38 protein-coding genes are annotated in these 49,510 nt (G+C 29.5%); 2 read left to right on the top strand and 36 right to left on the bottom strand.

Going from position 1 to position 49,510, the window contains the following annotated elements; genetic code table 11:
* Positions 1–400: 400 nt before the first annotated feature.
* The 3 genes from BM027_RS15550 to BM027_RS15540 form a co-directional block, all read right to left on the bottom strand.
* A complete protein-coding gene (locus BM027_RS15550) occupies positions 401–1,651 on the bottom strand; it encodes a CAP domain-containing protein (RefSeq protein WP_090093850.1) in 1,251 nt (416 codons plus the stop codon).
* Between the two features lie 402 nt (positions 1,652–2,053).
* Positions 2,054–3,772 carry a S8 family peptidase gene (locus BM027_RS15545; RefSeq protein ID WP_090093848.1) on the bottom strand — a complete coding sequence of 573 codons (1,719 nt, stop codon included), beginning with the start codon at positions 3,770–3,772 and terminating at the stop codon, positions 2,054–2,056.
* Complete coding sequence (locus tag BM027_RS15540) at positions 3,765–5,573, bottom strand: S8 family peptidase (protein WP_090093846.1); 1,809 nt, start codon at positions 5,571–5,573, stop codon at positions 3,765–3,767. Before BM027_RS15540 ends, BM027_RS15545 begins: the two co-directional genes overlap by 8 nt.
* A 294-nt stretch (positions 5,574–5,867) precedes the next feature.
* Between BM027_RS15540 and BM027_RS15535 the strand changes: the two genes are divergently transcribed.
* On the top strand, positions 5,868–6,500 hold the full coding sequence (locus BM027_RS15535; protein WP_090093842.1) for a zinc dependent phospholipase C family protein: 633 nt from the start codon (positions 5,868–5,870) through the stop codon (positions 6,498–6,500).
* A 34-nt stretch (positions 6,501–6,534) separates the two neighbouring features.
* On the opposite strand, the gene BM027_RS15530 is transcribed toward BM027_RS15535, so the two are convergent.
* The 20 genes from BM027_RS15530 to xdhA form a co-directional block, all read right to left on the bottom strand.
* Positions 6,535–7,233, bottom strand: coding sequence for a response regulator transcription factor (locus tag BM027_RS15530; RefSeq protein ID WP_090093840.1), 699 nt, complete (start codon positions 7,231–7,233; stop codon positions 6,535–6,537).
* 128 nt (positions 7,234–7,361) lie between these two features.
* Positions 7,362–8,834 carry a sensor histidine kinase gene (locus BM027_RS15525; protein ID WP_090093838.1) on the bottom strand — a complete coding sequence of 491 codons (1,473 nt, stop codon included), beginning with the start codon at positions 8,832–8,834 and terminating at the stop codon, positions 7,362–7,364.
* Between the two features lie 23 nt (positions 8,835–8,857).
* Positions 8,858–9,595 carry an ABC transporter permease gene (locus tag BM027_RS15520; protein ID WP_090093836.1) on the bottom strand — a complete coding sequence of 246 codons (738 nt, stop codon included), beginning with the start codon at positions 9,593–9,595 and terminating at the stop codon, positions 8,858–8,860.
* Positions 9,592–10,317 carry an ABC transporter ATP-binding protein gene (locus tag BM027_RS15515; protein WP_090093834.1) on the bottom strand — a complete coding sequence of 242 codons (726 nt, stop codon included), beginning with the start codon at positions 10,315–10,317 and terminating at the stop codon, positions 9,592–9,594. Before BM027_RS15515 ends, BM027_RS15520 begins: the two co-directional genes overlap by 4 nt.
* Before the next feature lie 181 nt (positions 10,318–10,498).
* Positions 10,499–11,365, bottom strand: coding sequence for a hypothetical protein (locus BM027_RS15510; RefSeq protein WP_090093832.1), 867 nt, complete (start codon positions 11,363–11,365; stop codon positions 10,499–10,501).
* A gap of 282 nt (positions 11,366–11,647) precedes the next feature.
* Positions 11,648–12,472, bottom strand: a complete 825-nt coding sequence (locus BM027_RS15505; protein ID WP_090093830.1) for a RelA/SpoT domain-containing protein — start codon at positions 12,470–12,472, stop codon at positions 11,648–11,650.
* A 339-nt stretch (positions 12,473–12,811) separates the two neighbouring features.
* Positions 12,812–13,852, bottom strand: a complete 1,041-nt coding sequence (locus BM027_RS15500) for an XdhC family protein (RefSeq protein WP_090093828.1) — start codon at positions 13,850–13,852, stop codon at positions 12,812–12,814.
* A 154-nt stretch (positions 13,853–14,006) separates the two neighbouring features.
* Positions 14,007–14,606, bottom strand: coding sequence for a nucleotidyltransferase family protein (locus tag BM027_RS15495; protein WP_090093826.1), 600 nt, complete (start codon positions 14,604–14,606; stop codon positions 14,007–14,009).
* Positions 14,607–14,667: 61 nt separating this feature from the next.
* Positions 14,668–15,426, bottom strand: coding sequence for an acyl-CoA dehydratase activase (locus BM027_RS15490; RefSeq protein WP_090093823.1), 759 nt, complete (start codon positions 15,424–15,426; stop codon positions 14,668–14,670).
* A 59-nt stretch (positions 15,427–15,485) separates the two neighbouring features.
* Entirely contained in the window at positions 15,486–16,637 is a 1,152-nt protein-coding gene (locus BM027_RS15485; RefSeq protein ID WP_090093821.1) for a double-cubane-cluster-containing anaerobic reductase, read from the bottom strand.
* 30 nt (positions 16,638–16,667) lie between these two features.
* A complete protein-coding gene (selD, locus tag BM027_RS15480) occupies positions 16,668–17,705 on the bottom strand; it encodes a selenide, water dikinase SelD (RefSeq protein WP_090093819.1) in 1,038 nt (345 codons plus the stop codon).
* Between the two features lie 361 nt (positions 17,706–18,066).
* Positions 18,067–18,666: a sulfurtransferase-like selenium metabolism protein YedF gene (yedF, locus tag BM027_RS15475; protein WP_090093817.1), complete on the bottom strand. Its 600-nt coding sequence runs from the start codon at positions 18,664–18,666 to the stop codon at positions 18,067–18,069.
* Positions 18,667–18,762: 96 nt separating this feature from the next.
* The gene (yqeB, locus tag BM027_RS15470; RefSeq protein ID WP_090093815.1) at positions 18,763–19,551 is read right to left on the bottom strand and encodes a selenium-dependent molybdenum cofactor biosynthesis protein YqeB; all 789 of its coding nucleotides are present in this window, start codon (positions 19,549–19,551) and stop codon (positions 18,763–18,765) included.
* A 43-nt stretch (positions 19,552–19,594) separates the two neighbouring features.
* Entirely contained in the window at positions 19,595–20,419 is an 825-nt protein-coding gene (yqeC, locus tag BM027_RS15465) for a selenium cofactor biosynthesis protein YqeC (protein WP_090093813.1), read from the bottom strand.
* Positions 20,420–20,538: 119 nt separating this feature from the next.
* Positions 20,539–21,318, bottom strand: coding sequence for an ABC transporter ATP-binding protein (locus BM027_RS15460; RefSeq protein WP_090093811.1), 780 nt, complete (start codon positions 21,316–21,318; stop codon positions 20,539–20,541).
* On the bottom strand, positions 21,315–22,304 hold the full coding sequence (locus BM027_RS15455) for a FecCD family ABC transporter permease (RefSeq protein WP_090093809.1): 990 nt from the start codon (positions 22,302–22,304) through the stop codon (positions 21,315–21,317). Before BM027_RS15455 ends, BM027_RS15460 begins: the two co-directional genes overlap by 4 nt.
* Entirely contained in the window at positions 22,301–23,332 is a 1,032-nt protein-coding gene (locus BM027_RS15450; protein ID WP_090093807.1) for an ABC transporter substrate-binding protein, read from the bottom strand. The genes BM027_RS15455 and BM027_RS15450 overlap by 4 nt, the downstream gene beginning before the upstream one ends.
* A 271-nt stretch (positions 23,333–23,603) precedes the next feature.
* Positions 23,604–24,077, bottom strand: coding sequence for a xanthine dehydrogenase subunit XdhC (gene xdhC / locus BM027_RS15445; protein WP_090093796.1), 474 nt, complete (start codon positions 24,075–24,077; stop codon positions 23,604–23,606).
* A 140-nt stretch (positions 24,078–24,217) separates the two neighbouring features.
* Positions 24,218–25,075, bottom strand: a complete 858-nt coding sequence (gene xdhB, locus BM027_RS15440) for a xanthine dehydrogenase FAD-binding subunit XdhB (RefSeq protein ID WP_090093794.1) — start codon at positions 25,073–25,075, stop codon at positions 24,218–24,220.
* A gap of 17 nt (positions 25,076–25,092) precedes the next feature.
* On the bottom strand, positions 25,093–27,384 hold the full coding sequence (gene xdhA / locus BM027_RS15435; RefSeq protein WP_090093792.1) for a xanthine dehydrogenase molybdenum-binding subunit XdhA: 2,292 nt from the start codon (positions 27,382–27,384) through the stop codon (positions 25,093–25,095).
* 821 nt (positions 27,385–28,205) lie between these two features.
* Between xdhA and BM027_RS15430 the strand changes: the two genes are divergently transcribed.
* A complete protein-coding gene (locus tag BM027_RS15430) occupies positions 28,206–28,679 on the top strand; it encodes a nucleoside deaminase (protein WP_090093852.1) in 474 nt (157 codons plus the stop codon).
* 420 nt (positions 28,680–29,099) lie between these two features.
* Here BM027_RS15430 and hydA (BM027_RS15425) read toward each other — a convergent pair whose 3' ends face one another.
* The 13 genes from hydA (BM027_RS15425) to BM027_RS15365 form a co-directional block, all read right to left on the bottom strand.
* Entirely contained in the window at positions 29,100–30,491 is a 1,392-nt protein-coding gene (gene hydA / locus BM027_RS15425) for a dihydropyrimidinase (RefSeq protein WP_090093790.1), read from the bottom strand.
* Between the two features lie 168 nt (positions 30,492–30,659).
* The gene (locus BM027_RS15420) at positions 30,660–32,060 is read right to left on the bottom strand and encodes a nucleobase:cation symporter-2 family protein (protein ID WP_090093789.1); all 1,401 of its coding nucleotides are present in this window, start codon (positions 32,058–32,060) and stop codon (positions 30,660–30,662) included.
* Positions 32,061–32,832: 772 nt separating this feature from the next.
* Positions 32,833–34,224: a dihydropyrimidinase gene (hydA, locus tag BM027_RS15415; protein WP_090093787.1), complete on the bottom strand. Its 1,392-nt coding sequence runs from the start codon at positions 34,222–34,224 to the stop codon at positions 32,833–32,835.
* A 387-nt stretch (positions 34,225–34,611) separates the two neighbouring features.
* A complete protein-coding gene (locus BM027_RS15410; RefSeq protein ID WP_090093785.1) occupies positions 34,612–34,989 on the bottom strand; it encodes a RidA family protein in 378 nt (125 codons plus the stop codon).
* A gap of 21 nt (positions 34,990–35,010) precedes the next feature.
* Positions 35,011–37,572, bottom strand: coding sequence for a selenium-dependent xanthine dehydrogenase (gene xdh / locus BM027_RS15405; RefSeq protein ID WP_090093783.1), 2,562 nt, complete (start codon positions 37,570–37,572; stop codon positions 35,011–35,013).
* A 92-nt stretch (positions 37,573–37,664) separates the two neighbouring features.
* Positions 37,665–38,753, bottom strand: a complete 1,089-nt coding sequence (locus tag BM027_RS15400; RefSeq protein ID WP_090093781.1) for a 4Fe-4S binding protein — start codon at positions 38,751–38,753, stop codon at positions 37,665–37,667.
* Positions 38,754–38,794: 41 nt separating this feature from the next.
* Positions 38,795–40,126 carry a putative aminohydrolase SsnA gene (ssnA, locus tag BM027_RS15395; protein WP_090093779.1) on the bottom strand — a complete coding sequence of 444 codons (1,332 nt, stop codon included), beginning with the start codon at positions 40,124–40,126 and terminating at the stop codon, positions 38,795–38,797.
* 27 nt (positions 40,127–40,153) lie between these two features.
* Positions 40,154–41,362, bottom strand: coding sequence for a diaminopropionate ammonia-lyase (gene dpaL, locus BM027_RS15390; RefSeq protein WP_090093777.1), 1,209 nt, complete (start codon positions 41,360–41,362; stop codon positions 40,154–40,156).
* Between the two features lie 110 nt (positions 41,363–41,472).
* Positions 41,473–42,405, bottom strand: a complete 933-nt coding sequence (gene arcC, locus BM027_RS15385; RefSeq protein ID WP_090093775.1) for a carbamate kinase — start codon at positions 42,403–42,405, stop codon at positions 41,473–41,475.
* 97 nt (positions 42,406–42,502) lie between these two features.
* Positions 42,503–43,696, bottom strand: coding sequence for a knotted carbamoyltransferase YgeW (gene ygeW / locus BM027_RS15380; RefSeq protein WP_090093773.1), 1,194 nt, complete (start codon positions 43,694–43,696; stop codon positions 42,503–42,505).
* Between the two features lie 150 nt (positions 43,697–43,846).
* Positions 43,847–45,046: a YgeY family selenium metabolism-linked hydrolase gene (locus tag BM027_RS15375; RefSeq protein WP_090093771.1), complete on the bottom strand. Its 1,200-nt coding sequence runs from the start codon at positions 45,044–45,046 to the stop codon at positions 43,847–43,849.
* A gap of 557 nt (positions 45,047–45,603) precedes the next feature.
* Positions 45,604–47,346, bottom strand: coding sequence for a sigma 54-interacting transcriptional regulator (locus tag BM027_RS15370; RefSeq protein ID WP_090093769.1), 1,743 nt, complete (start codon positions 47,344–47,346; stop codon positions 45,604–45,606).
* A gap of 411 nt (positions 47,347–47,757) precedes the next feature.
* On the bottom strand, positions 47,758–49,110 hold the full coding sequence (locus tag BM027_RS15365; RefSeq protein WP_090093767.1) for a uracil-xanthine permease family protein: 1,353 nt from the start codon (positions 49,108–49,110) through the stop codon (positions 47,758–47,760).
* Positions 49,111–49,510: the final 400 nt, after the last annotated feature.

Raw genomic sequence — 49,510 nt, 5'->3', positions numbered from 1 at the left:
TGTATAGTAAGACAAAAAAGTCACCTAAGAATATTTTCAATATCCTTAGATGATCTTGACAAGGATAAATCCTTATCTAAATGACATTGGTCAGTATGCTAGTGTATTTGCATCTTTAACTTGTTATTTTTTTCATATGCCTAATATGAATTTTTGTGAAAATAAAAATAGAAATAACATTTGTGGACGAAGCATTGAAAAATAAGCTTAGAGTTTATTTATTTGAAATTGTTCCATAAATGATTGTCCCAATCTTGTATTGGGAGCAGTCTTTTATGGGTACAACTTCAAATGTTAGAAACTATTAGCGAAATTTTTCTAGTCTTCTTTAATAAATGTTATTTCTATTTTTTTGTTTATCTTATATCATTTGTATATTAAAACAGCCTAAATATTTTATTTAATTTGAGAATGTTTGTGTTCCCATGTATTTGTTGTTAGTTTTATCGTATATAACGCCTATACCAATTTTATTATATGAAGCGTTCATCATATTAGCTTTATGTCCTGGTGAATTCCACCATTGATTAAATAATTCAACTGGATCATAAGTATTATATGCAATATTTTCTGCTGTTGCATTATATGTGTATCCTATTGTTTTTAACCAATCAAACCATTTAGTTCCATCAGGATTTGTATGATCGAAATATTTGTATTGTATCATACAATCACTCTTATATCTTGCTACTTGTAGTAAAGTGTTGTCCATAGTTAATGGTTTTAAACCAGCCTCTACTCTCTTTTGATTTAGTAACTCAAGAATTTTATTTTCAGCACTACTTTGTATACTAATAGCGTAGGTTTGTGGTAACTTATTTAAACCACTTACACTTACTGTATCACCATTTGTAGAATTTATGTCTTGAGTTGTATTTGTTGTTGTTCCACTATTTGGTGTTGTACCACTATTTATTGTTGCTGTACCGCTATTTGGTATTGTTGTACTACTATTTATTGTTGTATCACTATTTGGTGTTGTTATTGTACCACTATTTGTTGTTGTACCACTGTTACTAACAGATTCTTGATTATTTGTCGTTGTATTGCTTGTCCCATTAGAGTTTTGATCGTTTTGAGGTTGATCTGATGTTATTGTATTATCTGTTTTATCAAAGTCTCTATCACAATTAGGAATATTATTTCCTGTTACTTCACCATTTGTAGCAAACGTACAGTCTTTATTTCCAATTTTAATTTTTCCAGTTTGCATTGCTCCTGATTTATCTAGTGAATATATCTTTCCACCTGTTTTAACAACACCTGTTTGCATTGCTCCTGATTTATCCATATAATACCAGGTGTTATTATCATTAATCCACCCTGTTTTCATTGCTCCCGAATTATCATTATAGTACCAAGTGCCATTGTCTTTTACCCAACCTGTCTTCATTGAGCCTGAGTTATCATTATAGTACCAATTACCGCAATCTTTCAACCAGCCTGTCTTCATTTTACCAGTTGAATCGAAGTAGTACCAATTATCATTAATTTTTTTCCATCCTTTAACATTTTTGTTTCCTTCTGCATAACTCCAGGTATTATCAGTAGATTGTTTCCACTGTGCAGATACTCCTAATGGAGCTAAAGTAGTAATTGTTGCCGCTACAACAACCATTCCTATTGTCTTTCTTAAAAAAGCATTCTTCATTAGTTTTTCTCCTTCGTTAATCCTTATTTGGATATATGTAACAATTTTAATATAATGGTTTTTAATTAGTCTTTCTTAATATATTTAAATTTATTACAACATTGTCCATGCATTAATGTTAACATATATTCGACATTTTTCAACACATGAATATAATGTTCTGAATAGACTATCTCTTTTTACTTAGTGTATGCATCATTTAATTCACTTTTGCTATGCAACTTGTGTTAAATAGTTACAAAACATTTATTGGTTTACAAATTAATTACTCTTAATATTAAAAGACATTTACAGACAATGTGTTTTAACTAATGCTTTTCAAATTAGATATATTAAATAAAATAATGAGTCAAAGATGCAAAATAGACTAGAATACTTACTTGTTATATTTCAGAATATGCCTTATCTCATGTTCTGAAATATACCAAGTACATTTAAAATTCCATATCCCCATTGTGGATTAGGATATATATCACCAACTCTTTTGGTAGTTCCTCTTACAAGGTATGTTTTAATGGTTTGAGAATACATATAAGGATCATTACCATCAATAATTCCCCATTCAAGTAACATAGCGCAAGTTCCGACAACTATCGTAGCAGATACACTAGTTCCATTAACAGTAGCAATTTGATTATTAGGGGCTACAGTTAATGCGTTTACTCCCCCTGCTGCAATATCTATTACATCAATATAGTCATTGGCAAATGCCATACCTGAGTAATTAACCAAATTGTTATTGTTTTGATTATAGGCTGCTACAGTAATTATACTCCTTGAGGTACCTGGATTAGTTATTGTGCCATATGGATCGGATGGACTAAGGTGAGTCTCTCCAATTGTTATTCCTTGTTGCGGTATCCAAACATTATACTTTCCATCTAAAACAGAGTTTGCAATTAACGTGATTTTCCATATACCTGGTTGTACATTATAAAAACTAATGCGTATTAATTCATCTCCAGTATTTTCTTCTGGTAAATAAAAATTAACTGTTATTGATGTTTTTTCAAATATAAAAGTATAATACTCAATAGAATTAATTACAGCTGGGATTATACCAGTATCTTCTCCTGAAGGAGAAACTATATTTAAAGTCATTATATTAGGTACATCAACCCAAACCTCCGCCCACAAATATTTCTGTTCTGTTGATACATCTAGCTCTATTGTACTTGTCCCTCCGACTTCAGGTATAATGCCAGAAGTGTGACTACCTCTTGCTCTCTCGTTTCCCGATCCAGTTACCACAACTATACCTCTATTTATAGATATTGATTCTATATATTCTTCTAAAATACCATCTCCTTTATGATTACCTGAATTAGTTCCAAGTGGAAGATATATGACCATTGGTTTAGATGTCATTATTGCATATTGATGTAAAAATTCTATAGCAGCAAAAATAGATGTTATATTAAAAACAGGAACTTTTATATCAAACTGAGATTCATATGAAAAATCCTCTATTAACTTTACAACTGCAAATTCACAATCAGGAACAACTCCTTTTAAATCTGAGTTTTTGCCTGTAGCCCCAATTATTCCAGCCATCTTTGTCCCATGTCCAATTTCATCTTTACTTGGAACTATTGCATAAGGTGATTCTCCTTTCTTATAAGCTGCTATAGCCTCTTGTATTTTACTTTTTGTATATACAGTTCCAAATGGCATTTTATTAATTTCATCTTTTTCAGTAGAGTTTATTGTTTGATCCCAAATATTTTCAATTCTAGTTTCTCCACTAGATGTCATAAATTCCTCATTCAAATAATCAATACCTGAATCTATAATTCCTACTATAACCCCTTTCCCAGTTAGCTTTAAAGGTAAGTCCAATTGTAATGCTCTAGCTTGAGACGCTTCAATTGGTGAAATTTCTTGAAGAGTATATACTTCTACAGATTTAACATATACAATAGATGCGTGAATTAAGTCATCAAGATTAATTTTCATATTTTTCTGTAATGTTAATATTGCATACTTATCATTAATTATTGTAATATAATACCCTGATTTTTTTAAAAATTCCTCATCAATCTCACCTTGGTATTGAACAATATAATGATCATAATTTATATCACTAAAAATATTTTCTGGAGTAGTACCTTGTCTATTCATTTAAACTTTCCTCCATTTCCTTTGGTAATCTTATAAATAAATTATTAACATTGTATTCAATGAAACTATCTTCTATATATCCTCTATATTTCCTACTAATAATATTAAATGTGCCTAATAAATCAAAATTTCCATAACCAATTTCTCTACTCGGGAATTTATATATAGGGTTTCTGTAAGCTCCATACAGTAAATAACTTCTAACCTTTGTAGAATACATAGTTGTATCATTTCCATCAATAATCCCCCACTGCAATAAAAGAGCACAAGCTCCTGCTACTATTGCGGTTGCTGCAGAACTACCTGAAGCAGTAGTATTTTTTCCTGCAACTGTGGTGGTTAAAACATTTATTCCTATTGTAGCAATATCAGGATTAATTAAATTATTAGTATTAAAACCTCTTCCTGAGGAAGAAACTAAAGATTCATTATAACTACCATAATAAGCTACTGTAACTGTTTTTCTAGCAGTAGCTGGAACTGTTAATGTAATAAATGGATCTGGTTTAAGGAATTTTGTATCTTCTGGTAATGTGCTTTGAGGTGAAAGCCATATATTATATCTACCATCAGTTATATAATCTCCAATTAGCTGAAACTCCCATATTCCAGGTTTTATATCAGTAAAAACAACATTTATTACTTCCTGTCCTGTAAAATGTTCAGGAAGATAATATCTAACAGACATGTTAGTATCTGAAAAAACAAATTTAAGATTTTCTATTTTATTTATTTTTGATTGAATGAACCCAGATTCTTCTCCTGTTGGAGAAATTACATTTAAAGACATCTTATTAGGTTTTTCAACCAATATATTTAAAGAAAAATATTTCATTTCTCTAGGTATTTTTAATTCTATTTTATCTATATCATGTACATTTTTAATATAACCCGAAGCATGTCCTTCTGCTGCTCCTTCATTTCCAACTCCTGTAACTAAAACTATTCCTCTAATACTACCAACAGTTGTTAAATATTTCGAAAGCAAATTACTGCCATCATGGCTTCCTTCCGTACTGCCAACATTTAAACATATAACCATAGGTTTTTTTACTTTTAAAGAAAAATTTTTTAGATATTCTATTCCTGCTAAAATCTCAGAAGCATTATAAACTGGTGTGTATTTAACTCCATTTCCTTTTAATATATTTCCAAAGTTAGTAGATTCAAGAAGTTTAACAATTACAAAATCACTATCAGGTGAAACTCCTTGAAATTCTTTATTATATCCTCTTGCCCCTATGATTCCAGCTACCTCAGTTCCATGACCTACCTCATCCTTTGAAGGCACAATTTGATACGAATCTCCTTTGTTTTTATGAGCATTAATTGCATTATTGATTTGTTCATTTGAATAAGTCTCACCAACATATAAAGATGTATTAGTACTATTACGAATAGTTTGATCCCATATACTAACTATTCTAGAGGTGCCGTCTTCTCTAATAAACTCCTGATTTAAATAATCTATTCCAGTATCAACCATGCCTATTAAAACTCCTCTACCTGTTAAGCCTAAATAAGGGTTATTCTTAATAGCAGTTATATTATCTACAGCAGATGGGGATATTTCTTGTAATACATACATAACTCTAAATTCAATGAATATAATTGATGGTACATCCTTTAAAAGTTTATCTAAATCTTTATAATATACTGTCACAACACCAATAGTTTTAGTAATAGTATCTCCACAAGCATAAGATACTTTATCTATTTGCTCTTTGAAGTTACCTCTATATTCAACTAAAAAATCAGGGGCATCTGTATAATATAAAGCACACTTCTGTAAATTAGCCATATTTAACTCCTAATATTACTTATACTTAATATTATGCTTAAACTTTCTAAAAAATTTCTTTAAGAGACATAAAAAAAACCACACTCCTAGAATATAAAAGTATGGTTTTTAAAATTTAATTTTAGTTTAAGCTATGTTTTAAAATAGCGTCTTAGTTTAATAAATTTATAGATTGTTTATATTTAATTTATAACAAATTTATAACACTCCTTTAAAATTAAATCAGACCTTAATATTTCTATGCTTAATTTATTTGTATAGAAAATTTATTATACTCCAAAGGAGCGATTATTTATGAAAGTAAAAACTCATGTTAAATTAGCAGAATTATCCTTCATTAAAAACAAAAATACTATTCCCAAAGGATTTTCTAAGTTCATGTTTAATTTTGGTCTTGTAATGATTGATCAAAGTTGGCATGTTAAAACTCATCCTCATTATATGCAAAAATCTCTTGGATATATTAATGAAAAGATAGAAAAGCTTCTTTCAGTCAAAAAATTTAATGGGTATTATTCAATGCAACTAGGGATAGTTGTTCATTATATTTGCGATTTTTGTTGTTATTCTCACATATCTGGCTCAATTGGTAATATTCCATATCATTTAAAATATGAGCGTGACTTTCAAAAATATTTGTTTAAAAATTTTGATATTCTAAAAAATCAATTTCAAAACAACTCAAACAATATTCATTTCACTTTAAATAGCATATCTTCAATAAAAACTTTAATTGAAGATACATTAAGTAACTATGTTAAAGGTGAGGCATCTTACTTATGGGACATTACACACTGTGTTGAACTTAGTTCCATTGTTTGCTCTGCTGTTTTTAATTTCAATCTTAGTCACATTCAAAAAAATAATAGACCAGTATGCTTGTCTATTTGTCGTGATACTGCATCGGCAAATTCAACTAATAGCTAGTCTATCAACTGAACTTACCTCCTACCACCCATAGTTATATTTTAAATCTATAGCCTGCACCCCATACAGTTTCTATGAATTTAGGGTTACTACTATCTTTTTCAATCTTTTCTCGTATTCTATTAATATGCACTGTAACAGTGGCAACATCACCAAAACAATCTAGGCCCCAAATTCTATCTAAAAGAGTGGCTTTTGAAAATACAATATTAGGATTAGTAGCTAAGAATAATAACAATTCAAATTCTTTATTTGCAAATTTCACTTCTTTGTCATCGACATATACTCTCCATGCCTTTGTTAATATCTTTAACCTTCCAAAAGTTATAGCTCCAAGCTCTAGCTCATCATTTTTTTTCACTGATGTTAATCTATCATAACGAGAAAGATGTGCGTTTACTCTAGCTACAAGTTCGCTAGGATCAAAAGGCTTAACAATATAGTCATCTGCGCCAATTCCAAGTCCTCTAATCTTATCTATAGACTCTTTTTTTGCTGTAACCATTAATATAGGTATCTCTTTACTATTTCTTATTTCTCTGCAAATCTGAAATCCATCTTTACTAGGAAGCATTAAATCCAGAAGTATTAAATCAAATTCCTTATTTAATGCAAGCTCTAATCCCTTATCTCCATTCATTGCTATCTCTATTTCAAATCCATTTATTTCAAGATAATCTCTCTCTAATTCTGCAATAAGTTTATCATCTTCTATAATTAATATTCTTCTCATTTTTTCTCCCTCATTATGCCTTTATCAAACTAATTAAAATACATATATATGTTCTATTAAAGATACTACATATATTTCATTACTGTATAATAAATTAACTGTAGAATCTTAATTAGAACTTATATATATTAAATATTTTCTTCGCGCATTTCATGTTGCCCACTAATTGGTAAAGTTATTGTAATTGCAAGTCCATCCATGTTTTCAGCAGTAATTGTACCACCATGTGCCTTTACTATATATTCCGATATAGAAAGTCCAAGTCCACTACCTTCACTTGGATTAGTTCTTGCTGCATCTCCTCTATAAAAACTAACAAATAAACGTGAAAGATTCTCTTCTAAAACTCCTGGTCCATCATCCTTAATCCTTAAAACAATACTATCTTCTTGTTTATTTACTGTGACATTTACATTTCCATAATCCTTAACTTTATATTTCACGCTATTTTCAAGTATGTTCACCAAAACTCTATTCATTTCTTCAGAGTCAATATTAATCAAAATATCATCATTACAACTATTTTCATAAAATAACTTAAGTCCTTTTCTTTCAAATTCATCTATAGCACGTTTAAAGAAACTTCTTAAAAATTCATTGAAATATACTTTTTGAAAATTGAAAGGAAATTTTCCTGTATCTAATTTAGAGAATAAAAACAATTTATCAACTAGCATATCCATATCACAAGCTTTATTGTATATAATATCATGATATCTTTCACATTTTTCAGGAGTACTCGCAACACCATCTTTTAATCCTTTCACATATCCCTTAATTGTTGTTAACGGAGTACGTAAATCATGAGATATTCCTACAACTAATTCTTTTCTATTTTCTTCATATTTTAATTGCATTTTAACAGATTCTTTCAATCTAATTCTCATTTTATCAAAGTCAGCACAAACCTTTGAAAATTCATCCTTTCCTTTATAATTCATTTTAAAATCAAGGTTACCTTCTTCAATTTGCCCTGCACCATAACTTAATAAATCTAAAGGTTCAATTAAACTCTTAGCTAAACGTGATGATAGTATACCATTTGTTAATACAATAATAAATAATGCTATTACAAATACAATTCCCATATAACTAACAAAAAAAGCTTTAACCTCAGCTTTCATATGTTCTCTACCCATTAAAACATTTGATCTAATGGCAATCATATTAATAGTTTTATCATCTTTTATAAAAGTATTTTTAACTAAACAAACAGAGTTAACTTCAAGTACTATTGAATCTGATGAAGAAAGCATATCACTTTTTACTTTAGAAATAGAATTTTTATCTTCATCAGTTAAATTTGAAAAGATTGTTTCTTCATTACTGGTAATTATTAAATTATATCCTACTTCTTTAAGAACTTCTTCAATCTTCCTATCTTCTTGATTTTGTTTATTATAATCTTTTAAGTTTTTGCTATAGGAATTTAAAGCTTTCTGTACATAATAAGTTCCATTATTATCATCTAAAACTTTTATCTTTTTACCATATATTTCCACAAAACCTTCAAGCACTCCTCCTGCAATAGCTACTATTAATATTGCTGGAACTACTAGCATAAGAATATTAGAAATAAAAAGACGCTTTTTTATCATCATAGTAAGGTATCCTCCTAGATATATTAATATTCCTTCTTTTCAAATAATGCATATGCTCCTGAAAAGAATACTAATGAATATCCCATGAGCAATCCTACAATTGTTAAAATTGATTTTATTGGCATTTGAGCTCCAATAAAAAGTTTATACCAATTTGTATATGAAATAAATATCATTGGTGATATTGAAGGAACAATTATTCCGAGTAATATAATTATAATATAAATTAGGACTGAAAGCATTACTGAAGAAGAGCTACTTTTTGATAATTGTGATATTAGTATTGAAAGAAGAGTTGTTGGTATTATAGGTACTATTGATACAACATATGCTATAAAAATCTCTGGGATATTTATTATTTGTGTTCTTCCAAAGAATATTCCCATAACTAAGCCTATTACAAATGTTACTATTAAAATGCTTGTTACATAAATCAAAATAGATATCAACTTAGAAATAAGAATTTCATTTCTGCTTATAGGTCTTGTTATTATGCCTTTAATTGTTCCATTTTCTTGTTCTGCTGCAAATAAATCAGCAACTGCCATAAAAATAACTAGAGGAATCAAAATATTAGTCAATATTGATAATACATTTAACGGTAGATTAGATAATGAAACATTAATTAAACCTCGTGTAAAATTACTTATTAGTCCTAGGGCTATAGTTAATATTCCAATACAAATTAATAATATTTTGTACTTACTTCTTTTAAATAGTTTTGTACTTTCATTAATTATTCCGTTTTTTATTGCATTCATACATCTTCACCCTTTCTACCAACATGTTTAAGAAAATATTTTTCTAAAGTTTCACATTCATCTAGTGCATTTTTCATTGATGTTACCTTTAATAGTTTTCCTTCTTTTACAATGCCAACTTTATTACACATAAGTTCTATTTCATGAGAAATATGACTTGAAACAAGAAATGTTGTACCAAGTTTTGCTTGTTTAATTATGATTTCTCTAATATCTACAGTTCCTTCTATATCTAATCCATTAGTGGGTTCATCTAAAATCACTAATTTAGGTTTAGATATTAATGCTAGAGCAAGCCCTAATCGTTGCTTCATTCCAAGAGAAAAGTTTTTTACCTTCTCATTAGCATATTTTATTAATCCTGTTTGTGTAAGCATATCATCTATTCTTGGCGCTTTAATTTCTGCATAATAATTTGCTGCAAGTTTTAGATTTTCTCTAGCTGTAAGATAATCATAAATTGCCGGTGCCTCAATAAGGCATCCAATTTCTTTTAATACCTTTGAACTTTCTTCTAAAGAATCATATCCCAATATTTGAACACTTCCCTTGTCTGCATATGACAAGCCAGTGATAATTTTCATAGTAGTAGTTTTTCCCGAACCATTTGGACCAAGTAAACCGAAAATATCTCCTTTTTCGATTTCGAAGGATATATCAATAATTCCACGACCATTTTTGTATGTCTTTGTTAACTCATTCACTTTAAGTACAGGTGCCATACTAATTTCCTCCTCTTCTCTTAAAAATAACTGTCTCAAAGTTAATAAATGAAAAATCTATTTTATTTCCAAATTAAACTTTGAGACAGTTTTTATACTTAACTACATCTGGAGTATCTCCAATGTACATCAAAAATATAGCTAAATTTTGCTATTTATTTATATATTCTTTAATATTATTTTAGTGTTTTCTATTATTCTCTTTATTTTGTATAGCTTGTACTTGCTTACCTGTTGTATCAATTGAATCTGCTTTTGTTGAATTCACATCACTAATTGTATTATTTACAGATACTTCGATTTCATGTGAAACACCACTTTCATCATCACCAGTAATTACAATTTTAAAGTCATTTTCTGTTAATGTGCTTCCATTTACTTTTGCAGTCATGCTTAATGATTTAACATCTATATTTTTCAAATTTGGTATACTCTTTAATGCTTCTTTTAATCCATCTTTTCCAGATTCATCTTTATTATCCTTTTTACTATTTCCCTCTTCAGCAGCTGCTGAAATAGCTAATTTAGCAAGTTCCGGAATTTGTGCACCCTCTAGATTTACACTAATTGTATCTCCATCTACAACAAATTGATTTTTAACATCTCCAACTAAAGTGTCTAAAACCATTTCTCCTAGTTTGGCTTTACTTGATGAAGCATCAAATTTTTTCTCAATTTTATCATTTTTCATTTTATCATTATTAGTTCTAGAAGAATAATTTTCCCCATCTTTTACAATAGTTTTACCATCTATTCTACTTGTTTCAGTTTCTTTTGTAACATCACCAATTTTAATTTTTGTACTTGAAGAATTATTAGCACCTTCAAGCTTTTCTACGTTAGTTCCTGAAATGTTAGTATTTCCATTGTCCTTTACTTCAAATGATGTTGATAATGTACCATTGCTCGTAACTGCTATATTTTTTGCTGCACTTTTATATGTTTCATATCCTGAAACTCCATTTGCTGATGCAGCTACAGTAACTGATAATAACATACATCCAGTTAATGCAGTAACCATTATTGTCTTAATTTTTTTACTTTTCATATTTAGCATCTCCCTTTATTTTTTAGCTATTAATCTATAAACTTGTAATCTTTAAAATTGTTTATTATTAGCTTAGTTTCATTATAAAAGTCATGTATAATTTTTTTATAAATAATATATAAACAATATATAAATAGCTAACTTATTCCACTTTCTAAATATGCTTTCCATTTTCAATGAAATATAGACAATATATAACCAGCTCAACTATGGACATTAAAAAAACATCGACAGTATTTACTCTAATACTGCCGATGTTTTAATTATATATAATATTTTCTTCTATTTATTATTTTCTACATCTATCCATGTCACCTTATGTTTCAATCTATTTATCTCAGCTTCCTGTTCTTCTATTATCTTTTTATAATTTACTTCCTTTTCTCCCCATTCCTTACTAAGGTTATTAATTAATGATGCCATTTCATCTGCACTTCCTACAATTCTATTAAATAATAACAAATTAGATTGAAGAATTTCCGGGATTTCATTATGTGAATATCTTAACCTATGGTCTATTTCCCCATACCCCTCTTCAAAAATTGTTCTAACTTGTATTTCTGCTATAACCTTTTGGCTAGTTGGATAAAATTCTACTAAATAATGTACTGAACGATATCCTGAAGCTTTTGACCTTACTTCAATACTAGGATCTTCAAAAACCCTTATATTATCCCCATCCCTAACATTTGCGGTTATCTCTATAACCTTCCAAGTTTTTAAAATAAATTCATGTATTTCTTGCCACTGATCCTTAAATATATGTATAACCCTTATTCCTATTAAATCATTTATTTCATTTTTATAGTTATCTACTGTAAACTCAAACTCATCACCATATTTACCTTTTCTATCTTCTGTCTTTCTTATAACCTTTTCTACTAATCTATCTGGATCCTTAATCCTAGACTTAACTGAATGTACCATTTTTTGTGAACGTAATATATTAGCTATAAATTCTGCTTGATTTTCATATGAGTTTTTATAGTCTATATAATCTTCATAAATTTCTCTAAGATTATCAATATTAATATTATTTTTTGAGATTGTTTCCTTAGCCTGTGGATACTTTACTAGAAATTCATCTATATTAAAATTCTTCTTCATTAAGATATACTCCTTTATTTATAATTGTTAGGCACATAAAAATAAATAACAAGTCCAAAACTGCCATGAATATTTTTCATCAGGCAAGGAAGTAAAGTGCCATCATAGCGGGCCTATTATGGCATTTTACTGACGCAGGATGATGGAAGATAGTCTGGCAGATGGACTTGTTATTTTTTTGATTGTGCCTTATACTAACTTCTTTACACATTAGGCATATGCAAGAAAATAACAATTCAGTATGCTTACTTATTTTCTTGCATATGCTTTATTCTTTTCTATAATATATAATTATACTACATTAATTTTAAATAACCATAAATAAAGAATGTATTTATATTATTCAATAAACTCAAAGAGTACTTTTACAGATCCTCCACAAGCCATACCAAGTTTTGCTGATGCAGAGTTTGATAAATCATACTCCTCTAGAATAGATTTTTTAGTTTCAATAAGCTCTAATGCTTTTTCATATACTGCATTTTCTATGCTCCCACCACCAACAGTTCCAATAAAATCTTTGTTTTTATATATAAGCATCTTAGTTCCAACCCCTCTAGGACCTGAACCATGTTTTTCTATTATTGTTGCTAGAATCATAAGCTGATCTCTTTTGAAGATTCCATTAAAAATATCACTCTCTATATTACTAATTGGCTTTTCATTTTTAACTTCAATAATTTCACCTAAAATACTTATAGCTATTTCTGCTGGAGTCTTAGCACCTATCTTAAGACCAATTGGTGTGTGTACTTTAGCAATATCTTCTTTTGTATATCCATGCTCTAACATGTTATTTATTATAAAAGCTACTTTACTTTTGCTTCCAATCATTCCAACGTAATAAAAATCATTTTGAAGTATTGTTTCTAAACACTTTTTATCGTCTTTATGTCCTCTCGTAACTATAACAAAATAAGTATTTTTATTAAATTTTATTTCCTTAAATGCTTCATTAAAATCTTTACATAAAATATTATCTGCCATAGGAAATCTCGATTTATTTGCAAACTCTTCTCTATTATCAATTATAGTTGTATTAAACTCCAACATCTTTCCCATTTTACATAAAGGCATTGCAATGTGGCCACCTCCACAAATAACCAAGTCAGGTTTTCCTATAACATATTCTATAAATAATTCTATTCCATTTTCTAACCCTAATATATAGGTACCTTTATTAAAATCCACACTATTTAAAATTCCATTCCAAAAATCTACAATATTATCATTTTCTATAAAGATACTTTCTTTACTTTTTAATAACTTTTGCCCTACGATACTGCTCCCATTGTATATTCCTTTTGTAACCGTTACTACAAATGCTTCTCCATTAAAATTTAGTCTATTAAAAAGATTCCTATAAAAATTCTTTTTCATATTATCTCACCTCGTATATCTATTTTTATAAGCAAACTCCACCTAAACCTAACAATCACTCCATGTCAGGCAAGGAGGCAAGTTCAGTTAATAGCAGCTATTAGCTGGATTTGCCGACGCAGTATGACGCATAATAGACAAGCATACTGGTCTATTATTTTTTTGAATGTGCCTTATTATAAATATAAGATGCATTCTCCAATTCCTCTTTAGTATCAATGTCCATCATTTCTACTTCATTAATAATAGAGACTTTTTCTAAATCATCAAGGTGCTTTTTCATAACAGCCTTTCCACCAATATCACCTTTTAAACTGAATAGTTCATTTTTATATTTTTTAGAAAATATAGTTGGATTTCCAAGGTTGCCTTTATGTTCAACACAAGCCATTCCCTTATGACTTTTTATAAATCTATCAATTAATATTTCTATACTCATTAATGAAATAAATGGTTGATCACATACCATAAACATATAAGCATCTGCTTCCATGTCCCTTTGAATTCCAAGTTTAATAGAATGAGATATTCCAAGTTCACTATTTTTATTCATAACAACTTGAATAGTTTTTTCAAACAAGGCTACTTTAATTTCTTCATATTGAGTAACTAAAATTATTTTATTAAAATTTAATTTTAAAATCTTTTCTACCACATTCATATACATTGGTTTATTATTAACTGTAGTTAATAATTTATTGCTTTTAAATCTATTACTATTCCCTGATGCTAGTAAAATTAAGTTTATCTTCATTTATATTAATTTTTTAATTATACATCCCAATTGATTCTTGTATAATTCCTTTCATCATTTTTTATTTAATTTTTCTATATCCAATAGTAGCTGCACCAATTGCACCTGCATACTGACTTAAAGCATTAGTTAATACTTTTTTATTAAGGTAACTTTCAAGGGCTATTCTAAAAGTTTCAGAAGATGCAAGTCCACCACTAAAGAATATATCACCTTGTAAGTTTAGTTTTTGGGCAAAATTAGCTGTTCGTCTGCAAATTGAATGAATGATTCCAAGAGCAATATCACCTCTATGAACATCTCTTGCAAGAAGGCTAATAATTTCACTTTCCGCAAAAACAGTACACATACTAGATATGCTTACTGGATTTCTATTTTTCACGAAATCATCAATATTAGTCATATCTTCTTCTAAAATTCTCATCATAACTTCAACAAATCTACCAGTTCCAGCAGCACATTTATCATTCATTAGAAAATCTACAACATTTGATGAGTTATCTAACAAAATAACTTTAGAATCTTGTCCACCTATATCTATAACACCTCTAATACTAGGATTCAAGAAAACTGCACCTTGGGCATGACAAGTTATTTCAGTCACAATTTTGTCAGCTTCTTTTAATAAATTTCTACCATATCCTGTCGATATAGTGTATTTTACATCCTTAGAATAAAGTTCATTATAAATTTTATAAATGCTTTCTTTTGGTTTTGCAGCTGTTTTTACAATCATTGTTTTAACAATTGTTTTACCATCAAATAGTGCACCCTTTGTAGTTGTTGAACCAGAATCAATTCCTAAAGTATATTTACTCATAATTTATAACCTCGTATATTCTTAACGTTTATACTAGAATAACTGCATTCATATATAAATTAAAGCATCTCTATAAATGCAGCCATTCTAGTATTTAATTGTCCAATATCATTAATAGAAAAGTCAGTTTCAACACTCATATAAGGTTTATTTTTTTCATTATTTACAAATCTTTTAATTGATAAACTTTCCACATTGTATGTGTGGCAAGCTGTTAATATCACATCAACTACAGCATCTACTTTATATTCATTAATCATTCTATTAAGAAGTTTAATTCTATTTGGATTAGGAGTCATGCAAGAGCATCCAATGGATAAATATTTACGAGAAAGAGCATCATAAACATCAGGATTTTCTTCATCTACTAATTCATCAACAGCTTTTGCAACACTACAATTTTCAAAGGCAACTACATACGCACCATTATCTTCAATTGCTTTAATAACTTTTTCAGTAGCACCACCAATAGGACAACCAGTAATTAATATACGAGGCTTAGATTCGTATTTCTTTTCAGCTTCATATTCAGAATTAATCTTTTCAATTAACTCATCCATTTGCTTGGGGATTTTTTCTTTATCAAAGCTAAATGTTGTTCCATTTATCACTTTAAACAAATCTTGTCCTAACATTGCAACTGGCTCTTTTTTGCCAAGCTCATAAAATTTCTTCAATGCTTTACGTTCATTATTTTTTATTTTAATTGCTTTTCTTATATTATCTTCTGTTATTTTTACATTAAACATTTCTTCTAAAGTTGATTGCAATTTAATAATTTCATTTTTCCATAATTTAAGTCCCGCTTCACTTTGAGAATTTGGAAGTTCCATAACATGCACAGGTTTAAACGCTGAAAGATATTCATACATTTTCTTTTTACCATCACAAGTTGTTTCTCCAACAATTAAATCTGAAAAGAAAAAGAAAGGACACTTATCAGTTTTAGCAAAACCATAACTAGATTTTATTAAAGGACATAAATTACGTGGAAGATCTTGTTCCGCGTCAGCAATAGTTTCATCAGATGTCGAACACAATGAAACAGTAGAAGCCCCCATAGCTAATGCTATCTCTTGTGGAAAGTAAGTGCAAAATACACCGATTAGTGGTATATCCTTATCTTTAAGTTCTTTAGCTTTAATGAACGCATTTCTCCTTCCTTCAGCAAATTCTTCAAATATTTCCGGTAAATTTTTTTGTAATTTCATGATACCCTCCATTTATTTATAATACTATAATTATTTAATCACTATAGGTTTATCGCCTTTATCAACAACTTGTCCAATAACTTTTGCATAAGAAGTGAATCTTTCACTTCTTGATAGAAACTCTTTAACATTTTTTTCTGGAAGTGAAAGCAATAATCCGCCTGATGTTTGTGGATCTATTAACACATCTTGTAGTTCCTGTGGGATATTTGAAGCTAAAGTAAACTTATCTTTTAAATAATCAAGATTATTGTACATCCCTTCAGGTATAATGCCCATTTTAGCGTAATCTAGTGCTCCATCTATAATAGGTACAGAATCACTGAAAATCTCTATTGTTTTGTTACTACCACTTGCCATTTCATAGCTATGACCAATTAAACTAAACCCTGTTATATCAGTACATGAATGAACATGTAGTCCTAAAGTACATTCTTTAGCATACTTATTTAGTGTAGACATAATAGATGTAACTTCTTTAATTTTAGTTTCAGTTAACAGTTCTGCTTTGGCAGCAGTATTCATTATTCCAATGCCTAATGGTTTTGTAAGTACAAGTATATCGCCAGTTTTTGCATTACTATTTGAAAGAATTTCATTTGGATGTGCAAATCCACTTACACAAAGTCCATATTTGGGAATTGGATCTGCTATAGTATGTCCACCAGCAATTACTGCACCAGCTTCCTTAACCTTGTCATATCCACCAGCAAGTATGTCATGCATAATTGATATATCTAAGCAAGAAGGGAAACAAAGTAAATTCATAGCTGTTGCAGGATTTCCACCCATTGCATAAACATCACTAAGCGCATTAGCAGCTGCAATCTGACCAAAAATATATGGATCATCTACCATTGGTGGAAAGAAGTCTACTGTTTGAATTACTACTGTATTATCATTAATTTTATATACACAAGCATCATCATTAGTATCAAATCCAACAAGTAAATTTGCATCTTCAAATTTAGGCAAACTACTTAAAACATTATGAAGAACACCAGGACCTATTTTTGCAGCACATCCTGAAGTTTTAGTTAAACTAGTAAGTTTTATATTTTTTGACATATAACGAATCCTCCCATTAAATAATTTAAGTAACAAATCACTAAATGATATGAAAAAATCTGTACAGGTACTTTTTATATAGATACCCAACTTCTAAGTTATACTTATACTGTGAAAATATACCCAACTAGAAATAAGGAGCTTATTTTGTGAAGTGTTTCATCAGGAATTTTTATGGTTGTACTTCTTAGATTATAAGTTGTTCCAAATATGCTTGTTCAAAGCTTGCCTTTGAGGCTAGCATTTTGGGTACAACTTGTGATCTTAGAAGCACCCATCAAAATTCCTTAGAAACCGGAACAAAATCATGTTCCTTATTTCGAGGCGTTATACACATAAGTATGATTTTCACATTAGGTATCTATAATGTGATAACCTTTGATGCTTCTTTCATAGAATTTGTTATATCGTACATATTACTTACTTTTCCTACCTTTAACTCTTCCTCAAGTCCATAAAAATTAAGACATGTACCACAGACTAATATTTCAACACCTTTTTTTTCTAAATCTTTTAAATGCTCTATTGCTTGATCATTTAATGTAGGAACTTTTACTCCATCATTCATAAATAAAACTGATTTTGGTAAATCCTCAGATTCTGAAATTGTATAAAAGTACATTTTCATAAGTGATTTTCCAAGCTCTTCACTTCCTGCACCGATAATATCTTTTCCAATAAATACTGACCATGTACCCAAGTCCTTTTTATTTTCTTCTAGTTTAGCCAATATTTCATTGCATTCTTCACAATCTTTGGAGAAATAAACTTTAAATACGCCATTGCCTTCTTCTAAAGATGTTATAAAATCTTGACTATTAGCTAACTTTTGAAGATTTTGTACAGCAATTTTATTATCAACTTCAACTAGAAAACTATTATTTCCACCATCAATTTCTTTCTTTGCCATTATTACAGGTATTGGACAGTTCTTACCTTTTGCATCAATTATCTTATTCATTTAGTATCCCTCCTAATTTTTATTAAGTAAAATGCTCTATTTTAATATCAATACAGTTTTAAAACAGAGTCATGTAAAATTATTATCTTGTTTAAATTATTTTAAAGTATTCTGTAAATATAAAATTGCTTCTAAAACGCCACCTCCAATAGATCTAGCTTTATCTGAAATTGTAAAGCAATGATTTTTCTCACATCTTGGATCAATATCTCCACTTTTCATTCCTTTAAATACATTAATATTTTTTTGAAGCATTCCACGTACTATACCATTTATTTCTGCAAAAATTGGAGTTTCATTAACATAGGCTACAATGTCACCTTTTTCTACGTAGTCTCCTATTTTAGATATAGGCAATATTTTGCCATCATTTGTAGCTCTGATTATTCTTTCTTTGGTGTATCCTCCAACATCTCCAGGTACGCCTGTATTAGGTATAGCACTTCCACTATATATTGGCTTTCCAAGATAATGTCCTCTTTTCGTTTCAACAACACAATGACAATCAACGCCAGCTGTAAATCCTGGTCCAAGTGCAATTACAATTTTAGCGTCTTCAATATATGTTCCTAAATTTTTCTTTGCTAATATAGCATCTATTATTATATCTGGCTTAATTTCATCTATAATTTTAGCTTCTTCATCTACTATAACTGCAATGTTTCCATCTTTAAGAATTCTATTAATATCCTCTTTTTTAGAAGCAAGAACTGCAGTTATTCCTTCAGCTTCTACTTCTTTGTCATACACAGCTTGTGAAAAGGCTACCGTTCTTCTTACTGTAGTTGGTTCTGAGATTTCTGTCATAACTATATTAAATCCACATTTTTTTAATCTATTAGCGACTCCTGTAGCTAAATCTCCAGCACCCTTTATTAATATCATAATCCGTACACCCCTTATGTGAATTGTTAAAAACATAGTACATTTATTTTGAGATAGCCTCTTCTCTAAATGTTGTTAATATTAATTCATTTACTCCTAATTTTAAAAATTCGTGTGAAATATTTTTAGCTATTTCAAATTCTTCTCTAGTATCAATTTTATTTACAACTACTCTATAATCACACTTCACATCTTTTTTTTGTCCATTTTCACTCAATAATATTTTGGCGATATCGGTTTCATTAATAATATGTTGCTCATCTGTATCCAAGAATTTTGAAACTAAATTTGATCTATGGCATGTCTCATCAATACTTTTTCCTATTGCATCAATACCACATACCCCTACAACTAAATTGCTTCCTTCTAATATTACTGGTTCATGCTGTGCTGGTACTTTTAATGGTAATCTTTTTGATCCATCAGCTTCAACTAATACAAAATCAGCTAATTCAATAAGACTTGTAGCCATCTCTTTTGTTAATCCACTTATTTTCTTTAATTTTTCTTCTTCATTACAATTTACTGTTTGTTTGTTTTTCAATTTATTCTCTTCAAATTTCTTATCTTTTTGATCACATAACATTCCAACTGTAATCATATTTTTACTATATAATAACTTTTTGATATCATCTTTTTTCCCTGTAAGTACTACATTACTTTTAGGCATACACATGTGGGTAGTAGTTGTTACAATAACTTTTTTACCTAATTTACTTAATTCATTTCCTAGTTCATATATTAAGCTTGTCTTACCCCCGCCTCCAACAAATGAAATTATCTTTTTTTTATTAATATCTATTTTTAATGCTTCTATTAATAATTTTTGTTCCTTTATTTCTGCATTACTACAATTAAAAATTTTCATATTCTCACCTTCATCGATTTTATATACCTTTTACAAATTGCTATGAGGCACATTTTTAAAAATAACAAGTTAATATTCTAGTCCATTTCGTGTCATACTATGTCGGTAATATATAAAATTTAACACACTATAAATGGGCCAAATTTTGTATAGGTAATTTCAAGCTTTCTATTATATATTTTCTCCATTATGGTTACAAATTTTTTCTCATAACCTTCAATTTTACAGTCAATAATATCTACTATTTCATTTTCATTTAATATTACTATTTTATCTGCATATCTTAATGCTAAATTAATATCGTGCACCGTAATTAAATTTATTAAACTATTTTCCCTAATTAATTTACTAATAAATGTAAAAAAATCATGTTGTTTTACATAGTCTAAAAATGTATTCGGTTCATCCAAAAGTAAAATGTTAGAGTTCTGAAGAAATACCCTTGCTAAGTAAACTAATCTTCTCTCTCCACCACTTATTTCACTTATATACTTATTTTTTAGATAATCTATATTTAACTTTTTAAGTACTTCGCTAGCCAATTGGTAATGTTTTTTACTTGGCATATCAAACATTCCAAGGTAAGGCGTAATTCCCATAAGAATAATATCTTCCACACTATAGTTTTGGCTTGTATGCAGATTTTGAGGAATATATGATATTAATTTTCCTCTCTCCTTATTAGAAATTTTTAATATATTTTTATCATTGTAAATTACTTCACCACTTATAGTTTTTGTAAGTCCAATCATAGATTTTAACAGTGTTGTCTTGCCTGCACCATTAAGGCCTAAAAGAATTGTCACTTCCCCTTCGTTAAGTAAAAGATTAATATTTTTTAATATTGTTTTATCTAAATAATTAACATATAAATTCTTTATTTCTAAATCATTTTTCATCTAATAAGATTTTCCTTTCGGTTAAGAATGTAAACTAAAAATGGTGCACCTACTAACGATGTTAAGATACTAACTGGAATTTCTGTTGAAGTTAAACTCCTTGCAATAGTATCAGCTATTATAAGAAGTATTGCTCCAACAATCATAGTTAATCCCATAACCTCTGATATATCATCTTTAGCATAAAATTTCACTATATGAGGTGCTAGTAAACCTATCCAACTTATAATCCCAGCCACAGAAACTACAGTTGATACTAAAAGAGTTGCTGAAAATATAGCAATTACTCTAATAACTTTAACATTTACTCCTAAGAGTTTTGCTTGATCATCTCCCATAGTAAGTACTTTTAATCTCCATCTAAATAAAAATAATATTATTGCTGATATAGTTGTTAATATAAATACATAGACTACATTATTCCATGTGCTATTATAAAATCCACCCATTAACCAGAAATCTATTGATGGTAATTCTTTATATGGGTCTGCTAAGTATTTTATAATCATTAAAAATGATGATGATATTGCACCAGTTACAATCCCCGCTATAATAAGAGCTAATATTCTATTGCTTCTCATTTTTCTGGATAAAAGCAATGAAAAAATCACTGCTACTATTCCAAAAGTAAATGCCATTACTTGAATTATTATTGGCGAGAAAGGTAAAAATACTATGGCAATTGCTGCACCTAGCGAAGCTCCTGAGCTTACGCCAAGTACATCAGCAGATACTATAGGATTTTGAAATATACTTTGAAAAACAATTCCCGATAGTGATAATGCAGCTCCACTTATTGAAACTAATACTACTCTTGAAAATCTTATGTTCCATATTAAATTAAATTCTAATGAATCAGATTTTCCATGTAACATAGTGTTTATTATATTTATTGGTTTAATATCATATCTCCCTATTAATAAAGATGTAATTATTAATATTAATAAAATAATGCTGCTTATCACTTTAGAATATCTTAATTTCATATTCCAATATCCTTATTTTCTACTTCTAAATTAAAGAATTTCTTGTAAAAATCTTTAGCTGTCTTTTCAAATTCATCTTTTGAATATTTATCTGGATTAATATTATTTGTCATCCAAAGAATACCTAGAATTGATGATGGAGTTGGATAATCCCAAGGTTCTATTACTGATGGTATAGCAAAGACCTTCTTATTCTTTACGGCATTTACATCTTTTAATCTTGGATCCTTAAGTACATCTTCTACACTATATTTAGCATATTGCACTATATAAATGATATCAGGATTATAAGATAATAATTGCTCAGCTGATATATCAACCCAATAACCATCATTAATATTTGAAGTCACATTATTTCCACCTGATGCTTTTATCATGTAGTCTTGATACATTTTTGATGTGCATGTCCTTAAAATGTTACTACTTCCTGATAAGTAAACTTTAGGCTTATTAGTATTATTTTCATTTATTTTCTTTACTTTTTCTAAATTATCTTCGTAATATTTTACTATTTCATTTGCTCTTTGTTCTGTGTTAGTAGATTTGCCTATAAGTTTTACACATTCTAAAAATGAATCTAATGATTCTGGTTCTACAGCTATAACTGGAATATTAAGTTCTTCAAACTTCGGAATCACTTCTTTAGTTCTAGTTGGAATTATAACTAAATCTGGATTTATCTTTGCACACTCTTCTACATTTATGCTTTTAGCTGAACCTATCTGTGGCTTATCCAAAAATTCTGGTGCAACCCTTCTATAGAGTTCCTTATCCTTAGGCTTCATCTCAACACCTGCAAGCTTGTCCTTAATTCCTAGAGCTACTAAAAGTGATGTTGTAATAGGATAACTTGAAATAATTTTATTTACCTCACCTTTAATCTCTACTTTTCTTCCTAATTGATCTTCAACTGTAATAGTTTTATTGTTATTATCTGTTATTTTTTCATTTTTTCCACATCCAATAAAAAACGTTGTGATAAATATAAATACCAATATAACTGACGAAATTCTTTTTAATTTTTTCATATGGTACTTTCCTCCTTCTTAAGTATATTAATTACATTATTTCATATATATCCCTGAATATATAGTATATATTTTCTTCATTTTATATACTATATAAGTTGTATTTAATTTAGTTAACAACAACTGAATATAACAGCTACTATTCCCAAAATCATCTGTGCACAAAAGTATTTTTCATTAAAGGTGCCTTACTAATAATTTGTGCAATACAAAGCTCCAATTATGGAACTTACCTAACCATTATCTAAATTTAAAACTTTATCTAAATTCATTATTGTTCTAAAGACTTCTTAGTTGCATTAAATATTTTTTGATATCCCGTACAACGGCATAAATGACCTGAAATCTCTCTTTTTATTTCCTCATCCGTATATTTCTTACCACTATTAACAAGAGCTGTAGATGTTAATACCAACCCTGGTGTGCAAAAACCACATTGAACAGCACCTTCATCAATAAATGCTTGTTGAACTTTCGATAACTTACCATCTTTCTTAACACCTTCAATAGTTAAAATAGTTTTACCATCTGCCCAAACTGCCATGTATATACACGAATCAGTAGGTATTCCATCAATCAGTACAGTACAAGCTCCACATTCACCAACATGACATCCACACTTTACTCCTGTACAATGTAATTTATTTCTTAAAACATCAAGCAACGATTCTCTTATATCAACTTCTAAAGTATAAGGTTTATCATTTACTATAATTGATATTTTTTTCATTTTTTCATTACTCATTCTGCTTCTCCACCCTTTCTTTTTATCCGATAGCTAGCATCCGTAACACTCCCTCTTCTTCGAGTGGGCGATAACTGCTGCACGCTCCTGGATAAGTTCAACTAAATTCAGCTGGAGTATAAAACTCCACCTGAAAAGTTTCACTTTATAGTTTCTTTTATTCCTCTTTTAGTTAACTCTTTAATTAGATGCTCTCTAAAATCCTTAGATGCACGCCATGAATTCCTTGATTTTGATGATTTCACTGCAAATTCAGCAATTTTATCAATATTCTCTTCGGTTATTTCAAGTCCTTTAGCATAATTCTCAGCTTCACTACATCTTATTGGAGTTGGCGCTGCTACTCCTAATGCAATCCTTAAATCATTAAACTTTCCATTTTCAATTGAAGATACAACACATACACTAACCATTGCTATATCCATAGCTTTTCTATTACTAAATTTTATATAATGACCTATTGTATTCTCATAACTTTCCTTTTCTATTATTAAGCTAATTAATATTTCATCACTTTTTATATCTACCTTTCCTGGCCCTTTATAAAAATCTTGTATTGGTATAATTCTTTCACCATATTTATTTTTCAATCTTACTTTAGCATTAAGACAGAATAAAGAAGGTGCACTATCTGCTGAAACAGCTCCATTACAAACGTTTCCTCCTATAGTAGCCATATTTCTAACTTGTGGTCCACCCATAGAAACTGCTCCTTCTGCCAATACTTTAATGTGTTTTTCTACAATACTATCTCTAAATATTTGTGCAAAAGATGCCATTGCTCCTATTTCTATTGATCCATCTTCCAACATGCTAATTTTATCGAGTCCTTTTATTTTCCTAAGACTTAATAATTCTACTTCCTTTATACGTCTATGATGTAATTTTATTAAAACATCTGTACCGCCTGCTATTATTTTAAGTTCTGCATTTTGCGCCAATAATTCCAATGCTTTTTCTAGAGTTTCAGGTTCTAATATATCCTTAATATCAAACATTTTAACCCCTCCTTAAATTACACTAATCCAACTTCCTTAAATTTTTCAAAAACAGATTGTGGATTCATAGGTATTTTATTAAATGCCACACCTGTAGCATCCAAAACAGCATTACGAATTGCTGGTGCTGGTGAAACAGTTGTGTTTTCTCCAATAGATTTTTGTCCAAATCCACCTGCTGGTTCATATTTCTCCACAAAAGCTGATCCAATAGTAGGAGTATCCATTATTGTTTGTAATTTATAATCTAAAAGATTATTATTTAATGGCTTACCAGTTTTCTCATCAAATAACATTTGTTCTGATAAAGCATATCCAAGCCCCATACTTACTCCACCATGTACTTGTCCTTCTGCTAGCATAGGATTCATAACAATTCCAGAATCATGTATATTATATATTTCTAAAACTTCTATTTTACCAGTTTTGATATCAACTTCTACTGCTGCATACGTAGCACCATAAGCTATTGCATTAACCCTAACATTAACTGATGTATCACTAGTTATAGGACAACATTTAATTCTGTCATAATATGATTCCATAGCAATTTCCTCAAGCGGACATATCACTTTGCCTAATCTCTTTTCTACAATTTTACAATTTATAATATCTAATTCATTAGCCTCTAATCCACATTTACTACTTGCAAATGCTAATACCTTATCTTTAATTTCTAATGCACATTTCTTAACTGCAGCACCACTTACAAATGTTTGTCTTGATGCATAAGAGCCAGTATCAAAAGGGGTTATATCTGTATCTTGAATTGATATTACATGTACCATATCTATTTTTAATCCAAGAACCTCAGCTACCATTTGTCCAAAAACCGTATCACTACCTTGCCCTATTTCAGTTGCTCCAATTTGTAATTGTACTGATCCATCTTGATTCATTACTATTCTTGCTCCAGCTGGTTCTAGTGCCACAGGATAAGTTCCAGTGAAATAACTAAAGCAAGCCATGCCTACGCCTCTTCTTTTATCTCCACTTTTATTTTTGTATAATTTCTTTTTCTCATCCCATTTAATTAATTCTTTTCCCTTTTCAATACATTCTAGCAATCCAAATGCACGAACTACATTTTTACTAAGAGGTTCAACATAACCTTCAGTTATAAAGTTCTTAATTCTAAATTCTATAGGATCCATATTAAGTTCTCTAGAAATATCATCTATATGACTTTCTAATGCAAAACACATTTGAGGTGCTCCATAGCCTCTCATTGCACCTGCTGCTGGTAAGTTTGTATATACAGTTACAGGACTATATTTTATTGAATTAAAATCATATACTCCTCTAAATTTTCCTCCAGCACTCATAGCAACAGAATGTCCATGTGAAGCATATGCTCCATTATTTACAAGATTTTCTATATCCATTCCTAATAATTTCCCATCCTTTGACACTGCTGTTTTAAACTTAATTTTCATTGCATGTCTTGTTCTTGTGTCAATAAAGCATTCTTCTCTATCCAATGTATATCTTACTGGTTTCCCATTGACAGCAAGAGACATAGCTACAGTTAAAGGCTCGATAACTACATCCTGCTTATTTCCAAAACCACCACCAACATATGGCTTAATAACTTTTATTTTTCCCCAAGGAATTCCTAGTGCCTGTCCAACAACTCTTCTTACAATATGAGGAATTTGAGTTGAAGAAACTATTACAATACGCTCCTCACTGTCTACGTAAACATAAGTACTATGATTTTCCATATGACAATGTTGAACCATACTGGTTTCAAATTTTCCTTCAAATACTCTATCTGCCTTTTTTAAGTCTTCTTCTACATTTCCAATTTCTGATCCAAAAGAGCTTAAAATATTATTAGGTCGTTCCTCATGAATTATTGGTGCATCTTTTTTTAAAGCATCTTCACTCTTTAATATAGGTTCAAGAACTTCATAATCAACATCAATAAGTTCCAAAGCTTTTGCTGCTACTACTTCATCTACTGCTACAACAGCCGCAATTGCATCTCCAACAAAACGAGCTTTATTAGTAAGAATTAATCTATCCTCTATATCTCTATGACTTGGATCTAATGACCAGGGGTGACCCGCAGTAGCAAATTTAATTTTAGGTAGATCTTTATGCGTAATAACTGCTTCTACCCCATCTAATGCTTTTGCCTTACTAGTATCTATATTTTTAACTATAGCATGGGCATAAGGACTTCTTAAAACTTTGCCTATAAGCATATCGCTTATAAAAAAATCATCCACATACTTTGCTTTACCAGTAACTTTAGCCACAGCATCAAATCTAATTACGCTATTTCCTACTATATTGTTTGTCATATTACACCTCCATAAAAATCTACATAGAATAAAATAAATTTAATATCTTTTAATAAATTTAAATTTACAAGATTGTATTTTATTGTTATATTTTACTATATATATAAATAGATTATACTTATTCATTAAATGCTTATATATCATCTACTCTTTTTTGTAATATTCCATTTTAATAATATATACAGCATATTTCATGCCAAAATTAAATTTATATGTTTCTGCTTGATCTTATACTATTTTCTATTATTTATTGTTTATTAGTTGATTTAAATATATTTTTATTGATATATTTTTATCATTTTGGTAATTTAAAATAATTAGATCACATATTATTTGCTATAACCTATTTATTGGAATTATCAAAATGATAAATTTTTATCATCTTGATAATACTTTTATAATTTTTTCAAAGCAATAAATATAAGCCTTGTATTTATTCTTAAATTTTAGGATCTGTTTTAAAGCCGTGTTGATATTGTTAAATAAATATATAGTTTTCACTTATAACAAAGAAATTTACCTACTACTCAATAGTGCAAAACCAGTTAAAAAGTCCTAACCAAACATGCACTCATGGCATAATAATTGCTGTTAATATTATTTTAGAAGTCTTTTTCTTATAAGAGCATATAATTTTAAATATAAGATATTGTTTCCAGAAAATGTATTCTTAGTAGAATAACCGCAAATTTTTATACGCTTGTCAAATGTTTTATGCAAAAAGTGAAATAACAAATAAAAATTTAAATTAATAAAAAAAGAGCAATCACAAGCTCTGACGAGTTTCTGTGGAGCTCAATCATATTATGGGAGATGTTAAAATGCAAAAAAAAGAGATAATGGATTTATGTGTTGAAAAATGCAAAGAAGGTATGCTAAATTCTCAAGGTGGCCCCTTTGGTGCTGCTATTGTAAAAGATGGTCAAATCATAGCTCTTGCTAATAATACAGTTGTTGGTACTAATGATCCTACAGCTCATGGTGAAATGAATGCAATAAGACAAGCTTGTAGCAAACTATCTACATTTGATTTAAATGGATGTGAATTATACACAACATCTGAACCGTGTCCAATGTGTATGTCAGCAATAATATGGGCTAACATATCAAAAGTTTATTATGGTTGTACCGTCAAAGATGCTGCAGATATAGGATTTAGAGATGAGCATATATTAAATTTCTTAAATGGTGGCTGTACTGATAAAAAAATCTTAGATTTAGAACAAATAGATAAATCAAATTGCATGACTGCATTTAAAATGTGGACAAATAGTCAAGATAAAACAAGATATTAAACTTAGTTAAAATCTCTTAAATAAATTAGCTTTGTTTTAAAACCGTGTTGATATTAAAATAAAGCCAATAAATTAAATGAGGATATATATTAATGCATTTAATACCATTAATATATATCCTTAAATTTTATCTATAGATACCCATAATCTAAGTTTTATGTATGTATAGATATATTTTCCACTATCTTAAAGTTATGCAGTGAACAAAGAAATAAGTGATAATTGTTTATGTAGTGTTGCATCAAAGGATTTTCATGTAGGCGTTTCTTCATTATAAATTGTTTCATTTTGTGCTTGTCACGAACTTGTTTCGGGAACAAGCGTAAATGAGGCAACTTCTAATGTTAGAAACCCACATGAAAATCCTCAGCAACCGAAATAAACAATTATCCCTTATTTCGGTGAATTCACCACTTAATTTTAGATATTATTTAAATCTACCTTTGATCTTTTAATAAACTCGCCATATCCTTTTTTGCCTATAAATTTATTATCTTTAACTATTATTTGACCACGTGAAATAGTTATTACTGGATAGCCTTTTACCTTTATCCCTTCATATGCAGAATAATCTACATTAGAATGTAAGTTAGAGTTTGTTAATGTAACTTCCTTTTCTGGATCAATTATTGCTATATCTCCATCTGAACCTACCTGTATAGTTCCTTTTTTAGGATACAGTCCAAACATTTTAGCTGGATTTGTACAACATAACTCTACAAATTTATTTAAATTAATTCTACCTTTCATAACCCCTTCTGAAAATATAAGTGAAATTCTTTCTTCTATTCCTGGAGCACCATTAGGACACTTAGTAAAATCATCTTTTCCCATTTGTTTATCATTGCTAAGAGAAAATGGGCAATGATCTGTTGCTATTGTTTGTATATATCCCTCATTAATCCCTTTCCATAACTTTTCTATATCGCTTTTAGATCTTAATGGAGGACTAATTGTATATTTTAATGCTTCATTGTTTGGAAGATTATATTTACTTTCATCTAATATTAGATATTGAGGACATGTTTCTGCATATACTTTTTCTCCTCTTTCTCTTGCCATTTTTATATAATCTAATCCTAATCCTGATGATAAATGAACTATATAAAGTGGTGCATCTTCTACTATTGATGCCATATTTATCATTCTATTAATTGCTTCTGCTTCACTTTCAACTGGTCTGCTTAAAGGATGATACTTAACACTCTTAAGTCCATTACTAACATACTTTTCTCTTAAAAGTTTTATACTTCCATGGTTTTCACAATGAATAGTTGCAACTCCTTGTAACTCTTTTAGTCTCTTTAAGACTTTAAGTACCCCCTCATCATCAATCATATAATCATATGTTAAATAAAGCTTAAAGCTAGGTATTCCTTCTTCCTTAACTATTTTTTCCATCTCATTAATTATGTTATCATTTACATGTTGAATAACACCATGAAAACTATAATCTATTACTGCATTCCCTTTTGCATACCCATGATAAACATCAATTTGATGTTTCAAATTACACCCTTTAGGGCCAAATCCCATATGGTCTACAATAGTTGTTGTTCCTCCACATGCTGCTGCTACTGTCCCTGTATAAAAATCATCATTTGCAACAGCAATACCTACATCTAAATTTAAATGAGTATGAACATCTACTCCACCTGGAATAACGTATTTACCTTTAGCATCAATTATTTCATCTGCTTTTTTTATAATATTAATACCAATTTCATTTATAATACCATCTTCTATATAAATATCTCCTTTATAAATATCACTAACAGTTATTATTGTTCCATTTTTTATTAATAAAGACATTAATATCACCTCATTTAATTTTTATCTTTATATCATTTATATTCCTTTATTATAGTTATAATTTATAACAAAATTGTCAAGACGACTATTTAACGTTCTTATTTCAAAAGGATCTATACCAACCATTTCTGCTAATTGATTTAAGTTACATTCAGTTGCATTTAATATTTAATTATTTATTTCTAATGGCTCGTTACTTATATATATTTCTTCAATTTCATTGATTAATACTTTTTCCTCTGCATTCTCCTTTCCTAATACATTAAAAAATATATTTAATAAAACTGCTGATATACTTCCTGTAGTTATTCCACTATGGAAAATTGTTTGTACCCATGTTGGGAAATTTTCATAGAATGTTAAATTAGCTAATGGTATCATTGAAAGTCCTACACTTACAGCAACTATTACTGAATTTTTAGTTCCTTCAAAATTAACTTTTGATAATGTTTTTATTCCTCCAACTAGAACCATTCCAAACATTACAAATCCAACTCCGCCAAGTACTTGTTTAGGTATAGCTCCCATTATTGCTGCAAATTTTGGTGTAAAGCTCAATATTAAAAGCAATATTCCTGCGTAAACACCAACAAATCTTGATTTTATTCCTGTGAGTCCTACAAGACCTGTGTTTTGAGCAAATGGAGTAATTGGAAATGTATTAAATATGCCTGCTAAAAATGTTGAAATACCATCTCCTGCTAAACCTTTTCTTATATTTTCTTCAGTAACTTCTTTATCTGTTGTTTCATGTATTGCTATCATATTTCCAACTGATTCAGTCATTAAAACAAGCATTATTAAAACCATGGAAATTATGGCTGAAGCATCAAATGTAGGCATTCCAAATTCTAATGGTACATTTAAACTAAACCATCCGGCCTCTTTAACTTTACTAAAATCAGCCATACCTAAAACCATAGATAATAAAGTTCCTATTACTATAGAAAAAAGTATTGCTGCACTATTCCAAATACCCTTTATATACTTAAATAATAGTAATGTTATTACTAAAACTGCTAGTGATAATCCTACTTCTTGTGCACTTGCTGGTTTTGCTATTCCTCCAGTTATCCACTTTATACCCACCGGCATTATAGAAACTCCTATTACTAACACAACTGTTCCTGTAACTACCTTTGGAAAAAATTTTATTAATTTTCCAAACACAGGTGATATAATAAAGCAAAATAATCCTGCTATAATTACTGATCCAAAAACAGTTGTCATCGCCAAATGCTTATCACCATGAGCTCCTGAAATAATTGCAAGAATTCCAGATACTGCTGCAAAGCTTGTACCTTCTATAACCGGTATTTTAGCTCCTGCAATATTTTTCACACCACATCCTTGAATTAAAGTACCTATTCCAGCCATAAATAATCCTGCACTTATAAGAAAAACTATTTCCAAATTATCTAGACCTGCTGCTTCTCCAATCATAAGTGGAACCGCTACTGCACCTGCACACATTGACATAACATGTTGAAGTGAAAATATCCATACCTTTGAGAAAGGTATTTTTTCATCAACCGCAGGTATTAAATTATCTCCATCTTTTTCTCTCATAATTCTCAAATCCCTTCACTAATTATGCCCATAATATATTACTAATTTTCCTATATCTAGCTAGTATTTCATCAGCTACTTTTTATATCTTTAATACTTTTACATTACTAATATCTATATTTTTAACTATAGTGTAGGCATAAGTACTTCTTAAAATTTTACCTATTTATAATATCTCACTTTATTACTAGTAAGTAGCATATTTCATGCCAAAATTAGATTTTAGTTTTTTCGTGTTTTTATACTAATTTTCTATTATTTATCAATCAATTAAATGTATTTTTCTTATATAATAAAATTTTTTTAAAATTAAGTAATTGTTTACATGTTTATTGCTAAATTAAATTTTCAACGTATATCTTTTTTATCATTTTGATAATTCAAATTTTATAAATGGAATTATGTTATACGAAATATAAAAAAGGTATGTTAAATTTACAATATTTTGTAATTAAGGCACATAAAAGATAAAACAAGTCCTTTGGCTAATATATTTGACTTATTATTATCTTTTATGTGCCTAATAATTTTTAGTATCTTTATTATTCATAAGTATAAAATTTTTAAAAATAGTTATATATATGTTCTAATTAAGTTAATACATTTATAATCTCTTATATAATTTTTATAGAAAATTATATCTCTAATTAACAATATCTAGTTAGAAGCATATATATCATAAATTTTCTATATAAGTTCCTCACTATACTTGTGAGTCATAACATTTATAAATATTCTAAGATTTATATTAATGAACAAACTTTATTGGAACTTATATACTATTCAAATCTACCTTTGACCTTTTAATAAACTTACCATACCCTTTTGGGCCTATAAATTTATTATCTTTAAATATTATTTTACCACGTGAAATAGTTATTATTGGATAACCCTTTACCTTTATCCCTTCATATGCAGAATAATCTACATTAGAATGTAAATTAGAATTTGTTATAGTAACTTCTTTTTCTGGATCAATTATTACTATATCTCCATCTGAACCAACTTGTATAGTTCCTTTTTTAGGATATAGTCCAAATATTTTAGCTGGCTTTGTACAGCATAAGTCTACAAATTTATTTAAGTTAATCCTACCTTTCATAACACCTTCTGAAAATATAAGTGGGATTCTTTCCTCAATTCCAGGGTTACCATTTGGACACTTAGTAAAATCATCTTTACCTTTTTGTTTATCTTCTTTAAAAGAGAATGGACAATGATCTGATGCTATAGTTTGTATATATCCATCATTAATTCCTTCCCATAACTTTTCTATATCGCTTTTAGCTCTTAGTGGAGGGCTAATTATATATTTTAATGATTCATTATTGGAAAGATTATACTTACTTTCATCTAATACTAAATATTGTGGACATGTTTCTACATATACTTTTTGTCCTCTTTCTCTAGCCATTTTTACATAATCTAATCCTAACCCTGATGATAAATGAACTATATAAAGTGGTGCATCTTTTACTATTGACGCCATATTTATCATTCTATTTACCGCTTCTGCTTCAGTTTCAACTGGTCTGCTTAAGCAATGATATAGAGGACCCTTAAGCCCTTTACTTATGTAATTTTCTTTTAGAAGTTTTATACTTCCATCATTTTCACAATGAACAGTCATAATACCTTGTAATTCTTTTAACTTATTTAAAACCCTAAGTACACCTTGATCATCAATCATATAATCATATGTTAAATAAACCTTAAAACTAGGTATTCCCTCTTCTTCAACTATTTTTTTCATCTCATCAATTATACTGTCATTTACATGTTGAACAACACCATGAAAGCTATAGTCTATTACAGATTTATCATCAGCATATCCATGATAAACGTCTACTTGATGTTTTAAATTACAACCTTTAGGTCCAAACCCCATATGATCTACAACAGTAGTTGTACCACCACATGCTGCTGCTACTGTTCCTGTGTAAAAATCATCGTTTGCAACAGATATTTCCATGTCTAAATTTAAATGAGTATGGACATCTACTCCACCTGGAATAACATATTTACCTTTAGCATCGATTATTTCATTTACCTCTTTTATAAGATTAATACCGATTTCCTTTATAATACCATCTTCAATATAAATATCTCCATTATAAATATCACTAGCAGTTACTACAGTTCCATTTTTTATTAATAAAGACATTATTACCACCTCGTTCTATAAAATGCTTTTAGAAAAAATTATAAATATGTTCTTATACATAACTAAATTTCCTTTTATAATTAGACTATATTTTAAGTGAATGTTGATATTATAGTATAAGGGCGAACGGCATTGGAATTTGTTTTTGAACTTACTCAGCGAATGTACATGAATCGAGTTTCCTTGAAGATTTGTCCAATTAATTGCTTGTCACAATCTTTGATTGGGAGCATGCATTAATTGGACTAAGCTTTATTTTAGAGTTCTTAAGTAAGAGTCAAAATTTTATATTTTGTTTCTCGAACTTACTCAGCGAATGCATATGAGTCGAGTTTCCTATATGAATTCCCCTGTCCATGAGCTTTATACTACAATATCAACACTATTTTAAAGTAATGTAGCAATTACCTCTATTTCTATTACCGCATCCATTGGTAATTTTGCTACTTGCACACAACTTCTTGCGGGAAAGTTTTTTGTAAAATATTGTGCATATACTTCATTTATTGCTGAAAAATCATTTAAATCTTTTACAAAAACTGTAGTTTTAATTACATTGTCAAGAGTTGTACCTGCACTTTCTAAAATAGCCTTACAATTTTCTAAGCTTTGCTTAGTTGCATGTTTTATTTCTGTTTCCATAACTTTTGTATTAGGATTTATAGGTAATTGTCCAGATGTATATACTAAATTGTCTATAATTACCCCTTGTGAATATGGTCCTATTGCTTCTGGTGCATTTTGTGTATTAATTATTTTATTCATATTAAATCTCCTTTTTCTATATTATTTTTTTGCTTTTTTATAAAATGTATTTTTTAGTGGCAGTTCTGTTCTAAATATTCCATCTAACTTATAATAAGCTCCTTGAACTGCTGCTGCTGTAGGAACACAGGTTATTTCTCCAACACCTTTTGATCCAAATGATAACTCTTTAATGTTTTTTTCTATAATAACAGATTCAATCTTAGGAACTTGATTAGCTCTTAATAAACCAAGTGTTCCAAATTTTACTTTAGGCACAGATTTATCTAACTTATAATCCTCAGTTAAAGCATAACCTAGCCCCATTGCTACTCCACCTTCAATTTGTCCCTCTACATTCCTAGGATTAATAGCTTTACCTACATCGTGAGCTGCCACAATTTTATCTAGCTTTCCATTTTCATCTAAAATAACTATTTGTGTAGCAAATCCGTAGGCAACATGGCTTACTGGGTTTTCTTTTTCACTTCCCATTTTATCAGTGATACCTGAGTATTCACCTATAAATTCTCTTCCTTCTAATTCAATTAAACTTTCTTTCATTAATGCTTCCCTTAACTTAAGTGCAGCTAATCTAGTTGCCTCTCCAGTAAAGACTGTTTGCCTTGAAGCTGTAGTTGTTCCTGAATTTGGAGTAATTCTAGTATCTGGCATTTCATGAACTATTTTCAAAGCATTCACATTTATTACTTCTCCAACTATTTGCACTAGTATAGTTCCAAGCCCTTGTCCTATGCATGCTGCTGATGTTTTTATGTGTATCTTTCCACTTTCCACTTTCAACTTACATCTACCTATATCAGGTAGTCCTACTCCTATACCTGCATTTTTAAATGCACAAGCAACTCCTGCTCTATCCTTATTTTTATAATAAACATCTTTAACTGCTTCTAATGTTTCGATTAATGCTGTTCCCTCATCCGCTATTTGTCCATTTGGAAGAACTTGCCCTGATTTAATTGCATTTATAACTCTCATTTCAAAAGGATCTATTCCAACCATTTCAGCTAATTTATTTATATTACATTCTGTAGCAAAATTAGATTGGGTAACACCAAATCCTCTAAAAGCACCACCCACGCAATTATTGGTGTATACTGCAGTCCCCTCTATATCTATATTTTGATAATTATAAGGTCCTGCTGCATGTGTGCATGCTCTTTGAAGTACTGGTCCTCCAAGTGATGCATAAGCTCCTGTATCTGCAATAATCTTTGCTTTCATTGCTGTCAATATACCATTTTCATCACAAGATGTTATTAATTCCATTTCCATTGCATGTCTTTTTGTATCTACTATAAGACTTTCCTTTCTTGATAAACAAATTTTAACAGTTCTTTTAGTAATATAGGCTAATAATGCTACATGATGTTGACAACTCATATCTTCTTTACCACCAAAACCGCCACCCACATACTTAGATACTATTCTTAATTTATCTTCTCCAATATCTAATAAAGATCTAATTTCACGTAAGTCATCATATATGCTTTGAGATCCAGTATATACTATTAATTGATCTCCATTAGATACTGCTACTGAGCACTCTGGCTCTAAAAATGCATGCTCTGTGAATGGAACTTTATATTTATATGTTACTTTATATTTTGATTTTTCAATTACCTCTTCTGCATTTCCTCTTATCAAATGCTCATGTGATAATATATTTCCTGTTTTGTGTATTTTAGGTGCATCTTCTTTCAATGCTTCTTCTGGTGATGTTATTGGCTTAAGCTCACTATAATCTACCTTTATCATATCTATAGCCTGTCTTGCTATTTCTTCACTTTCTGCTGCTACTAAGGCTAATGCATCTCCTAAATATCTAGTTTCCTCTCCTATATCAATTAAAGCTGGCCAATCTTTTTTTATATGCCCTAAATATCTTTCACCAGGAATATCCTTAGCGGTTACAATCTTCACAACACCATCGAGCTTTTCTGCTTCACTTATATCAATAGCTTTTATTAATGCTCTAGGATATTTAGTTCTTAATGCAACTCCATATATCATTCCTGGAAATCTTATATCATCTGTATATTCTGCAATTCCTAATGTTTTATCATGAGCATCAATTCTTCCCATTCTTTCTCCTACTAAACCTTTACATGCTACCTTTGGAACAGCTTTGTTTTCTCTTAGTATTTTAGCTGCCATTAAAATTGCTTCCTCAATTTTCACATATCCTGTACATCTGCATATATTCCCCATTAAAGCTTTTTTGACTTCTTCACTACTTGGATTTAAATTCCTATTAAATAATCCTTTTGCACTAATTACCATACCTGGTATACAAAATCCACATTGAACTGCACCAGCTTCAGTAAATGCATAAGCAAATACATCTTTCTCTCTATCTGTAAGAGATTCTATAGTATTAATTTCTTTACCATTAATTTTTTCTGTAGTTAATAAACATGCTTTTATTGCTTTTCCATCTACTAAAGTCATACAAGTTCCACAAGCACCTTCTGAGCACCCATTTTTAACTGATGTAATATCACAATCTTCTCTTAAAAACTTTAATAGGTTTTTACTTTTATCTGTTATCTTTTTTTCTCCATTCACAGTGAATTCAAACATTATTTATCACCTCTCAAATTGAAAAATATGCATTTTAGCTACTAAGGCACATGAAAGAAAATAATAGATCAAAGATGTGCCTAATTTCCAATTTAGTTATATTGCATTGATAATGCATTCTTCGGACATCTCGTTACACATAATCCACAACCAAAACATTTCTTGCTATCAATAATTAGCTCATTTCCAACTTCTATTGCATCATATACACAGCTTGTTTTACAAAGTCCGCATTTTATACAAATGTCTTGTTTTACCGTAGGTGCTATTGATTCTGTTCTAAAGTTTCTTTCATCAGCTTTTTTGTGAGCAAGTCCAATTATTTCATTTACATCTTTATATCCATGACTATCTAAGAACTCATTTAACTCATTAGCAATTTTCCCATAAACTCCTGTTCCTTTTAAAATCGCTTCTGTGCAAACTTGTACAGATTGTGCTCCTGCCATTAACATTTCTGCAGCATCTCTTCCACAAGTAATTCCCCCAACTCCTATTATTGGTATATTTATTACCTTAGAAGCATCATAAATATTTCTAATAGCTACTGGTTTTATTGATGATCCTGATAACCATCCATATCCTTTTTCACTACCCATAATTGGATACCCAGTTTCCACATCAATGGCCATGCAAGGTCCTACAGAATTTATCATTACAAGTCCATCTGCTCCTGCATCTTCTAATGCTTTTGCTATTTTTTGAATATCTGTATGAGGACTCATTTTCATAAATACAGGACAATCAAGTGCTGCTTTAGCTGCCTTCATTGATTCAACTATTGGACCAACATCAGTTCCAACATAATGAGTTGATAACTCAACAGCATCTGCATATGGTCTTACTAAAGGTGCAACTTTTTTTATTTGGTCTGCAGAATATCCCATACTTACTATCATTGGAACTCCTGCTTCCTTTGCTCTTTTATACTCTTTTTCTACCCATTGTTCTTTTGGTAGCTCTGACCAAAGTTCTGTATTTAAAAAACCTGCATTTGTTTTTGCCATACAAGGTCTTGGCACTGGTGCTGGATTTTCAGAAATTGTTTTTGTAACTAATCCACCTGCACCGCCCTTTACTGCTAAAACGCATAATTCTCCATCTTTTGCACCAGGTCCCGCTGCTGTAAATATTGGGTTATTAAACTTCATTCCGAGTATATTAACTTTTAAATTTGCCATAATACTACTCCCCCTATAAAACTTTATATAAACTTAATCTCTTATTTTAACTTTTCCCATAATTTTTGTGCTATTTTTCTTGATTCACTAAATGCTTTCTTCTCATCTAATGTAATAATTTTTCTATTTTGCATTATAACTTTACCATTAATAATTGTTGTATCTACACATCTTCCACTCATTCCAAATAATATATGGCCATTTAGATTTTGTTCACTCATTGGTGTTAATGGATTATAATCAACAATTATTAAGTCAGCATATGCACCCTCTTTTAATATTCCAAGTGGTTTATTAAAATACTTTCCTGCTATATTTCTATTATTTTCAAATAGCATTTTATTAGTTTCTACAAACCCTACATTAGAATCACATAAATTATGTTTATGAATTATATTTTCAACTTTCATTGATTCAAACATATCTGATGTATATCCATCAGTGCCAAGACCAACTACTACTTCATTTTTCATCATTTCTATTACTGGGGCGCACCCAACAGCATTGCCCATATTAGATTCTGGATTATTAACTACATTAGTATTAGTTTCTTTTAAAATACCAATTTCCCGTTTATTTATGTGAATACAATGAGCACATATTGTTTTTTCTCCTAATATTCCAAAATCATATAATCTTTCTATTACTCTCTTGCTGTTGTTTTTTAAACAATGATTCAAATCATCGATTCCTTCTGCTGCATGAATATGATATCCTGTGTCAAGACCTTTCATACTATCTACACACTTTTTTAAACTTTCATCACTAAGCGTAAAAGATGCGTGCATTCCAAACATACCTTTTACCATATCATCTTCTCTTTTATTTGAAGCTTCAATAAAGTTAACGTTTTCTTTTATGCCTTCATTTAGGATTTTATCTCCATCTCTATCGGAAACTTCGTAGGCATAAACTCCTCTAATACCTAAATGAGTGGCTGCATCTCCTATAGTAAACAAACTTCTACTTGCTGACATAGGACTAGCATGATGATCAAATACTGTTGTAACTCCATTTTTAACACACTCAGTTAAAGTTGTATAAGCACTATATTTAACATCTTCTAAAGTTAATTTTTTATCTATTTTCCACCAAACATTTTCAAGAATATCAATCAAACTTTTTGCTGGAGGATTATTTAATGTTAGTCCTCTTGCAAATGCGCTATATATATGATGATGAGTATTTATTAATCCAGGCATTATAACTTTTTCTTCTGCATCTATAAACTCATAATCTTCATACTTTCCTTTAAGCTCATCTGTATTACCAACTTCTAAAATAATATTATCTTTTATTGCAATACAACCATCTTCTAAATAGGGATTTTTATTATCTTGAGTTATTACCCTTCCATTTCCAACTAATAGCATTACGCCACCCTCTTTAACTATAATTTTTTATTTGTTATATTGGCCTTTCCAAACTATTTCTTTATACTTCTCAGGGTCTGTATCTCCCTCGGTACTAAATAGTAGTACTTTTGAATTTTCATCTAATTCTAATGATTCTTTTAAATCCTTATATTTATCATTTTTCATTATTTCATAAAGTAATCCTGAAGTAACAGCACCTGATTCACCAGAAATAACCTTTTTGTCTCCTCTTAATGGATTTCCAAGTATTCTCATACCATTTGCTGCAACATAATCTGGAGATGAAACAAAGGTATCAGAATATTCCTTTAAAACTTCCCATCCAATTGTATTTGCTTCTCCACAAGCTAAACCAGCCATTATTGTTTGCATATCTCCACCTACTGCTCTTAGGTTTCCATCATTAGCTACTGCTGATTTATATAAGCAATCTGCTAAATTTGATTCTACTATTACTGTCTTTGGACAATCTTTATTAAATACAGAAGCAAAGAACCCTTGAATTCCGCCTGCCAAAGAACCTACACCAGCTTGTATAAAGATATGAGTTGGCTTTTCAACTCCATATTCAATTAATTGGTTTAATGCTTCAAGCCCCATAGTTCCATAGCCTTGCATTATCCATGCTGGAATTTCCTCGTAACCTTCCCATGCAGTATCTTGTATAACTACTCCATTCTTTTCACTTGCATATTTTGCTGCAAGTCTTACCGCATCATCATAATTCATATCAGTTATAGAAGCCTCTGCTCCTTCTTTTCTTATATTCTCTAACCTTGTTTTTGATGATCCCTTTGGCATATAAACAACTGATTTTTGCTTTAACTTATTTGCAGTCCAAGCAACCCCTCTTCCATGATTTCCATCTGTAGCCGTTACAAATGTAACTTCTCCAAGCTCTTCCCTTAGCTCCGATGAAATTAACTTCTCATAAGGTAATTCAGATATATCTTTATTTAGTTTTTGTGCCATATACTTTGCCATAGCAAAAGAGCCACCTAATACTTTAAAGGCATTTAATCCAAATCTATATGATTCATCTTTTATATAAATACCACCTAATCCTATATCCTTACTTAAATTTTCTAAATTAACTAATGGTGTTTCCTTATATTGTGGAAAACTTTTATGAAAATCTCTAGCTTTACTTATTTCCTCTTTACTTAAAAAATCTAGTAAATTCTTATTATCAGTTTTAGGTAGTGTATTTTTTTTCCATTCTATATTTTCCATTATTTTCCCTCCAAATTAGCGTTATATTTTTGTTTGGCAATGTTTTAAGTGAATGTTGAAATACAATATCAACACTATTTTTAAAACATAGTCTTTTATTTAGAGATATCTTAATACTTTATTCTAGTACCAGTTATTCCAGTTATACCATCCTTTGCTTTTTCAAGAAGCGTAATTAATGAATATCTGCCTTCTTTTGATGAAGCAAAATCTATTCCAGCTTCTACTTTTGGTCTCATGGAACCTGGCGCAAAATGACCTTCTTCTAAATACTTTTTCATATTAGCTACATTAACTTCATCTAACCATTGTTCATTTTCTTTGCCAAAGTTTATAGCAACTTTTTCAACAGCAGTCAAAATAATTAAACAATCAGCCTCAAGCTCCTTTGCAAGTGTGCAACTAGCAAAATCTTTATCAATTACAGCTCCTACACCTCTTAAATGATTCCCTTCTTTTATAACAGGAATTCCGCCTCCACCACAAGCAATTACAACTTGACCATCTTTAATTAAACTCTTTATTGTTCCTATTTCCACAATACTAACTGGTTTTGGTGATGCTACTACCCTTCTATATCCTCTGCCAGAATCTTCAATTACATTGTCTCCATTTTTAATAGCAACTTCAGCTTCTTCTTTTGTCATGAAGCTGCCAATTGGCTTAGTTGGATTTTTAAAAGCCTTATCTTCTGGATTTACTTCAACTTGTGTAATAATAGTTGCTACACTTTTATTTATATTTCTATTTAATAACTCTTCTTTAATTTGATTTTGCAGATCATATCCTACATATCCTTGACTCATAGCAACACAAACTGACATTGGACAAATAGAATATTTTGAATCTAAGTTATGAAGTTCACTCATAGCTATGTTTATCATTCCAACTTGAGGTCCATTTCCATGAGAAATAACAACTTCATTTCCATCTTCAATTAAATCAACTATTGCTTTAGCAGTAGTTTTTACAGCATTCATCTGATCTTTCAAAGTATTACCTAGAGCATTTCCACCTAGTGCAATTACAATCTTTTTTTTCACATTTCTCATCTCCATATCTATGTTTTAGGAAAGATAGGCTCTTATGGATTTTTCCACAAGAGCCTTAGTCATCCTGAAACAAATAATAAACTAATTATTATTCAACGTGACGCACTTTACTTTCTTTCACTAATTTTTCTAAAGTCTCTTGTGGATTTTTAATCTTACTTAAGAAAATCATAGCTGCTATAATATATGGTTTAAAACTTGCTTCTTTATATAAAGATTTTCTATATCTATCAAATACACTAGCCTCAACTTCACCAGAATCACAACTTACACCACTAATATCTGCTGGTAAACAATGCATATATATAGCCTTGCCTTCATTAGTAAGTTTCATTAATTCCTCAGTGCACTGCCAGTCCATATGTTCTGCATTTTGCTTAAGTAATTCTTGTTCTAATTCATCAATGCCAGCTTTGTCTCCTTCTGCATATAAATCAGTTCTTTTTTCCATTGCACTATAAGGAGCCCAGCTCTTTGGATATACTACATCTGCATTTCTAAATGCTTCTTCCATAGAGTTTGTCTTTGTAAATGATCCGCCTGATTCTTTTGCATTTTTCTTTGCAACCTCTTCAACTTCACTCATAACTTCATAACCTTCAGGGTGAGCTAATACTACATCCATTCCAAATCTAGTTAATAACCCAATAACTCCTTGTGGAACTGAAAGTGGCTTACCATATGATGGAGAATAAGCCCAAGTCATAGCAACCTTTTTACCTTTTAGATTTTCAATGCCACCAAGTTCATTTATTAAATGAAGTGTATCTGCCATTACTTGTGTTGGATGATCTATATCACATTGTAAATTAACAAGTGTTGGTTTTTGTTCTAAAACTCCTTCATTGTTTCCGTCTTTAACATATTCTGAAACATTCTTCATGTAGGTATGTCCTTTTCCTATAAACATATCATCACGAATACCAATAACATCAGCCATAAATGAAATCATATTAGCAGTTTCTCTTACTGTTTCTCCATGAGCTATTTGTGATTTACCTTCATCTAAATCTTGTACTTCAAGACCTAAAAGATTACATGCAGATGCAAAACTAAATCTTGTTCTTGTTGAATTATCCCTAAATAATGAAATTCCAAGTCCACTATCAAATATCTTTGGAGATATGTTATTTTCTCTTAAATTTCTTAAAGCTTCTGCTATTGTAAAAACAGCCTCAAGCTCATCATTACTTTTATCCCAAGTTAGCATAAAATCATTCTCATGCATATTCTCAAAATTTAATGTATTTAATTTATCAATATATTTATCCATTATACTCATTGTAAATCCTCCAATATTTCTTCTTTATTTATTTTTATTTATAGCTATATTTTTAATAATGTTGATCTTATAGTATAAGGTCGAACTGGCATTGGAATTTGCTTTATACTAAAAATCAATATTCACCTTAAAATATACACTTATTTTTCTTTATTTATTTTTACAATAAATTGTTGGTACAGCAGCATATACAGCAGCACATTTTACTAAATCAGCCTTCCAAGTCTTTTCATTTGGAGCATGCGCTTCTTCTTCTCTCCCTGGTCCAAATCCTATACATGGGATTCCATATCTACCCATTATTGATACTCCATTAGTTGAGAATGTCCATTTATCAACTAATGGTGTTCCGTACATACCTTCATAAGCTTCAACCATTGATTTAGTTGCTGGTGCATACTCTGGTATTACCCAAGTTGGGAAATAACATTCTGTTGGATATACAAGTCCTGTCCAGCTTGCTCTTTCATATTCATACATAGTTACTTTTGCATTATATTTTTTAGCAAATGGAAGATTTCTTACTTCTTCTAATGCTGATTCAAAAGTTTCTCCATCAGTTAATCTACGATCTAAAGAAATTGCACACATATCTGCTACTGCACAGCGAGATGGTGAATTGTAGAATACTTGTGAAACTGTCACAGTTCCTTTTCCTAGGAATTCATCATAGTGTAAATTATCATTTAACACCCTAACCTCTTGTAATATATCAGCCATTTTATAAATTGCATTATCTCCACGTTCTGGAGCAGAGCCATGACAAGATACACCCTTAACTTCAACTCTTATTTCCATACGACCACGTTGACCTCTATAAATATTTCCATTAGTTGGTTCAGTTATTACAACAAATTCTGGTTTTATCTTACTTTCATTATGAATATATTGCCAACATAATCCATCACAATCTTCTTCTTGTACTGTACCAGTTACTAATACTGTGTACTTATCAGATAAAAGATTTAATTCTTTCATTATTTTTGCTCCATAAGTTGCAGAAACTATTCCTCCTAATTGATCTGAAGCTCCACGACCACCGATTTCTTCTTTAGTTTCATATCCTTTATAAGGATCAAATGTCCAGTTACTTATTTCACCTATACCTACAGTATCTATATGGGCATCATAAGCAATTAAAGTTTCACCGGTTCCCATATATCCCAAAACATTACCCATATTATCAATTTCAACTTTATCAAACCCAAGCATTTTCATTTCTTCTGATATTCTTTTTATCACTAATTCTTCATTAGCACTTTCTCCTGGTATAGCAATTAGGTCCCTTAAAAACTTTGTCATTCCTACTTCATAACCTTCTGCTTTTACCTTGATATGTTCAAAATTCATAGTTATTCCCCACCTTTTTATATATTTTAGGCACATGAAAATAAATAACAAGTCCAAATTTGCAATGGATATTTTTCATCAGGCAAGGAGACAAATTGCCCTCATAGCGGGCCTATTAGGTCAATTTGCCGACGCAGCATGATGGAAAATAGGCTGGCAAATGGACTTGTTATTTTTTGATTGTGCCTTATAGCTTATAATATAAATTTATTTTATATCACTGGTTTTATGAGAATTTTATTCCCCATATTACCACTAACTATTACATAAGCAATTTCCTTGCCAAAACTAAAAAGTATTTTCTTAGTTTTTTATAACAAATACCTTCTAAACCTCAGTTAACAACATCATTTTAATTACTTATTTTCTTTTTAAATTAAATAATTATCATTTTGATAATTGTTTTTATCAAAATAATAAGACACATGAAAGAAAATAATAGAACAACATACTTGTCTATTTTGTTATTTTCTTTCATGTGCCTAAGGCTTGCACTTACTTTAGTTCACTAAGTTTAAGATAATAAGGCATAATTTATCATAATGATAAATTATATTTTATTCTTCCATTTTTCTATAAAGAGTAGCTATTCCTATACCTAATTTTTTTGCTACTTTTATTTTACTCTTAGTTGAATGTCCATATTTAGCTAAAGCTTTTTTAATATACATTTTTTCAATTTCCTTTAATTTAATTATGTCATCATCCATACATATTTCATCACTTCTATTTGCAAGTTCATCATTGTAGCTTTGTATAAATGATGTTGGCAACATAGATTTTCCAATTATTCCATTTTCTCCTGATAAACTCACCATAAATTCTACTATATTTTCTAATTCTCTTATATTTCCTGGCCAACTATAGTCTTTGAATATTTTTATTAATTCTTTATCTATAGTATGTATGTATTTATTACATCTTGCATTATATTTTTCTATTAACATTTTAGTTATTAGTATAACATCATCTCCTCTGTCCTTTAAACTTGGTACCTCAATAGGAATTATATTTAACCTATAATACAAATCTGCTCTAAATTTACCTTCATCAACTAGTTTTTTTAAGTTTTTATTTGTAGCTGCTATTACTCTTATATTTAGATTTATTAACTTATTTGAACCTATTTTTACAATTGTTTTTTCTTGTAATACTCTTAAAATTTTCACTTGAAGATATAGTGGCATATCACCTATTTCATCCAGGAAAATCACCCCATTATTAGCAAGCTCAAACTTACCTATTCTTCCAGCAGAACTTGCTCCTGAAAATGCGCCTTTGACATATCCAAAAAGTTCGCTTTCCAATAGATTTTCTGGAATAGCTCCACAATTTATAGCTATAAATGGCATGTTTTTCCTATTCCCCTCTGAATGTATTGCCCTAGCTACTAACTCTTTTCCTGTACCACTTTCTCCTGTAATTAATATTGTGGCATCAGTATATGAGACTTTTTTTATTTTCTTCTTAAGTTCTACTATATTCTCTGCTTGTCCAATTGTTGAATCACAAGTTATACTATTCGTTTTCAATTCTTCTTCAATACTAACTAATTCCTTAAAAATAATTATTTTATTACAATCCTTATTATTAATATAGTTTTTTACTACCTTTCCTATAATTCTAAATTTTTCATTTTCAATGTTAAAATCATACATATATCCTTTAGGCGTATATTCATCTGTTTCTTCTATACTAATTTTACTTCCTAAAATACTTGGTTTAACTTTTAATAGCTTCAATGCATTATTATTTACATTTATAATTTCATTTTTTCTATCTACAGTTATAATTCCATCATCTATAGCATTTATTATTTCTCTAAAAAATTTAATATTATTTTCATTCTCCAATATTTCATTTTGCTCTATTACTTTAATTGAAATAAATTCAGCTATTTGTTCTAAAAATTTAATCATAATAGTTAAATTGTTTTTTAAATTCTCCTTTTGACCTTCATCAGAACATACTAAACCTATTATTCCAAATGTAGTTTCTTCATATTTAATAGGTACACATATTTCCATAAGTTCATTACAGTTTCCTCTTTTTTTACATTCAGCACATAATCTATCTTCCCCTGGATTTTCTATTACTAATGTTTTTCCTGTATCTAATGCCTTCTTATATACATACCCCTGATCTTTTATATTTTCTCCAACTCTTTTTTCGTATATTCCAGTTCCGGCAATTCTTATTAATTTATCATCAACTATCTCTACATCTATTCTTAACAAATTTGATAGTAATACAGAATATTTATTTATTATGCCTTTTATATCTACTAAATTTATCTTCATTTCACAATCCACCTATTACCTCTTAATATTTATTTTAACTTTAGTCTTAATTTTAACTTTATTCTTAATTTAAAAAACGTGTTGATATTTATATATAGCTAAATGGACTAAGAAATTAAACTTAAGAACTCTAAATAAGTATCAACACTATATTAAAACTAAGCCTTACTTTATTATTTTCATCTTTATACCTCACTATTATACCATATAATTCCAACGCTTCCCCAAGTATATCCACTAGTTTTTTAAATATTTATTATAGTATTAGTTATTTTTATTTTAAAAAATAACTAAAGCATATGAAAGAAAATAATAAACCAAAGATGCGCCATATATTTGGTCTTAAGATAAAAAGAGCTAATGGATTTTGAAATATAATTTCTTAAATCCATTAGCTCTTTCTCCATATACTTATAATTGGTTATTTATATTATGTTCTTCATTAACACTTATTAACTCTGTCTCGTCTTTTGGTAAAATTAAATTTAAGGCTATAGCTACTAATGTAGTTACAACTATTGAAGATTTTCCAAAAATTGATATAAACCAAGCTGGGAATAACGCTAATGCATTTGGAACTTGAACTATACCTACACCTAATGCAATTGATAGACCTACAATAGCAGTATTTCTAGCTGTAAGTTTAGTTGATGAAATCATTTTAATTCCAGTCATTGTAATAGTTGCAAACACTGATAGTGTAGCTCCTCCAAGTACACATTGAGGAATACTTGTTAGTATTGATGCAAACTTAGGTACTAGTCCTGATATTATAATAACTACTGAAGCAAATACAAATACACTTCTATTTATAACCTTGTTCATCGTTACTATCCCAACATTTTGACTAAATGTTGCAGTAGGCATACCTCCAAAAAATGCACCCACAATACTACTAATACCATTACCAATTATTCCTCCTGAAAGTTCTTTATCTGTAGGAACTCTATTCATTGCTCCCCCAGTAGTAGCAGAAAAATCACCTATTGCTTGAACAGAATTTACAATGTGCATTATAATCATAGATATAATTGCTGTAACATTAAAGCTCAGTCCAAAATGCATAAATTTTGGTACTTGTAACCACCCTGCTGCTTGAACATCTGTAAAAGAAATCATTCCAAAACATAAAGCAACAATATAGCCAACAACAATTCCTACTAATACAGATGCAAGTTTTAATGACCCTTTAGTAAAATAATTTAAAAATATTACTACACATAAAGTTATAAGTGCAACCCCCCAGTTTTTAGGTGAACCAAAAGTTGGACTTCCCACTCCACCAGCTATATAATTAATAGCAACTGAATATAATGATAAACCTATTGAGAATATAACAGTTCCTGTTACTATTAATGGAAAAAATTTAACTAACTTTTTAACAAATACTCCAAAAATAACAGCTACTATTCCTCCTATTACTTGTGCACCAAAAATTGTTGCAATATTAAATTCACCAGCTATTGCCATTAATGTTGGTACATATGCAAAGCTTGTCCCTATAATTATAGGCAACCTTGATCCAATTACCCTAAACATAGGAAAAAGTTGAATTAAAGTTGCTATTCCTGCAAAAAATAATGATGATTGAACAAGTAAAATTTTATCTTGTGGGCTTAGATCACACACACCTGCTACTATTATAGCTGGAGTAACACACCCAATAATCATAGCTACAACATGTTGTAATCCTAATGGAACTACCTCTTTTAATGTTGGCTTACCCTCAAATTGAAAAAGTAAAGACTTCCCCTTTGATTCCATAAAAAACTCCCCCTCATATTAGAACATTCATTATACGTTTACAATTTTTCCTACAAATATTGTAAAAGCAATACCTATGCCAATTAAGATACTTGTTTTTACCTATTTCTTTTAACTTTCTAATAATTAAGCTAATTTTATATAATACAAAAAGAGGAAATTTATCACTTTAATAATATTTTATCATTTTGATAAACTTTTTTCTTTTTAATAGTCTTATTCCTGCTGATTATATGCTGTTTGATTTATCATTTTAATAAAATTCTTATTTTAGGCACATGAAGGAAAATAACAAGTCCAATATGCAATGTCATTTAGTTAACGAAATGACATTGATATTGTTCAAAAAAAGCAAGGTATAAAAATATACCTTGCTTTTTTCAATTAACACTTGACAAAT

Origin of the sequence: Clostridium uliginosum, assembly GCF_900112485.1 — a bacterium.
GTDB lineage: Bacteria > Bacillota > Clostridia > Clostridiales > Clostridiaceae > Clostridium > Clostridium uliginosum.
Note: the sequence above shows the minus strand (reverse complement) of the source record. Positions and strands in the feature narration are given on the sequence as shown.

Bases quoted from the DNA above. Each gene is read 5' to 3' on its own strand.
- BM027_RS15495 (WP_090093826.1), bottom strand. From the start codon at position 14,606: ATGAAGATAAACTTAATTTTACTAGCATCAGGGAATAGTAATAGATTT.
- hydA (WP_090093787.1), bottom strand. From the start codon at position 34,224: ATGTCTTTATTAATAAAAAATGGAACTGTAGTAACTGCTAGTGATATT.
- BM027_RS15525 (WP_090093838.1), bottom strand. From the start codon at position 8,834: ATGATGATAAAAAAGCGTCTTTTTATTTCTAATATTCTTATGCTAGTA.
- BM027_RS15420 (WP_090093789.1), bottom strand. From the start codon at position 32,060: ATGAGAGAAAAAGATGGAGATAATTTAATACCTGCGGTTGATGAAAAA.
- xdh (WP_090093783.1), bottom strand. From the start codon at position 37,572: ATGTTTGAATTCACTGTGAATGGAGAAAAAAAGATAACAGATAAAAGT.
- xdhA (WP_090093792.1), bottom strand. From the start codon at position 27,384: ATGACAAACAATATAGTAGGAAATAGCGTAATTAGATTTGATGCTGTG.
- xdhC (WP_090093796.1), bottom strand. From the start codon at position 24,077: ATGAGTAATGAAAAAATGAAAAAAATATCAATTATAGTAAATGATAAA.
- BM027_RS15500 (WP_090093828.1), bottom strand. From the start codon at position 13,852: ATGAAAAAGAATTTTTATAGGAATCTTTTTAATAGACTAAATTTTAAT.
- yqeC (WP_090093813.1), bottom strand. From the start codon at position 20,419: ATGAAAATTTTTAATTGTAGTAATGCAGAAATAAAGGAACAAAAATTA.
- xdhB (WP_090093794.1), bottom strand. From the start codon at position 25,075: ATGTTTGATATTAAGGATATATTAGAACCTGAAACTCTAGAAAAAGCA.
- BM027_RS15520 (WP_090093836.1), bottom strand. From the start codon at position 9,595: ATGAATGCAATAAAAAACGGAATAATTAATGAAAGTACAAAACTATTT.
- BM027_RS15450 (WP_090093807.1), bottom strand. From the start codon at position 23,332: ATGAAAAAATTAAAAAGAATTTCGTCAGTTATATTGGTATTTATATTT.
- BM027_RS15400 (WP_090093781.1), bottom strand. From the start codon at position 38,753: ATGGCAAATTTAAAAGTTAATATACTCGGAATGAAGTTTAATAACCCA.
- yqeB (WP_090093815.1), bottom strand. From the start codon at position 19,551: ATGATATTAATAAAGGGTGCTGGAGATTTAGCTACAGGAGTCGCTAAT.
- BM027_RS15430 (WP_090093852.1), top strand. From the start codon at position 28,206: ATGCAAAAAAAAGAGATAATGGATTTATGTGTTGAAAAATGCAAAGAA.
- hydA (WP_090093790.1), bottom strand. From the start codon at position 30,491: ATGTCTTTATTAATAAAAAATGGAACAATAATAACTGTTAGTGATATT.
- BM027_RS15410 (WP_090093785.1), bottom strand. From the start codon at position 34,989: ATGAATAAAATAATTAATACACAAAATGCACCAGAAGCAATAGGACCA.
- BM027_RS15545 (WP_090093848.1), bottom strand. From the start codon at position 3,772: ATGAATAGACAAGGTACTACTCCAGAAAATATTTTTAGTGATATAAAT.
- BM027_RS15535 (WP_090093842.1), top strand. From the start codon at position 5,868: ATGAAAGTAAAAACTCATGTTAAATTAGCAGAATTATCCTTCATTAAA.
- BM027_RS15375 (WP_090093771.1), bottom strand. From the start codon at position 45,046: ATGAATTTTGAACATATCAAGGTAAAAGCAGAAGGTTATGAAGTAGGA.
- yedF (WP_090093817.1), bottom strand. From the start codon at position 18,666: ATGAATAAGATAATTGATGCAAAAGGTAAGAACTGTCCAATACCTGTA.
- ygeW (WP_090093773.1), bottom strand. From the start codon at position 43,696: ATGAGTATAATGGATAAATATATTGATAAATTAAATACATTAAATTTT.
- BM027_RS15455 (WP_090093809.1), bottom strand. From the start codon at position 22,304: ATGAAATTAAGATATTCTAAAGTGATAAGCAGCATTATTTTATTAATA.
- selD (WP_090093819.1), bottom strand. From the start codon at position 17,705: ATGTCAAAAAATATAAAACTTACTAGTTTAACTAAAACTTCAGGATGT.
- BM027_RS15510 (WP_090093832.1), bottom strand. From the start codon at position 11,365: ATGAAAAGTAAAAAAATTAAGACAATAATGGTTACTGCATTAACTGGA.
- BM027_RS15530 (WP_090093840.1), bottom strand. From the start codon at position 7,233: ATGAGAAGAATATTAATTATAGAAGATGATAAACTTATTGCAGAATTA.
- BM027_RS15490 (WP_090093823.1), bottom strand. From the start codon at position 15,426: ATGAGTAAATATACTTTAGGAATTGATTCTGGTTCAACAACTACAAAG.
- BM027_RS15550 (WP_090093850.1), bottom strand. From the start codon at position 1,651: ATGAAGAATGCTTTTTTAAGAAAGACAATAGGAATGGTTGTTGTAGCG.
- BM027_RS15365 (WP_090093767.1), bottom strand. From the start codon at position 49,110: ATGGAATCAAAGGGGAAGTCTTTACTTTTTCAATTTGAGGGTAAGCCA.
- BM027_RS15460 (WP_090093811.1), bottom strand. From the start codon at position 21,318: ATGAAAAATGATTTAGAAATAAAGAATTTATATGTTAATTATTTAGAT.
- ssnA (WP_090093779.1), bottom strand. From the start codon at position 40,126: ATGCTATTAGTTGGAAATGGAAGGGTAATAACTCAAGATAATAAAAAT.
- BM027_RS15515 (WP_090093834.1), bottom strand. From the start codon at position 10,317: ATGGCACCTGTACTTAAAGTGAATGAGTTAACAAAGACATACAAAAAT.
- BM027_RS15485 (WP_090093821.1), bottom strand. From the start codon at position 16,637: ATGAAATTACAAAAAAATTTACCGGAAATATTTGAAGAATTTGCTGAA.
- BM027_RS15370 (WP_090093769.1), bottom strand. From the start codon at position 47,346: ATGAAGATAAATTTAGTAGATATAAAAGGCATAATAAATAAATATTCT.
- dpaL (WP_090093777.1), bottom strand. From the start codon at position 41,362: ATGGAAAATATAGAATGGAAAAAAAATACACTACCTAAAACTGATAAT.
- BM027_RS15540 (WP_090093846.1), bottom strand. From the start codon at position 5,573: ATGGCTAATTTACAGAAGTGTGCTTTATATTATACAGATGCCCCTGAT.
- BM027_RS15505 (WP_090093830.1), bottom strand. From the start codon at position 12,472: ATGAAGAAGAATTTTAATATAGATGAATTTCTAGTAAAGTATCCACAG.